Raw genomic sequence first — 48,001 nt, forward strand, 5'->3', positions numbered from 1 at the left:
CACGGATCGGGGTCCTTCGCGCAGACGAAGGTGCCGTCCGCCTCGGCGTAGGTTCCGCCCGCGGGAACGACGATGAGGTCGGCGTCGTCGAGCCGGTCGAGGTCGTACGGGACGTCGATGCCGTATCCGAATCGGGTGCGGATGGGTTCCCGTGAGCCGGCGACGAGGGAGAATTCGTAGGTGGGAAGTCCGTCGTCGGATCGGTCGAATCCGAACACCTCGCAGGCGACTCCGAGCTCGAACGCCTCGGTGAGCGGCATGAGCGGTACGACGACTTTTTTCAGCACCACCCGAGTATGGCAGAAATACGATCATCAAAGTCGTTTCTGCCACTTTTCCTCGTAGGCTGATGATACGAGGCTGAAGACATGACAATCCTGGTCGTGGTACTCCTCGTGTTCCTGGCGCTCGACGCGCTGGCGCTCGCCGGCCGCACGCCCGACACGCACAACGAAGTCATCCAGCACGGGGACTTCCGCTTTTGAGAGGGAATCTGGCGGTCCAGTACGCGGGCACGGCGCTCGCCTGGGGCGCAAGTTTCCTCTTCATCAAGGTCGGGCTCGAGGGCCTGTCCTTCACGCAGGTCGTGCTGTGGCGACTCGTGTTCGGGGCGGTGACCCTCGGTGCCGTCCTCGGACTCACCCGGACACGGTTGCCGCGCGAAGCGGCGACGTGGGCGCACCTGTCGGTACTGGCGGTCGCCCAGTGTGTGGTGCCGTGGTTGCTGTTCAGCTGGGCCGAGCAGAGCATCAGTTCGGGCCTGGCCAGCATCTACAACGCGACCACACCGCTCATGACGATGTCGGTGGCCCTGGCGTTCCTGCCGGGGGAGAAGCTCACGGACGCAAAGCTGTTCGGCCTCCTGCTCGGTTTCACGGGGGTGGTCGTGGTGCTGGCGCCGTGGCAGGCGGGGATCATCGGTAGCGTTCCCGCCCAGCTCGCGTGCCTCGGCGCCACCGCGTCGTACGGTGTGGCACTGGTCTACCTGAGACGGTTCATCCTTCCGCGGGGCGTCGGCACACCCACCATCGCGTTCATGCAGGTGTCGATCGCCGCTGCCGCGATGGTCGTCGTCACCCCGTGGGTCGCGAGCACGCCGATGCACCTGACCCCCGCGATCGTCGCGTCGATGGTCGGGCTCGGGGCGTTCGGCACCGGGCTGGCGTTCGTGTGGAACACGAACGTGGTGCGCGGCTGGGGGCCCACCGCGGCCTCCACCGTCACCTACCTGACCCCGGTGGTCGGCGTCGTGCTCGGCGCGGTCGCACTCGACGAGCACATCTCCTGGAACCAGCCCGTCGGGGCACTCGCGGTGATCGCGGGAATCGTCGTCACTCAACGGTCTTCGCGCAAGGCCGCCCAGACGGTCGCCGCGGATGCACCGTGATCACGGCGGCGCCGTGACCACCCACTCGCGTTTGGCGTCCCCGTCCCACCGGCGCACCACCGACGCGCGGCCGATGATGTCGCCACCGTCGAGCAAGCGCGCAGCCTCCGCGATCTGATCGGCCGGCAGTCGCCGCGCGAGAGTCACGTGCGGCGTCCACTCGCCCGGGCGGATGTGCGGCGTGATTTCCGTGGCATGCGCCGCGAGATCGAACACGCTGTGGTGCAGGGCCAGCAGGGCCTTCGACGGCACCACCAAACGGGACAGCGTGACGTGCCTGCCGCCGAACATCACGAGCCCGCCCAGCCGGATGTGGAACGACGGCGTCGCGATCCGGCGGCCCAGCAATTCGTCGATCTCGGGCGGGATGTGGCGCGCCACGAACAGGGTGATGTGGGGCCTATTCGATTCGGCGCGAACGCGAGTGCGGCTGGGCATCCCGGCATCCCACAGGCGTTGCCACTCCGCGCGCACGGCAACGTCGGTCGCTTCGTCGAACAGCAGTTCCACCGACTGGACCATGGTAGGCAATGATGGCCTCATGAGCGGTGCTACGGCAAACATTTCCGATACCCGGATCGGGGTGCTCCTCGGCGACGGCATCGGTCACGAGATCGTTCCGGCAACCCAGCGGGTGGTGTCGGCCGCGTTGACTGCGGCGGGAGGCGGCGACGTCGACTGGGTGGAACTGCCCCTCGGCCTGGGCGCCATCGAGTCGCACGGAACGCCGATTCCCGATTCCACGCTCTCCGCGCTGGACGAACTCGACGCCTGGATCCTGGGCCCGCACGACAGCGCCGCCTACCCGGAACCGTTCCGCGGCCGGCTGACCCCCGGCGGGGTGGTGCGCAAGAAATTCGACCTCTTTGCAAACATCCGCCCCGCGCGCTCGCTCGAGGGCGTCGCCTCGACGGTTCCGGACATGGACCTGGTGATCGTCCGGGAGAACACCGAAGGGTTGTACGCGGACCGGAACATGTTCGCCGGCAGCGGCGAGTTCATGCCGACGCCCGACGTGGCCCTGGCGGTCGGCGTCGTGACGAGGAGGGCGTGTGAGCGCATCGCGCACACCGCATTCGCGCTGGCGCGCACGCGCGGCCGCCACGTCACGATCGTGCACAAGGCCAACGTCCTGTCGATGACGACCGGACTGTTCCGCGACGTCTGCCGGGAGGTGGGGGAGAGCGACTACCCGGACGTGCGGATCGACGACGAGCACGTCGACGCCATGACCGCGCATCTCGTTCGCAGGGGACGCGACTTCGATGTCGTGGTGACGGAGAACATGTTCGGCGACATCCTGTCGGACCTGACGGGTGAGTTGTCCGGGTCACTCGGCACGGCCCCGTCGATCAACATTTCCGAGACCAAGGTGATGGCGCAGGCGGCGCACGGAGCCGCCCCCGACATAGCGGGACGCAACCGGGCCAATCCCACGGCGCTGATGCTGTCGGCCGCGATGATGCTGGAGTGGCTCGGCGACCGCCGTGCGGACCGGCATCTGGGCGGCGCTGCCCACCGGATCCGCGACGCGGTCCGTGCGACGATCGCATCCGGAGTCGCCACGGCTGACCTGGGTGGACTCGCGTCGACCAGTGAATTCACCGCGACGGTCCTCGCGCGGACACTCCGTCGCTGAAACCGCCGCCACGGGCCGGGACAGGCCGTTAATGTTCGGTAACGACGTCCGCAGATGCGGGTGCCGTAACCTACCGTTCGACTATTCGGAGTTCGAGAGTTCTCCGTCGCCGTAGCTCGCTCGCTGTACCACGATTTCCTTGGAGGACATGCCAGTGTCTGGTCGATCTGTCTTCGCGCGAGGCCGAGTGGCCCGCACCATCTGTGCACTGGCGGGTGGCAGCGCTCTGCTGCTCGCCGGATGCGCCAGCAACACCGAGGGCGGTGGTACGCCTTCCGGAGAAGAGACCGTCGCCGTGGAAGTCGACAAGGTGGATGCCATCGCGGCGACACTGCCCGAGAAGATCGCCTCGTCCGGCAAGATCATCGTCGGTGTCAATATTCCGTACTCGCCCAACGAGTTCAAGGATCCGAGCGGCAAGATAGTCGGCTTCGACGTCGACCTCGTGGATGCCGTGGGCAAGGTGCTCGGCGTGACACCGCAGTACACCGAGGCGGACTTCGACAAGATCATCCCGTCGATCCAGGCGGGCAGCTACGACATGGGTATGTCGTCGTTCACGGACACCAAGGAACGCGAGCAGTCGGTCGACTTCACCACCTACTTCAGCGCCGGAGTGCAGTGGGCGCAGCCCGCCGGTAAGTCCGTCGACCCCACCAACGCGTGCGGCCTGCGGGTCGGCGTGCAGACCACCACCATCGAGGATCTCGAGGAGGTGCCCGCCAAGAGCGCGGCGTGCGTCGCGGCAGGTAAGCCGCCCATCGAGATCGTGAAGTTCGACAGCCAGGACGACGCCGCCAACGCCGTCGCCCTCGGCAAGGTCGATGCGATGTCCGCCGATTCGCCCGTCACCGCGTACGCGATCAAGCAGAGCGACGGCAAGATCGAGGCCGCGGGCGAGGTCTTCGACGCCGCGCCGTACGGCTGGCCCGTCGCGAAGGGTTCGCCGCTCGCGCAGACCCTCCAGCAGGCGTTGCAGCACCTCATCGACGACGGCACCTACCGGACGATCGCGGAGAACTGGGGTGTCGAGGCGGGCGTCATCACCACGTCCCAGATCAACGGCGCCACGAGCTGAGCGGTTGACGAGTGTCTGACGTGGAGAAGGCTCCGGACCGGTCCGGCACCGAGACGGGGCAGGAACCGGAACCGATCAAGGCGATCCCGCTGCGGCGTCCCGGCCGCTGGATCGCCGCGATCGTCGTCGGTCTGCTGCTGGCGCTGTTCGTCAACGGTGCGCGTACCAACGAGGCGTACCGCTGGGATATCTACGCCCGCTATCTGTTCGATGCACGGATCTCGGCCGCGGCGTGGAACACCATCCAGCTGACGATCCTGTCGATGGCGATCGCGATCATCCTGGGTGTCGTCCTCGCCGTCATGCGGCTGTCGCCGAACCCGGTGCTGAAGGCGGCGTCGTGGGGTTACCTGTGGATTTTCCGCGGGACCCCGGTCTACGTGCAGTTGGTGTTCTGGGGACTGTTCCCGTCCATCTACAAGCAGCTGGATCTGGGAATCCCGTTCATCCACCAGTTCGTGCACATCGACCTGCAGGGAATCAACGCGGCGTTCCTGTTCGCGGTGATCGGGCTGGGACTCAACGAGGCCGCGTACATGGCCGAGATCGTCCGTGCCGGCGTGAACTCGGTCGCCGAGGGGCAGACCGAGGCGTCGGTGGCGCTCGGTATGACGTGGTCGCAGACGATGCGGCGCACGATCTTGCCGCAGGCCATGCGAGTGATCATCCCGCCCACGGGCAATGAGCTGATCAGCATGCTGAAGACGACGTCGCTGGTCACCGCGGTGCCGTACAGCCTGGAGTTGTACGGACGTGCCAGAGACATCTCGGGTGCGAACTTCCAGCCCATCCCGCTGCTGATGGTGGCCGCCACCTGGTACCTCGCCATCACCAGCCTGCTCATGATCGGCCAGTTCTACCTGGAGCGGTATTACTCGAAGGGTGCGTCCCGCAAGCTCACCCCGCGGCAACTGCAGGCGCTCGCCGACGCGCAGGGTAAACCGCTGGTGATCGAACCCGGGCCCGAGACCTTGCCCGACACACCCGGAGGGGAACGACGATGACGCCGATGGTCAAGGCGGAGCGGGTCTGCAAGAACTTCGGGGCGCTGAAGGTACTCAAGGGCGTGTCGCTGGAGATCGACTCCGGCCAGGTCCTGTGCCTGGTCGGGCCGTCGGGCTCGGGGAAGTCGACGTTCCTGCGGTGCATCAACCACCTCGAGCAGGTCAACGCAGGGCGGCTGTACGTCGACGGTGAGATCGTCGGGTACTCCGAGCGGGGCGGAAAGCTCTACGAACTCCACCCCAGGGCTGCCGCGAAGCAGCGCCGCGACATCGGGATGGTCTTCCAGCACTTCAACCTCTTCCCGCACCGGACGGCACTCGAAAACATCATCGAGGCGCCCATCCAGGTGAAGAGGCTGAGCAAGAAGAAGGCGCTCGAGCGGGGACGGGATCTTCTCGAGCAGGTGGGTCTGAGCGAGAAGGCGGACGCGTACCCGGCGCAGCTGTCGGGTGGTCAGCAGCAGCGCGTCGCGATCGCCCGTGCGCTGGCGATGGACCCCAAGCTGATGCTGTTCGACGAGCCGACGTCCGCCCTCGACCCGGAGCTGGTCGGGGAGGTGCTGACCGTGATGAAGGATCTCGCGGCAGGCGGAATGACGATGGTCGTCGTCACGCATGAGATGGGCTTCGCACGCGAGGTGGCCGACCAGCTCGTCTTCATGGACGCCGGCGTCGTCGTGGAATCGGGCAACCCCCGCGAGCTGCTCGCCAATCCGCAACACGACCGCACCAAGTTGTTCTTGTCGAAGCTGCTGTAATGGCCTCCGGCCCCGTGAGTACTTGTCAACCGCGGGCGGTTAACAAGTACTCACGGGTTTGCGGCAGCTGAAGATGGCGGTGCCGGGGAAGATCTGCCCCCGCAGCGGGCTCCACTGCCCCCATTCGCGGTCGAGCCACTCGGGCCACTCCGGCTCGATGATGTCGCGCACCTCCAGGCCTGCCGCCACGATCTCGCGCACCCGGTCGCCGATGGTCCGGTGGTGCTCGACGTAGGTGGGGACGCCGTCGCCGTCGATCTCCACGTAGGGCGTGCGGTCGAAGTAGGGGAGCGACGCGGTGAGCCCGCGCGGGCCCGGATCGTCCGGGAAGATCCAGCGGATCGGATGGTTGACGGCGAACACCCACAGCCCGCCCGGACGAAGAACCCGGGCGACCTCACACATCACCTGCTGTGAGTCCGCCACGAACGGAACTGCTCCAAAGGCCGAACATGCGATGTCGAAGCTCGCGTCGGCAAAGGGGAGGTGTTCGGCTCCCGCATGAACGAGCGGCACGGTCGCGCCGCCCGCCTGCATGGCCTCGACCCCGCGGGTCAGCATCGACATGGACAGATCGAGCCCGACCGCCCGGGCGCCCCGGCCGGCGAGCCACCGCGCGCAGGGCGCGGAACCGCAGCCCACCTCGAGGACGTCCTTGCCCGCCACGTCACCGAGAAGGTGGTAGTCGCCCTCGTGGACTCCCTCCGGACACCAGACGAACTCACCCTCGGACGAGTCCACGCCGAGGAACTCGCCGTGGGTGCGGTGGTAGTCGTCCGCATCGGCGTCCCACCAGGCACGGCTCGCGCGTTCGCTGGACTCGGAATCGACGCGGACGCGGCTCACCCCGGACGTTCCGAGGACACTGTTGGCGGTGCCGTGACGGTCGTCTTCGGGGGAGAGAGGAGAATCGGACGGGCGAGGATCGGGCATGGGCAACAGAGTAGAGCGTGGGAACGTGCCCGGGTTTGCCCAGCTTGCCCCGGGGCGCGTAGCCTATTGCACGCGAGTGTCTATGTGTGCGGCATCGGATTCGGTTCAGTTCGAGTTTGTTCGGTTCCAGTCGGGTGTCGTTCACTGCGCTTGCGGTGATCTGATTCGGCGAAATGCTTCGTCGATTCAGGTCGCTTGTCCGACAAAACACCATCAACCGACCACAACCCGTCCGGAGCAACTCAACATATGCCCTCCACCACCGTGACCTCGCCGCAGGTAGCCGTAAACGACATCGGCTCCGCCGAGGACTTCCTCGCCGCCATCGACGCAACGATCAAGTACTTCAACGATGGCGACATCGTCGAAGGCACCATCGTCAAGGTCGATCGTGACGAGGTCCTGCTCGACATCGGTTACAAGACCGAAGGCGTCATCCCTTCCCGTGAGCTCTCCATCAAGCACGACGTCGACCCCAACGAGGTCGTCTCCGTGGGCGATGAGGTCGAAGCTCTCGTCCTCACCAAGGAGGACAAGGAAGGCCGACTGATCCTGTCGAAGAAGCGCGCTCAGTACGAGCGCGCCTGGGGCACCATCGAGGAGCTCAAGGAGAAGGACGAGGCCGTCAAGGGCACCGTCATCGAGGTCGTCAAGGGCGGCCTGATCCTCGACATCGGCCTGCGTGGCTTCCTCCCCGCTTCGCTCGTCGAGATGCGCCGTGTCCGCGATCTGCAGCCGTACGTCGGCAAGGAGATCGAGGCCAAGATCATCGAGCTCGACAAGAACCGCAACAACGTCGTCCTCTCGCGCCGTGCATGGCTCGAGCAGACGCAGTCCGAGGTTCGCAGCGAGTTCCTGCACCAGCTCCAGAAGGGCCAGGTCCGCAAGGGCGTCGTGTCCTCCATCGTCAACTTCGGTGCCTTCGTGGACCTGGGTGGCGTCGACGGCCTGGTGCACGTTTCCGAGCTGTCCTGGAAGCACATCGACCACCCGTCCGAGGTTGTCGAGGTCGGCACCGAGGTCACCGTCGAGGTTCTCGACGTCGACCTGGACCGCGAGCGCGTCTCCCTGTCGCTCAAGGCCACCCAGGAAGACCCGTGGCGCCAGTTCGCCCGCACGCACGCTATCGGCCAGATCGTGCCCGGCAAGGTCACGAAGCTGGTTCCGTTCGGTGCCTTCGTGCGCGTCGAAGAGGGAATCGAAGGCCTCGTCCACATCTCCGAGCTGGCCGAGCGCCACGTGGAGGTCCCGGACCAGGTTGTCGGCGTCAACGACGATGCACTCGTCAAGGTCATCGACATCGACCTCGAGCGTCGTCGTATCTCGCTGTCGCTGAAGCAGGCCAACGAGGACTACAACGCCGAGTTCGATCCGTCCAAGTACGGCATGGCGGACAGCTACGACGAGCAGGGCAACTACATCTTCCCCGAGGGCTTCGATCCCGAGACCAACGAATGGCTCGAGGGCTTCGACAAGCAGCGTGAAGAGTGGGAGAACCGCTACGCCGAGGCTGAGCGTCGTCACAAGATGCACACCGCTCAGATGGAGAAGACCGCTGCAGACGAGGCCGCCGAGGCTGCCACCGCTGCTGCCGGCTACTCCTCCGAGTCGGGTGCCGGCGAGGCCGACGCCGCTGCGCCGTCCAGCTCCTCGTCGTCCGAGTCTGCGGGCGGATCGCTCGCCAGCGACGCACAGCTCGCCGCTCTGCGCGAGAAGCTGTCGGGCAACGCCTAGCAAGTCCGCCTGACTCGTCAGGCAAAGCCGAAGACCCCGCTCCTGCCTTGCAGGGGCGGGGTCTCGTCGTTGCCGGGGCATGTCGAACATGACTGTGGCCCAACCTCTTCGGAGGTCGGGCCACAGTGGTGTCGGGTGAGGCGGGTGCTCAGTTCGCGGTGGCGGGAATCCAGTAACCGGACGACGACTGCACCTCGGCACGCTTGCGCATCGTTGCGAAGCTGTGCCTGCCGTGGCTGATGAGTGCCGTGAGCCACGTCCGGCGATGGTCGGCGAGCGCGGAGGCCACCTCGGGGATCTCGATGCAATGCACCCCGCCCGGAATGCCGAGGCGGTGCCGACCGAACTGGTTGCGGTGATCGCGCATGGCGTTCCTCTTCTTCGAGAAGGTGCAGGTCGGGTGCGTTCGCTAGAACATAACCGACCGTGTCGGACATCTGTGGTATTTGGGGCAGGTGAGTCTGCAGAGAGGGAAGTGGGTGGAGATCGGCGAGGGACGTGCGTACTCGTTCCGCGGCGGGTGCAACACTGGGAGGCGTGTTGAGAATCGGCCTCACTGGAGGCATAGGAGCCGGTAAGTCCACCGTGTCGAAGGTCCTCGCCGAACTCGGGGCCGTGATCGTCGACGCCGATCTGATCGCGAGGGAGGTCGTCGAACCCGGAACGCCCGGCCTCGCGGCTCTCGTCGATCGGTTCGGCGAGGAGATCCTGACGGAGGACGGCGCGCTCGACCGGCCCGCTCTGGCTGCCCGCGCCTTCGCCGACGACGAATCGCGGCTCGCGCTGAATGCGATCGTCCACCCGCTCGTCGGGGCGCGCACCACCGAGACCATTGAATCGGCGCCAACGGACGCGATCCTCGTTCAGGACATTCCGTTGCTGGTCGAGGGCGGAATGGGCGCCGCGTTCCACCTGGTCGTCGTCGTGTTCGTCGATGCGGAGGAGCGGGTGCAGCGGCTCGTCGGATCGCGGGGGATGCCCGAGACCGATGCGCGGGCGCGGATCGCAGCCCAGGCCGACGACGATCAGCGGCGGGCGGCGGCCGACGTCTGGCTCGACAACAGCGGCGCCCCGGGCGCGCTCGAGCCGGACATCCGGGCACTGTGGTCGGAGCGTCTCGTGCCCTTCGAGTCCAACATCCGCACGCGGACCGTCGTGCGTGTCCTGCCCGAACTCGCCCCGCCGAATCCGCAGTGGCAGGCGCAGGCGCACCGGCTGATCGCTCGACTGACACTGGTGTGCGGCGACCGCGCCATCCGGATCGACCACATCGGGTCGACGGCCGTCGAGGGATTGCCCGCCAAGGACGTCATCGACGTCCAGGTGACCGTCGCGAACCTCGAGATCGCGGACGACCTCGCCGAATCACTCGCCGACGCCGGGCTCCCCCGCATCGAGCACATCACCGCCGATGACCCGAAGCCGTCGTACCAGGGCGGGGAGACCGACCCGGCGCTGTGGGGCAAGCGAATCCACGGCGGTGCCGACCCGGGACGGCCCGTCAACGTCCACGTTCGGGTCGACGGGTGGCCCGGGCAGCAGTTCGCGCTCGTGTTCCGCGACTGGCTCCGCGCCGACACCGACGCCCGCACCGAGTACCTCGCGGTCAAGGAAGGTGCGGCGGAAAAGGCGGCCGGCCACACGGACTACCGGGACGCGATCACCACCTATGTCGACGCGAAGTCTCCGTGGTTCGACCGCGCCTATCACCGGGCGTGGGAATGGGCCGAGCGGACCGGCTGGAGCGTGTAGGTCACCGCCAGTCGATCGGCATGTCGATCGAGGCCAGCCAGCGGCCGAGGTCGTGGCCGTGCGCGGCGATCCCGTCGATCGCCGTGGTGGCGGTGAGGATCGCCCGCTCGACGTTCGGTGTATCGAGCAGTCCGGTGCTGTGCGCCTCCATCAGTTCGTCGACGTCGAGGAGTTCGGTGTCGCGGCCGGTGCGGACGACCAGGTCCAGGTAGTGGTCCTCCGACTTCCACACGTCGTCACCCCGGGTGAAGGTGCCGATGTCGACGTAATGGTCCTGATCGCGCTGGTGGTAGGGGTGGTAGTGGAAGATCGACGCGCGCAGACCGAGGTCGGGGAGCAGCCACGACTCCAGGTAGTGGAACTGCCGGTGGTCGGAGGTGCGCGCCATATACAGCCCCCACGGTTCGACGCGGTAGTGATCGACGTGGCGGACGAAACCCTTGGGGTCGGTGTTGGTGTGATCCCGTAGGTCGAAGTACTCGACCTTCGGTGGGTGGATGTCGTGACTCGCGCCTGCCATGGTGGGGAACCTACCGGGTTTTTCAGCTGACGGAGATCGTCGGGGAGTTTGTCGGTACCTGCGCCTACCCTGGTTGCATGGCGTTTGCATCCGAGCACCCCGTGGTGGCACATTCCGAGTTCCGTCCCATCGGGGAGATCGAGCGGTCGGAAACGCGGTTCGAGGTCGTCAGCGACCACAAGCCGGCCGGTGACCAGCCCACCGCGATCGCCGATCTGGAACGCCGCATCAACGCCGGCGAGAAGGACGTGGTCCTGCTCGGCGCCACCGGTACGGGTAAGTCCGCGACCACGGCGTGGCTGATCGAGAAGGTGCAGCGGCCCACCCTGGTGATGGCGCCCAACAAGACGCTCGCCGCGCAGTTGGCCAACGAACTGCGCGACATGCTGCCCAACAACTCCGTCGAGTACTTCGTCTCGTACTACGACTACTACCAGCCCGAGGCGTACATCGCGCAGACCGACACCTACATCGAGAAGGACTCGTCGATCAACGACGACGTCGAGCGACTGCGCCACTCCGCGACGTCGAGCCTGCTGTCGCGCCGGGACGTGGTCGTGGTGGCGTCCGTGTCGTGCATCTACGGCCTCGGCACTCCGCAGTCGTACCTCGACCGGTCGGTGCAGCTCGAGGTCGGTGTGGAGGTTCCGCGCGACGCTCTGCTGCGGCTGCTGGTCGACGTGCAGTACACCCGCAACGATCTGGCGTTCACCCGTGGATCCTTCCGGGTGCGCGGCGACACCGTCGAGATCATTCCCTCGTACGAGGAGCTGGCGGTCCGGATCGAGTTCTTCGGCGACGAGATCGAGGCGCTGTATTACCTGCACCCCCTCACCGGGGATGTGGTGCGGAAGGTCGACTCGGTGCGCATCTTCCCGGCCACGCACTACGTCGCGGGTCCCGAGCGGATGGAACGTGCCGTCAAGGACATCGAAGCCGAACTCGAGGAGCGGCTCGCCGACCTCGAGAACAAGGGCAAGCTGCTCGAGGCGCAGCGGCTGCGGATGCGCACCCAGTACGACCTCGAGATGATCAAGCAGGTCGGGTTCTGCTCCGGCATCGAGAACTACTCGCGTCACATCGACGGTCGTGGTCCGGGCACGGCGCCCGCAACGCTGATCGACTACTTCCCGGAGGACTTCCTCCTCGTCATCGACGAGTCCCACGTGACTGTCCCGCAGATCGGCGCGATGTACGAGGGCGACATGTCGCGCAAGCGGAACCTCGTCGAATTCGGGTTCCGGTTGCCGTCCGCCACCGACAACCGCCCGCTGACCTGGGAGGAGTTTACCCAGCGCATCGGGCAGACGGTGTACTTGTCGGCCACACCAGGCAAGTACGAGCTGGGACAGGCAGGCGGGGAGTTCGTCGAGCAGGTCATCCGCCCCACCGGTCTCGTCGACCCCCAGGTGGTCGTCAAACCGACCAAGGGGCAGATCGACGATCTCGTGCACGAGATCCGCGAACGTGCCGACCGGGACGAGCGCGTCCTCGTCACCACGTTGACGAAGAAGATGTCGGAAGACCTCACCGACTACCTCCTCGAGCTCGGTATCCGTGTGCGATATCTGCACTCGGACATCGACACCCTGCGACGGGTCGAGCTGCTCCGGCAGCTCCGGCTGGGGGAGTACGACGTTCTGGTGGGTATCAACCTGCTGCGTGAGGGACTCGACCTTCCCGAGGTGTCGTTGGTCGCCATCCTCGACGCCGACAAGGAGGGGTTCCTCCGGAGCTCGACCAGCCTCATACAGACGATCGGCCGTGCGGCTCGAAACGTCTCCGGCCAGGTTCACATGTACGCCGACAAGATCACCGACTCGATGCAGCACGCGATCGAGGAGACCGAGCGGCGGCGTGAGAAGCAGATCGCCTACAACGAGAAGATGGGCGTCGATCCGCAGCCGCTGCGGAAGAAGATCGCAGACATCCTCGACCAGGTCTACGAGGAAGCCGAGGACACGGCGAGCGGAGTCGACGTCGGCGGTTCCGGACGCAACGCCACCCGCGGGCGCCGCGCGCAGGGCGAGGCCGGTCGCTCGGTCAGCGCCGGGGTGTACGAGGGCCGCGACACGAAGTCGATGCCCAGGGCGGAGTTGGCGGACCTGGTCAAGGAATTGACCGATCAGATGATGAACGCAGCCCGTGATCTGCAGTTCGAACTCGCCGGGCGACTGCGCGACGAGATCGCCGATCTGAAGAAGGAGCTGCGCGGCATGGACGCCGCAGGCCTGAAATAGCGGCGGCGCCGAGGCAGTACGGTCTGAAGCATGGATGCACACAACGCAGGTCGTACCGCCCGGTCCTTGGAGTTGCTTCATTCGCTCAGCTATTTCGTTCCCGAGGTCGAGGATCGTCTGGTCGAGGCGGGTCTCGAACCGGGTCGGATGGGCTACTTCGCGGGCCGCTCCGCGCCGATGGGCGCAGTCGGTGCGGGCGTCGTCACTGCGACCTTCTTCAACTTCAGTCCCGCCGTGATCGAGTCGGTCATTCCGCGCGCCTGGGGTCTGGCTACGCCCGCGGCAGTCGTCGAGGCGCGGTACCGGGCGGTCGGGGAGGCGTATGTGCGACTTCTCGGCGAATCGGTGACGAATTCACCGGAGATGGCCGAGGCCGCCGAACTCGCGTCGATCGCGGCCCGCGGGATCCCGGGTGTCGAGGGCAGGCCGCTCTGTGCGGGGTACACGGAGGTGGAGTGGCCGGACGCACCGCACCTCGCTTTCTGGCATGCCCTGACAGTGCTGCGGGAGTACCGCGGCGACGGTCACGTCGCCGCCCTGCAGACGGCGGCACTGAGCGGACTCGAATCGCTGATCACGCACACCGCGACGGGGCTCGGCTTCCAGAAGAAGTTCGCGATGACCCGCCGCGCCTGGACCCAGGACCAGTGGGACTCGGCATGCGAGAGTCTGCGTGACCGCGAGATCCTGGACGCCCGGGGCGAACTCACCGCCGACGGGAAGGAACTGCGGGTACTGGTCGAGGATCTCACCGACGATCTCGCGCTGGCTCCGTGGGCAGCGCTGGGGGAGGACGGGGCGGCCCGGCTCGTCGAACTCGCGACCCCGTGGCGTGACGCGATCGTGGCGGCGGGGGTGTTCCCGGCCGGCGTGTTCGGGCCCAAGGTCGGCGCGTCACGCTGACGCTGATCACAGCCCGGGCGCATCCGGAATGTGATCCGTCATGCACTGGGGATATCCCCTGTGGCATGTGTTGCAAATACACCTATGCGGGCACCGATACAGCTAGGGTCAGCGCAGTGGCTGCTGGGTCCAGACATGCGTATGTCCGGACCCCGGCCAATTGACCACCGCAGACATGGAGGAATGAATGAGCGCCTACCGGACCGTTGTCGTCGGAACCGATGGCTCCGAGTCGTCGTTTCTGGCCGTCGAGAAGGCTGCTGCCATCGCGGGGGACGCGGGCGCCAAGCTGATCATCGCCTGTGCGTACTACCCGGCCGATCCGAAGGACGTCGGGCAGGCCGCCGACGCGCTCGGTGACGAGGCCTACCAGATCACCGGTTCGGCCCCGACGTACGAGATCCTCCGCACCGCGAAAGAGCGCGCCCACGCCGTCGGCGCGAAGGATGTTGTGGAACGCGCTGTCGTCGGTGCCCCCGTCGAGTCGCTGCTGAACCTGGTCGACGAGGTCGAGGCCGGTCTTCTGGTGATCGGCAACCGCGGACTCAACACCCTCACCGGGCGGCTCCTCGGCTCCGTTCCGTCGGATGCCGCACGCAAGTCGACGTCCGACGTCCTGATCGTCCACACGGTGCGCTGACACCGAGGCGGATCAGCAGTAATTCGCCTCGGCGGCATCGAGATAGACCTGCGCCACCTGTTCGGTGGTGAGGCCGATATTCGACGTCGCCGAGGCGTACTGCGCCATCGGGGTCAGATGCGCGACGATCGTGGCTTCGTCGGTCCCCTCGGACAGCTGACCGCAGATCCCGTTGGCCAGTGCCATGACCGTGTCGTCGGGCAGCGCCGGTATGCCGGCCCCGATCAGCGACTCCTTGTAGCGCAGGCCACGGGCGTCGAGGTGTGTTGCGGCCGTAGTGGGCGCAACCGAGGCCGTCGACGGCGGGTCGGAGGCGGTGGCCTCCGAACACGCGGTCAGCACGATAGTGGTGAGGACGAGCCCACACCCGATCAGCCGACCGCGACCGCCCGGTGTCACGATAGGATCCCGACCTCGGCCGGACCGAGTTCGGACAGCACCGCGGGCAACGCCTTCGTGTGCACCACACCGAGTCGTTGCGTCGCGCGGGTCAGTGCGACGTAGAGGTCGTTCATTCCCCGCGGCGACTCGTCGAGAATGTCCTGTGGCTCGGCGATGAGCACCGAGTCGAACTCCAACCCCTTGACGTCCCGCACCGTCAGGACGCTGACGGAGTCCGACCTCAGATCGGCCAGCGCGGCGACGAGGTCGTGGCCCCCGATCACGACAGTCGTGCCCGGTCCGGTCTCCCGGGACACACAGGTGCGCACGGTGTCTGCGAGTTCGGTCTCGGACACCTGCAGTGCCCACGGTGCGAAACCGGATTCGCGCACCGACCGCGGCACGGTCTGTTCGGTGTCGATCTCGGCGAGAACTCGACGTGCCGACGTCATGATCTCCGCCGGAGTGCGGTAGTTGACGGTCAGTTCCGTGAGCTTCCACCGTGCGGCCACGTACGGCTCGAGGATCCGTTGCCACGACGACGTTCCCGCCGGGTCGCCGGTCTGCGCCGTGTCGCCGACGAGCGTCATCCAGCGATTCGGTATGCGCCGCATCAGCATTCGCCAGGCCATCTCCGAGAGTTCTTGCGCCTCGTCGACGATCACGTGGCCGTAGGTCCAGGTTCGGTCGCCCGCTGCGCGCTCCGCGGTGGTCTGGTGCTGCCCCACGTCGTGGCGTTCGGCCAGCTGACTGGCGTCGATCAGGTCGTAGGCCATCAGTATTTCCGGGTCCAGCTCGTCCTCGAGATCCTGTGGCGCCGAACCGGTCAGGATGTCCAGAGCACCCTGGGCATCCGCGATCTGCGCTCGCCACTGGCGGCGGGCGCGCTCCCGTTCGGCGGCGTCGTCGACGCCGAGCAGCTCCGCCAACTCGTCGAGGAGTGGCGCGTCGGCGGCACCGAAGCCGCGCATGACGGGGCGTCGCAGCGACTCACGTTGCGCTTCGGTCAAATTCGGCGCGGCGTCGGCCAGTCGCTTCGGCGATGCGTACAGCTCGGCGAGGACCTGCTGCGGCGAAAGTTCCGGCCACAGCGCGCTGATCGCCGTCATGATCTCCGGGTCTTGACGCATCTCGTCCCGCATGTCGGCGATGTCGTCGCGGCTCAGCAGGTTCCCGCCGTCGACGACGTTGGCGCCCAGTGTGTCCGCGAGTTGCTGGGCGAGTGCCTCGATGACCGACGAGACGAAGATGGGCCGCGCCAGGTTGTGCGGGCGCCGTGACGACCTCGCCCGGCCACGAGCGCGGGTGACGACCTTGCGGTCGAGGGAGATCCGGTAGGTGTCGAACGTCAGCTCCACGGGACGCGACGGCACTTCCTGTCGATCCCGGACGGCCTTCTTGAGAACGTCCAACATGTCGAGCGAGCCCTTGATCTCGCCGGCGTCGAGGCTGTCCTCGACGGTGGCGCGGACACCGGGGTAGAGGTCGCCGATGGTCGAGAGCAGCACACCGGTCTCGCCGAGCGACGGCAGCACCTGGCCGATGTAGTCGAGGAACGTGGCGTTCGGGCCGATGATGAGGACACCGGCCTTCGCGAGCTGCTGACGGTAGGTGTACAGCAGGTAGGCGGCGCGGTGCAGAGCGACCGCCGTCTTACCGGTACCGGGTCCACCCTGGACCACCAGCACACTCTTGTGGTCCGACCGGATGATCGCGTCCTGCTCACCCTGGATCGTCTCGACGATGTCGTTCATCTGACCCGTGCGGGCCGCGTTGAGCGCCGCGAGCAGCGCACTCTCACCCGCGACGCCGTCCGAGCCGGTGACCGTGCCCGCAGCTTCCGCCGCCGCCAGATCCAGATACTCGTCGTTGACGGCCGTCACCCGGCGGCTCCGCGTCCGGATGTGCCGTCGACGGGACACGCCGTCGGGGGCGGCGGGGGTGGCCAGGTAGAACGGGCGGGCAAGGGGCGCACGCCAATCGAGGAGCATCGTCTCGTAGTCGTTCTCCTCGTCGAGGATGCCGAGTCGGCCGATGTAGCGGTGCTCGCCGTCGAGATCGATGCGCCCGAAGCACAGTCCGTTCTCGGCGGCGTCGTACTTGGCGAGGTCTTCGGTGTAGAGCTGGTTGAACGACTCCCGCTCGCTGCGGGCCTGCGGGGTCCCGCCGGTTTCGAGCAGTACGCGGCTCAGCCGGTTCGCCGCGTACTGGCGAAGGCCGTCCAGTCGGGTGTAGAGCATCGTCACGTACTGCTGCTCGAGCTCGCGCTCGTCGCGTGACGTGTCCTCGTCGGGCAAGAGGTCTCCTTGACTGGTTCGGCTGCAACCGGATCGGCTGCAAAAGTGCCTGGACAGTCTAGTCGGCCCCGGAGACGGCCCGCTGACATTGCAGGTCAGGGGTGATCTCCGGGGCCGATCAGATCGAATATCCGGCGCCGGGCGGCGCCGCGCCGCGGGTCAGTGGGACAGTTCGTGCCGCTTCGCTCGGGCCTTCTCGAGCGCGGTCTCCGCCTGTTTGCGGGCCCGCTTGCTCAGCACTTCACCGCGTTCCGCGGCGGTGCCGGCCCATTCGCCGCCCTTCTCACGGGCGACCTCGGCCAATTCCGGGCCGCGCTCCTTCGCGACGTCGACGAGTTCGGCGCCGCGCTCCTTCGCCAGTTCGACGAGTTCGGCGCCGCGCTCCTTGGCGACCTCGGCCCACTCGGAGCCGTGTTCCTTCGCGACGTCCGCCCACTCGGGGCCGCGATCTGCGGCGACCTTCGCGAGTTCGGCGCCGCGGTCTTTCGCGACCTCGAGGAGACCGGAGCCGCGCTCGGCGGCCTCACCGGAGAGAATGCGTGCACGCTCCGACGCCGCAGCCAATGCCTCCCCGAACTCGGGGCCGTGATGGTCGTGACCCGATCCGAGCGGCAGAGCCGCGGCCACGGCCTCCTGTGCGTGCCGTGCGGCGCGGCGTCCACGCCAACCGAGGGACGGCTTGCCCTCGGTGTCGACGGCGGCGATCAGCAGTCCGCCGAGCAGGCCGACATTCTTGAGGAACTGAGTGCGCTGTGCCGCCTTCTTGGCGGGGTCGGTCTCGTTCCAGAAGTCGTGCCCCACAACGGTAGTGGGCACGAGACTGCCGGCCAGCGCGAGCGACGCGAGCCGTGGCGCCTTCCCGGTCGCGAGGAGCACGCCGCCGCCGATCTGCACGGCGGCGTTGATCTTGACCAACGTCTCCGGGTCGGACGGGATCTTCTGCGTGACGGACTCGGGAAGCGTCTCGGTGGACTTGTCGATCAGTGGTGCGGCGGCCTGTGCTCTCTGCGCCGGATTTCGAAGTGCATCGATCCCTCCGCTGATGAAGACTGCGGACAGCAGTGGGCGAGCGATACGACGGACAAGCATTCCTGGCCTCCCAATCTCGAGTTCTCCCGTCTCACACTAACGAGAGTTCTGGGCAGCCGTCGGCGTACGACTGTGTTGCCGAACCGACGGGCTGCCCATTCACCAGTACCCAGGTAGGCCGATCGCCAATCGCGGACCGTTCGGTGCGCAATCGCGATCGGGTGCGGTCACCAGCCGCGCTCGCGCCACTCCCCGAGGTGGGGGCGCTCGGCGCCGAGGGTGGTGTCGTCACCGTGGCCGGGGTAGACGACCGTGTCGTCGCCGTAACGGTCGAAGAGCTTGGTTTCGACGTCGGTGAGCAGTGATGCGAACTTGCCGGCGTCGGCGGTCTTGCCCACGCCGCCGGGGAAGAGGGAGTCGCCGGTGAAGAGGTGGATACGTCCGCCGCCGGACTCGGTGAGCGCGAGTGCGACGGAGCCGGGTGTGTGGCCGGCGAGATGGATCACGTCGAGGGTGACGTCGCCGACGGTGACCGTGTCACCGTCTTCGAGGAGACGGTCGGGCCGGACGGGCAGTGCGTCGGCGTCGAGTGGATGGGCGGCGGTGTCCACGCGGGTGGCGGCCGCGACGTCCTCGAGCGCCAGCCAATGGTCGCCGTGCTGGTGCGTGGTGACGATCAGCTCGAGGGACGGAGCGTGTTCGCCGATCAGTTGGTTGACGCGGTCCGCCTCGTTGGCGGCGTCGATGAGGACGGATTTTCCGGTTGTGGAACAGACGACCAGGTACACGTTGTTGTCCATGGGGCCGACGGACATCTTCGTGATCGTGGCTCCCGGAACCGTTCGGCGCTGCGGCGCCGAACCGGGGGAGACGTGGCCGGTGTACGAGTCTTCTATCACCATGGGCTGCTCGGTCATGATGGGGAGGCTACCGTCGAATACAGGCAGGTGAGTGGCAGGGCGGCCATCCGTCCCACAGAACGTGTCGGTGCCCCGGCTTACCATGGCACGGCCAGAGGGCTCAGCGTTCATGCGCGCCCTCGGCTGTCGGACAATGAAGGGACTTGGAGTGGCGGATCGCCTTATCGTGCGGGGTGCCCGTGAGCACAATCTGCGAGGGGTCGATCTCGATCTGCCCCGCGACAGCCTGATCGTGTTCACCGGGCTGTCGGGCTCGGGCAAGTCGAGTCTGGCGTTCGACACGATCTTCGCCGAGGGCCAGCGCCGCTACGTCGAGTCGCTGTCGGCGTACGCCCGCCAGTTCCTCGGTCAGATGGACAAGCCCGACGTCGACTTCATCGAAGGTCTGTCGCCGGCGGTGTCCATCGACCAGAAGTCGACCAACCGCAACCCGCGGTCGACGGTCGGCACGATCACGGAAGTCTACGACTACCTCCGTCTGCTGTACGCCCGGGCGGGCACCGCCCACTGCCCGGTGTGTGGCGAGCAGATCGCGCGGCAGACGCCCCAGCAGATCGTCGACCAGGTCCTCGACATGGAGGAAGGCACCCGCTTCCAGGTGCTCGCTCCCGTCGTGCGCACCCGCAAGGGTGAATTCGTCGACCTGTTCGACCAGCTCAACATGCAGGGCTACTCGCGTGTGCGGGTCGACGGCGTGGTGCATCCCCTCTCCGATCCGCCCAAGCTCAAAAAGCAGGAGAAGCACGACATCGAGGTCGTCGTCGACCGCCTCACCGTCAAGGCCGGTTCCAAGCAGCGGCTCACGGACTCCGTCGAGACCGCGCTGCGGTTGGCGGAGGGCATCGTCGTCCTCGATTTCGTCGACCGCGAAGAGAACGCCGCAGACCGGGAACGCCGATTCTCGGAGAAGCTGGCGTGCCCGAACGGCCACGCTCTCTCCATCGACGACCTCGAACCCCGGTCGTTCTCGTTCAACTCCCCGTACGGCGCCTGCCCCGAGTGCACCGGTCTCGGAATCCGCAAGGAGGTCGACCCCGACCTCGTGGTCCCCGACCCCGAGCTGTCCCTCGAGGACGGAGCCATCGCACCGTGGTCGATGGGGCAGAGTTCCGAATACTTCGGCCGCCTGCTGTCCGGGCTCGGCGACATTCTCGGCTTCGACATGAAGACGCCGTGGAACAAGCTGCCCGCGAAGGCGCGCCGGGCGATCCTCGAGGGCAGCGAGGAACAGGTCCACGTCCGGTACAAGAACCGGTACGGGCGTACCCGTTCCTACTATGCCGAGTTCGAGGGCGTCATGCCGTTCCTGCACCGCCGCCTCGAGCAGACCGAGTCGGACCAGATGAAGGAACGCTACGACGGCTACATGCGCGACACCCCCTGTCCCGCGTGTGGTGGTGCGCGTCTGCGTCCCGAGATCCTGTCGGTCACGATCGCGAACGAGAAGTTCGGCATGAAGTCGATCGCCGAGGTCTGCGAACTGTCGATCTCCGATTGCGCCGACTTCCTGAACAGCCTCACGCTGGGCAGCCGCGAGGAGGCCATCGCCGGTCAGGTGCTCAAGGAGGTCCAGGCACGTCTCGGCTTCCTCCTCGACGTCGGCCTCGAATACCTGTCGCTCGCTCGCGCCGCCGGGACCCTGTCCGGTGGTGAGGCGCAGCGTATCCGCCTCGCCACCCAGATCGGCTCGGGTCTGGTGGGGGTCCTGTACGTGCTCGACGAGCCGTCGATCGGTCTGCACCAGCGCGACAACCGGCGTCTCATCGAGACCCTGACGCGCCTGCGCGATCTCGGGAACACGCTCATCGTGGTCGAACACGACGAAGACACCATCCGCACGTCCGACTGGGTGGTCGACATCGGACCGCTCGCCGGCGAGCACGGAGGCAAGGTCGTCCACAGCGGGCCGTACGAGGAACTGCTCGACTGCGAGGAATCCCTCACCGGCGCCTACCTGTCGGGCCGCAGTCACATCGAGATTCCCGCCATCCGCCGGCCGGTCGATCGCAAACGGCAGGTCACCGTCATCGGTGCGCGCGAACACAACCTCGGGGGCATCGACGTCAGCTTCCCGCTGGGCGTGCTCACGTCGGTCACCGGCGTGTCCGGGTCCGGTAAGTCGACGCTCGTCAACGACATCCTCGCGACGGTGATGGCGAACAAGCTCAACGGCGCCCGCCAGGTGCCGGGCCGGCACACCCGCATCAACGGGCTCGACCAACTGGACAAGCTCGTGCAGGTCGACCAGTCACCGATCGGCCGCACCCCGCGTTCCAACGCGGCTACCTACACCGGGGTGTTCGACAAGATCCGCACCCTGTTCGCCGCCACCACGGAATCGAAGGTGCGCGGCTACCAGCCGGGCCGGTTCTCGTTCAACGTCAAAGGCGGCCGATGCGAGGCTTGCTCCGGCGACGGCACGTTGAAGATCGAGATGAACTTCCTACCCGACGTGTACGTGCCGTGCGAGGTGTGCCACGGGGCCCGGTACAACCGCGAGACTCTCGAGGTCCACTACAAGGGCAAGACCATCGCCGAGGTCCTGGACATGCCGATCGAGGAGGCCGCGGAGTTCTTCGAGCCCATCACCTCCATCCACCGCTACCTCAAGACCCTGGTCGAGGTCGGTCTCGGTTACGTACGGCTCGGTCAGCCGGCACCCACGCTGTCCGGCGGTGAGGCCCAGCGCGTGAAGCTTGCCGCCGAACTGCAGAAGCGTTCGACGGGCCGCACGGTGTACATCCTCGACGAGCCCACGACGGGTCTCCACTTCGAGGACATCCGGAAGCTGCTCGGGGTCGTCAACGGCTTGGTCGACAAGGGCAACACGGTGATCGTGATCGAGCACAACCTCGACGTGATCAAGACCTCCGACTGGGTGGTCGACATGGGCCCGGAGGGCGGGTCCGGCGGCGGAACCGTCGTCGCGCAAGGCACGCCGGAGGAGGTGGCGCAGGTTCCGGAGAGCTACACGGGTCGTTTCCTCGAAAACGTCCTCGAGGTGCCGACGCCTCCCGCCGCGGCGAAGTCGAAGGCGGCCAAGTCGTCGTCGACACGGAAGTCCGCTTCGGCGAAGAAGACTGTCGCGGCCGCCACGGCGACACCGCGTAAGCGGGCGCCGAAGAAGGCCGCAGCAGTCAGCTGAGTTCGGTCAGTTCCTCGCGGCCGCGTCGATCGCGGTCGCGAGGTCCGCGGGCCGCGACCACATCGGCCAGTGGCCGGTCGGCAGATCGACGTAGTCGACCTTCGCGATCTGCGCGAGTTCGGCGGCCATCGGATGACCCGCGCCTGCCATCTGCTGGATGACCTCCGACGGAAAGCTGGTGCAGATCACCGTGGTCGGCACGTCCAGACGGCTGCTGTCGACGAGTTCGAGCCTGTCCCTCGCGGGACCGGCTGGTTCGGGCACTGCGCGGCTGCGAAACATGTCGAGCAAGACGTCGTCGAGTCCGTCGAGACTGCTGCCTTCGGCTTCGAGTTCGGACCACGACGGAAGCGGGATCTCGGTGACCGAAGCATCGAGATCCTCCCGCAGCGCGGCGCCGTTCTGCAGTGGTCCCGAGTCGACGTAGACGATGCGGGCCAGTCGGTCGGGAATCCGATCGCTCGCCGCGTACGCCACCGGTCCCGCACCGCTGTGTGCCACGAGCACAACCCGCTCAGACGACGGTGTGGTCGCGACGACGTCCGCGATCGCGGAGATGTGATCGTCCAGTCGGATGCCGACGCGGTCGCTGTCCTCGGAGTCGAGTCCGGGCAGGGTCACCGCGGTGACGTGGTGTCCTCGCCGGACCAGGTCGGAAGCCACTGCCTCCCAAGCCCATGCGCCGAGCCAGAATCCGGGAGCCAGGATGATGTGAATGCCTGTGCTGTCGTGTGCTTCGCTTGTCTGGGTCATGAGACAAGAGTGAACCCGTATCGGTGACATGTGCGTGTCACCGTATGTGTCACAGTCGCATAACGGAATCGGTTGGCGAGATTCGGGACATTGCCGCGGTCGTTCGGCAGACTGCCCTCATGGACCGTCCCGCCCGCCTCCACGCCCTGACGGAAGAACTGCGCCGCGCGGGCGCCCGGGGCCGGACCGCGGAGCAGTTGGCGGCACAGTTCGGGGTGACCACCCGCACGATCAAGCGGGACATCGCCGTGCTGCAGTCCTCGGGCGCCCCGATCTGGGCCACTGCCGGCCCGGGCGGGGGATACGGGATCATCGGGAACGGCACGTTGCCGCCGGTGAATTTCACTCCCGCTCAAGCGGTCTCGGTGGCATTGGTCCTCACGGCGTTTCGCGATGCGCCGTTCGCGACCGACGGCCGCGCCGCGCTGGCCAAGCTGCTCGACGTGATGGATGCAGAGTCGAGGGTGCGGGTGGAGCGACTCGGCGCGAAGGTGTGGATCCGGCGGGACGCCGACACGGCGAGCGCGGAACCACGCATCCGCCGCGTCGTCGAAGACGGATTGCAGCGCGAACTGATGGTGTCGCTCCGATATGTGGACCGGGACGGTGAGCGCACCGAACGCGTCGTCGAACCGCACCTTCTCGCTCACACCAGGGGATCGTGGTTCCTCGTCGCGTGGTGCCTGAGCCGGGCGGGTGTGCGGTGGTTCCGGCTGGACCGGGTGTCCGACGCCACCCTCACCGGCCGGTCGTTCGTCCCGCGCGATGCGAGCCTCTTCGGTGAACCGCCGGCCGACGCGCGCACCGTGTTCGAACGGTGAGATTCGATCAGAGCGCGGGCGGCGGCCACGGATCGGTTCAGCAGTGAGACGAGAACCGACTCGTCGACATCGGCGAGCTTCTTGACGTAGAGGCAGCCCTTGCCGAGGGTGTGCTTGCCGAGAGCGGCGAGTTCGGCCTCGAACTCGGTGAAGTCGAGCGAGAGGTACAGGGTCAGTGCTGCGGCTCGGGGCGAGAAGCCGATCAGTGCGGTGTCGCCCTCGTGACCGCTGGCATACCGGTAGTGGCGGGAGCCGAACCCGACGATGCTGGTGCCCCACATCGCGGCGCGCTCTCCGCTCGCGGCGGTGAGCAGTTCCACCAGCCGTGCGCTGTCGGCGCGCTTGACCGGGTCGGCGATCGTGGCGAGGAACTCGTCGACGCCGGCCGGCGTCTGCGCGGTCTTGTTTCGGCTCGCCATGTCAGTACACGGGGCCGGTGTACTTCTCGCCCGGACCCTTGCCCGGCTCGTCCGGGTGCGAGGACGCTTCGCGGAACGCGCGCTGCAGTGCCTGGAGGCCTTCGCGGATCGGTCCCGCGTGCGGTCCGAGGTACTCGATGGACGCGGTCACCAGGCCGGCGAGGGCGGTGATGACCCGCCGGGCCTCGTCGAGGTCGCGGTGGGGGCTGGAGTCGGGGTCGGCGTCGGACAGGCCGAGCTTCTCGGCTGCCGAACTCATGAGCATGACCGCGGCGCGGCTGATGACCTCGACCGAAGGGACGTCGGCCAGTTCCCGGACGTCGGTATTCTGGTCACCGTCGTTCGGGGTGCCGTCGTTCGGGGTGTCATCGATGTTGTCCGTCATGCCTTAGAGGATTCCACCAGTGCCCCGTGGCGCAACGTCCCGGTATCGATTAGCTCGGGACGTGCGCAAATGTTACTCTTGACGCAACGACCGCCTTCGGATTTGTCGGGGGCAGCAAGTGGAGTCCGACTCCCACCTCTGCGCGGCAGGTAAAACTGCAGTTCAGTGGTCCGGTCGCTCGATCCGAGGCTGCTCGGTTCGAGTTCCTCGAGTGTGAGGAGATGAGGGATCGGCGTGAGCCGTGAGTTCGTCTGATCGGTCGACATCGGGCCCCGCATGGTGAGAGTCATTCACCGCAGCGGGGCTTTTTTGTTGGGAATCCGGGCGTACGGGCTGCTGGCGGTCTCGAGACAAGACCGTTCAACCTAGGAGGCCCCATCAGCACTGAGACCCGCATCAACGATCGCATCCGAGTTCCCGAGGTCCGCCTCGTCGGACCCGGAGGTGAACAGGTTGGCATCGTGCGTGTTGAAGATGCACTCCGCTTGGCCCTCGAGGCCGATCTCGACCTGGTCGAGGTGGCCCCCGACGCTCGCCCGCCGGTCTGCAAGATCATGGACTACGGCAAGTTCAAGTACGAGGCCGCGCAGAAGGCGCGTGAGTCGCGCAAGAACCAGCAGCTCACGGTCATCAAGGAGCAGAAGCTCCGCCCCAAGATCGACGATCACGACTACGAGACGAAGAAGCGCAACGTCGTGCGCTTCCTCGAAGCCGGATCCAAGGTCAAGGTCACGATCATGTTCCGCGGACGTGAGCAGTCGCGTCCGGAACTCGGATTCCGGCTGCTGCAGCGTCTCGGTGCAGACGTCGCGGACCTCGGGTTCGTGGAGACGTCCGCCAAGCAGGACGGTCGAAACATGACGATGGTGCTCGCTCCGCACAAGGGCGCGAAGACCCGTGTGAAGGCGCAGGAAAGCGCCGCTGCGCCGCCGGCGCAGCGGGCAGTTCCCGCGCCGGCCGAACCGGCACAGGCTCCGGCGGCACCTGCGGAGCAGGCGGGCGGCAGTGCGCCCGGCGAAGCGCCGACCAGCTAGTCCGACTACACCAGCACGACCCGGATCACGGTCCGGATACAGAGAACTGAGGACTCCATGCCCAAGTCGAAGACCCACAGCGGCACCGCGAAGCGATTCAAGGTGTCCGGCAGCGGAAAGATCCTGCGCCAGAAGGCCGGTCGCCGCCACCTGCTCGAGCACAAGGCCACGAAGGTGACCCGTCGCCTCGATGGCGTGGCTGTCGTCAGCAAGGCTGACACTCCTCGCATCAAGCGCCTGCTCGACATCTGAGTCGACACCCCTTTTACTGACCACCCGGGGCAGCTCACCGCCCCAAGATTGACAGGATTTTTCAGTGGCACGCGTAAAGAGGGCGGTAAACGCCCAGAAGAAGCGTCGTTCGATTCTCGAAGCCTCCAGCGGCTACCGCGGTCAGCGCTCGCGCCTGTACCGCAAGGCGAAGGAACAGCAGCTCCACTCGCTGACCTACGCCTACCGTGACCGCCGTGCGCGCAAGGGCGACTTCCGCAAGCTGTGGATCACGCGTATCAACGCTGCGGCGCGGGCGAACGACATCACGTACAACCGCCTGATCCAGGGTCTGCGTCTGGCCGAGATCGAGGTCGACCGCAAGAACCTCGCCGAGCTGGCCGTTTCCGACGCGGCGGCATTCGCCGGCCTCGTGGCCCTCGCCAAGGCGGCGCTTCCGGCCGACGTGAACGCTCCGGCCGGAGAAGCAGCCTGAGTCTCGCAGCACCCCGGCCTTCAGAGCCTCGGAAACGACCCGTGGACCCGCTCACCGAGCGCACTCCACGGGTCGTTTCTGCTGTCAAGCTGCTGCGCACCGCGGAACGCCGCAAGGTCGGGCGGTTCCTGGTGGAAGGCGAGAATTCCGTCGGTGAGGCACTCGACACCCGCCCCGTGCACGACCTCTTCTACACCGAGGACGCGGAGCAGCGGTACTCGAGGCTGATCGACCGGGCACACACTGCGGGCGTCCGTACGTCGCTGGTGACGGACCGGGCGGTCCGAGCGCTCAGCGACACGGTGACCCCACCGGGTCTCGTCGCGGTGTGCGACCTCCTCGATGTTCCGCTGGCGGAGGCGATAGGCCCCGGAACTCGTCTGCTCGCGGTTCCGGTCGCGGTCGCGGAGCCCGGTAACGCGGGCACCGTCATCCGAGTCGCGGACGCGGTGGGCGCGGACGCGGCGATTCTCGCGGGCGACAGCGTCGACCCGCACAACGGCAAATGCGTCCGGGCGTCCGCCGGAAGCCTCTTCCACCTCCCGGTGGTGCGTGAACGGGACATCGCGGCGGTCCTCGACAGCATCAGCGCGGCGGGAATCCAATTGCTCGCCACGGCGGCCGACGGCGAAGTAGATCTGGACGACGCCGACGAACTGCTGGCCCGCCCCACGGCGTGGCTGTTCGGCAACGAGGCCCACGGCCTCGACGCAGCCACCTCGGGGCGAGCCGATCACCGAGTGCGGATTCCGATCCACGGTCGAGCCGAGAGCCTCAACCTGGCGACGGCGGCGTCGATCTGCCTGTATTCGAGCGCACGGGTCCAGAACCGCAAGCGAACCGACAGCTGAACCGGCGAAAATCGGATCGCATAGGATTTGACGGCGAGCTGTTTCGGTTTCGTCGAGAGTGTTGACTGAAAGAACTTAAGGAGTGGCACCGGTCGTGGCTAAAAAAGAGGGCGCTGCCTCCACGGGGGTCGAAGGCGGCGCGGTCGATGCGAGTGCGCTCACCGAAGACGCCCTGACTGCGGCAGCGGAGAGCGCCGAGAAGGCGTTCGCGTCGGCGGCGGATCTCGACGACCTGGCGAAGGCCAAGGTCGAGCACATGGGTGACAAGTCGCCGATCGCCCTCGCTCGCCGCGGACTCGGAGCCCTCCCGGGCAAGGAGAAGGCCGACGCAGGCAAGCGCGTGAACGTCGCCCGCACCCGGATCAGTGCGGCGTTCGACGAGCGCCGCGCCGTCCTGCTCGCCGAACGCGACGCGGCCGTACTCGTGGCCGAGGCCATCGACGTGACGCTGCCGTCGCAGCGTCAGCCGGCGGGTGCCCGCCACCCGATCAGCATCATCTCCGAGCAGGTCGAGGACGTGTTCGTCGCGATGGGCTGGGAGGTCGCCGAGGGCCCGGAGGTGGAGACCGAGCACTTCAACTTCGATGCTCTCAACTTCCTGCCCGATCACCCCGCCCGGACGATGCAGGACACGTTCCACATCGCACCGGAGGGCTCGCGCCAGGTGCTCCGCACGCACACGTCGCCGGTACAGGTGCGCACCATGCTCGCGCGCGAGGTGCCGATCTACGTGGTGTGCCCCGGGCGGACGTTCCGCACCGACGAACTCGATGCGACCCACACCCCGGTCTTCTCTCAGGTGGAGGGACTCGCCGTCGACAAGGGCCTCACCATGGCCCACCTGCGTGGCACGCTCGACGCGTTCGCCCGCGCACTGTTCGGTCCCGAGACCCGTACCCGGATGCGACCGAACTACTTCCCGTTCACGGAACCGTCCGCCGAAGTGGACGTCTGGTTCCCGAACAAGAAGGGCGGCGCAGGCTGGGTCGAGTGGGGCGGCTGCGGAATGGTCAATCCGAATGTGCTGCGCGCCTCCGGAATCGACCCCGACGTGTACACCGGGTTCGCGTTCGGCATGGGGCTCGAGCGCACACTCCAGTTCCGGAACGGGATCCCGGACATGCGCGACATCGTCGAGGGCGACGTGCGATTCACGCTGCCCTTCGGTGTCCAGGGCTGACCCTGCGTCACCCGAATCCCGCCCACCACAGTCACGACATCTTCACGAACGAGAGAGCTGAGCAGACGTGCGAGTAGCGCAATCCTGGCTGACCGAGATCCTGCAGCGTGCCACCCCGGACTGGGACGTCACCGCCGAGGAACTCGACGCAGGTTTCGTCCGGGTCGGGCTCGAGGTCGAGGAAGTCGACCGGCTCGAGCCCGTCGACGGCCCCCTCGTGGTCGGCAAGGTTCTCGAGATCGCCGAGCTCACCGAGTTCAAGAAGCCGATCCGCTTCTGCAAGGTGGATGTGGGGGCGGCCGAGCCGCAGGGCATCGTGTGCGGTGCCCGGAACTTCGCCGAAGGCGACCTCGTGGTGGTCGCACTGCCGGGTGCAGTCCTTCCCGGTGGTTTCGCCATCGCGTCCCGCAAGACGTACGGGCAGGTCTCCGACGGGATGATCTGCTCGGTGGCCGAACTCGGCATCGGCAAGGACCACTCGGGCATCCTCGTCCTCGAGCCGGGCACCGCGCTCCCCGGCGCGGACGCCAACGAGTTGATGGGCCTGCACGACACGGTCATCGAACTCAACATCACCCCGGACCGCGGCTACTGCTTCTCCGTCCGCGGGCTCACCCGCGAACTGGCGTGTGGGTTCGACCTGGACTTCGCCGACCCGGCGTCGGTGGCGCCGTACCCGGCGGAGGGAGAGGCGTGGCCGATCCGCGTCGAGCCGGCGTCGAAGGCGACGCGTTTCGCCGCCCGCCGGGTGACGGGTATCGATCCGAAGGCGGTCAGCCCGTGGTGGCTGCAGCGTCGGTTGCTGCTGTCGGGGGTCCGCCCGATCTCGCCGGCCGTCGACGTCACCAATTACGTTCTGCTCGAACTGGGCCAGCCGTTGCACGCGTTCGATGCCGCGAAGATCAGCGGTGAACTCGTCGTGCGCCGCGCGGTGGCGGGGGAGACGCTGACGACTCTCGACGAGACCGAGCGCGCCCTCGACCCCGAGGACGTCGTGATCGCCGACGATTCGGGCGTCGTGTCGCTGGCCGGGATCATGGGTGGCGCGTCCACCGAGGTCGGGTCGGAAACCACCGACATCCTGCTCGAGGCGGCCACGTGGGATCCGCTCGCGGTGTTCAAGACCGCGCGCAGGCACAAGCTGTCGAGTGAGGCAGGCAAGCGTTTCGAGCGCGTCGTCGACCCCGAGATCCCCGTCGCGGCACTCGACCGGGCGGCCGCGCTGCTCGTCGACATCGCCGGCGGGCGGGTCGAGCCGGCGCTCACCGACATCGGTGAGGTCACCCCGCACGAGCCCATCCACATGGACATCGACCTCCCCGACCGGGTTGCGGGGGTCGACTACCCCAACGGCACCGCTGCGCGCCGGCTTACACAGATCGGCTGCAACGTCGAGGTCGGGGTCAGCGACAGCGGGCACGGTCAGCTCGTCGCCGGCCCGCCGTCGTGGCGGCCCGATCTGGTGCAGCCCGCCGACCTGGTGGAGGAGGTGCTGCGCCTCGAGGGGCTCGAGAAGATTCCGTCGGTGCTGCCCGCTGCCCCCGCGGGTCGTGGGTTGACTCCTGCGCAGCGCCGCAAGCGCGCCGTCGGCCGTGCCCTGGCATTCTCGGGATACGTCGAGATCCTTCCCCCCGTCTTCCTGCCCACCGCGATCTTCGACACGTGGGGGCTGGACCCCGAGGATCCGCGCAGGAATACCAGCACGGTGCTCAACCCGCTCGAATCGGATCGGCCGGAACTGGCCACCACGTTGCTGCCCGGACTTCTCGAGGTCCTCGCCCGCAACGTCTCCCGCGGTCAACGCGACCTGTCGCTGTTCGGCATAGCGCAGGTCGTGCTGCCCGGCGCCGACACCAAGCCGGTCGAGGCGCTGCCGGTGGACAGGCGGCCGACCGACGAACAGATCACGGCACTGCTGCAGTCGTTGCCGGACCAGCCGGTGCACGTGGCGGCGGTGCTGACGGGGCAGCGTGAGCCGAGCGGTCCGTGGGGTGCGGGCCGCGCAGCCGACGCCACCGACGCGTTCGCCGCCGCCCGGGCGGTCGCCGCCGCGGCCGGTGTCGAGGTGGAGTTCCGCGCGACGCAGTACTTGCCGTGGCACCCGGGCCGCGGCGCGGAGCTGCTCGTGGACGGTGTCGTCGTCGGACACGCGGGCGAGTTGCACCCCGCCGTGCTCGAGCGTGCCGGACTTCCCCCGCGGACGAGTGCCGCGGAGATCGATCTGGACGCCCTGCCGCTGGTGGAGAATCTGCCCGCGCCGAAGGTCTCGCCCTTTCCCGCGGTCCTTCAGGACGTGGCGGTCGTGGTCGACACCGCGGTGCCCGCCGGCGAGGTCCAGGCGGCCCTGCGGTCGGGTGGAGGAGAGCTCCTCGAGGACATCCGGCTGTTCGACGTGTTCGAAGGTGAGCAGGTCGGGGAGGGCCGGAAGTCGCTGGCCTTCGCGCTGCGATTCCGCGGCCCCGACCGCACCCTGACCGAGGACGAGGCGAGCGCCGCCCGCGACGCCGCCGTGGCTGCGGCGTCCGCCGCCGTAGGTGCCGAACTGCGCAGCTGACCCGTAGCCTGGGTGGAGGGGCCCGAGGCGGTGAGGAGCAGTGCGATGACCGAAGTGCGCGACGTCGTGGCGGCGGCGAGTCAGTTGACCGACGCCGAGTTCGTCGAGGTCGTGCGTGCGGTGGCCGCGGGTCGTCCGGGCCTCGGGGCGCTCCTCGCGGCGGTGGACGTCGGTGCGGCGATTCCGGCCGAGGATCCGGTGACCGCGGAGGTCGTGCCCCACATCGCGCCCGGTGTGCCCGAGCCGGACTACACGCCGGCTGGTGTCCCGACGTTCGACCGCGTGCGTGAGCGGATCGAGGGACGGTTCGGGACGGCGATGGGCTCCTCCGAACTCGCGCACGACAGCCCGTCGGGGCAGTCGCTGGACGAGGCGTGGGAGAAGCGGGAGAAGGCGGGAAAGGCCAAACTCGACGAGATTCGGCGGTCGCTCGGCAAGCAGTGACCACGGATTCCGTCCCGTCGAAAGACCGCGGTGTGTATTAGCTTGCATGATGATGCATAATCAATCGTATGACTGAGCACGCGGGAAAACCGATCAGGATTGCCGTCGCCGGCGCGAGCGGATACGCCGGCGGCGAGGTGCTGCGTCTGCTGCTGGGGCACCCGTCGTATGCGGACGGTTCGCTCGTCATCGGCGCGCTCACTGCCGGCGGCAACGCCGGATCGACTCTGGGCTCGCACCATCCGCACCTGCTTCCCCTCGCCGACCGAGTGCTCGAGGACACCACCGTCGAGACGCTCGGCGGACACGACGTGGTGTTTCTCGGCCTGCCGCACGGCAATTCGGCGCAATACGCGAAGGAACTGCCCGAGTCCACGGTCATCATCGACTGCGGCGCCGACTTCCGGTTGACGAACGCCGAGGACTGGGAGCGGTACTACAAGAGCCCGCACGCAGGTAGCTGGCCGTACGGACTTCCGGAACTCCCGGGTGCCCGCGAGAAACTCGTCGGCGCCACACGAATCGCCGTCCCCGGGTGCTTCCCGACGGTGTCGAGCCTGGCGATGGCTCCGGCGGTCGCGGCGGGTGTCGTCGAACCGCGGGTCACGATCGTCGCCGTCACCGGTGCCTCCGGCGCCGGACGCGCACCCAAGGCCGATCTGCTCGGCTCCGAGGTGATGGGTTCGGTTCGTGCCTATGGTGTCGGCGGCGTGCACCGCCACACCCCGGAGATCATCCAGAACCTCTCCGAACTCGCCGGTGAGCGCGTCACCGTGTCGTTCACCCCCGTGCTGGCGCCGATGCCGCGCGGCATCCTCGCCACGTGCACCGCGGTCACCACGGCGTCCGAGGACGAGGTGCGCGCGATCTACGAAAAGGCTTACGCGGACGAGCCGTTCGTGCACGTCCTGCCCCGGGGCGTGCTGCCGCAGACCGGTGCGGTCGTCGGATCGAACGCGGTCCAGATCGCGGTGACGGTCGACGCCGACGCCGGTCAGATCGTCGTGGTCGCGGTGATCGACAACCTTGCGAAGGGCACCGCCGGGGGAGCGGTGCAATCGATGAATCTTGCGCTTGGACTACCCGAGACCGCCGGTCTCTCGACAGTGGGAGTTGCCCCGTGAGCAGTGACAGCACGATCGATCCGCACCCGACCCGGGCGGTCGCCGGCGGCACTCTGGTCCGAACCCAGGGAGTGTCGGGGCCCGCGGGCTTCCGCGCGTCCGGGATCAAGGCGGGAATCAAGGCGAGCGGCAACGCCGACCTGGCTCTCGTCGTCAACGAGGGACCCGAGCTTGCAGCGGCCGGCGTCTTCACCGCGAACAAGGTGAAGGCTGCCCCCGTCCTGTGGTCGCAGCAGGTGCTCACCACGGGCAGGCTGCGCGCCGTCGTGCTCAATTCCGGTGGGGCGAACGCGTGCACGGGTGCAGGCGGGTTCCAGGACGCGCACAAGACGGCCGAGGAAGTGGCGTCCGCGCTGAGCAACTGGGGAACAGAGACCGGCGCCGTCGAGGTCGCGGTGTGTTCCACCGGTCTGATCGGCGACCGCCTGCCCATGGACAAGGTCCTGGCCGGGGTCACGGAGGCGGTGCACGAACTCGCCGGGGGAATTTCGGGTGGCACCGACGCCGCGTACGCGATCATGACCACCGACACGGTGCCGAAGCAGTCCGCCCTGCACCATGCGGACAAGTGGAACGTGGGCGGAATGGCGAAAGGCGCAGGCATGCTGGCCCCCGCGCTGGCGACGATGCTGTGCGTGGTGACGACTGACGCCGTCGCGACCGCCGCGCAACTCGACGCCGCGCTGCGGGCGGCCACCCGGGTGACGTTCGATCGGCTGGACGTCGACGGTGCCACGTCGACCAACGACACGGTGCTGCTGCTCGCGTCCGGTGCGAGCAACGTGACACCGACCCAAGAAGAACTGAATGCGGCCGTGACGGCCGTCTGCGACGATCTGGCCGATCAGATGATGGCCGACGCGGAGGGCGTCACCAAGCGGGTGCGGGTCACGGTCAGCGGCGCGGTCAGCGAGGACGACGCCCTGATCGGTGCCCGGACGGTCGCGCGGGACAGCCTCGTCAAGACGGCGCTGTTCGGCTCCGACCCCAACTGGGGCCGGGTGCTCGCCGCGATCGGCATCGCGCCGATCGAACTGGACCCCGACAAGATCTCGGTGTCGTTCAACGGCGCCCCCGTCTGCATCGACGGTGTCGGCGCACCGGGTGCGCGGGACGTGGACCTGAGCGACATCGACATCTCCCTCGACATCGACCTCGGTCTGGGCGAGCACGCGGTGAGCATCCGGACCACCGACCTGTCGCACGCGTATGTCGAAGAGAACTCGGCGTATTCGTCATGACAGCGACCAGTGAGGCACTCAGCGGCATCACCGATCACCAGAAGGCGCACGTCCTGGCCGAGGCTCTGCCATGGCTGCAGCAGTTCCGCGACAAGGTCGTCGTCGTGAAGTACGGCGGCAACGCCATGGTCGACGACGCGCTGAAGACGGCGTTCGCCGCCGACATGGCGTTCCTGCGGACGGTGGGAATTCAGCCGGTCGTCGTGCACGGCGGCGGCCCCCAGATCAATGCCATGCTCGGAAAGCTCGGCATGACAGGTGAATTCAAGGGCGGCTTCCGCGTCACCACCCCCGAGGTGATGGACGTCGTCCGGATGGTGTTGTTCGGGCAGGTCGGCCGCGAACTGGTCGGACTGATCAACGCACATGGACCGTACGCCGTCGGCATCTCCGGCGAGGACGCGCACCTGTTCACCGCCACCAAGCGCACCGTGATGGTCGAGGGCAGGCCGACCGACATCGGTCTCGTCGGCGACGTCACGACCGTGAACCCGGAGGCCGTCCTGGATCTGATCCGTGCGGGCCGAATTCCCGTGGTGTCCACCATCGCCCCCGACTCGGACGGTGTGGTGCACAACATCAACGCGGACACCGCCGCCGCCGCGCTCGCCGAGGCCATCGGCGCCGAGAAGCTTGTGGTACTCACGGATGTCGAAGGGCTGTACACCAACTGGCCGGACCGCGATTCGCTGGCCACCGAGATCGACGTGGACGCGCTCGCGCAACTGCTGCCCAGCCTCGACGCGGGGATGGTGCCCAAGATGGAGGCCTGCCTGCGCGCGGTCCGCGGCGGTGTGCCCACCGCGCACGTCATCGACGGCCGTGTCGCGCATTCCGTTCTGCTCGAACTGTTCACCGGCGAGGGCATCGGCACGATGGTCACGCCCGGCCCGACTTCACCTACCGAGGGAGTTGCCTCATGACCGGAACCCCGGAACTCCAGCAGCGCTGGTCCGGCGCTCTGATGAACACGTACGGCGTCCCCCGGGTGGCACTCGCGCGCGGTCAGGGGGCGGTGCTGACCGACGCCGACGGCAAGGAGTACGTCGACTTCCTCGCCGGCATCGCCGTCAACATCCTCGGGCACGCACACCCGGCGATCATCGAGGCGGTCACGACGCAGTTGTCGACCCTCGGGCACGTGTCGAATTTCTACGCCAGCGAGCCGGCGATCGAACTGGCCGAGAAGCTGCTTTCCCATCTGGGTGCCCCCGGCCGTGTCTTCCTGTGCAATTCCGGCACGGAGGCCAACGAGGCGGCGTTCAAGCTCGCGCGGGCGACGGGACGATCGAAGATCATCGCCGCGGAGAACTCCTTCCACGGCCGCACGATGGGTGCTCTCGCGCTCACCGGCCAGGCCGCCAAGCGGGCTCCGTTCGAGCCGATGCCCCCGGGTGTCGAGCACGTGCCCTACGGCGATCTCGACGCACTCGATCGCGCCGTCGACGCCGACACCGCGGCCGTGTTCCTGGAGCCGATGATGGGCGAGGGCGGAGTCGTCGTTCCGCCGGAGGGGTATCTCGTGGGCGCACGGCAGATCACCGCCGATCGCGGCGCCCTGCTCGTGCTCGACGAAGTGCAGACCGGGATCGGCCGCACGGGCTGGTTCTACGCACACCAGGCGGTCGGGATCGTGCCCGACGTCATGACTCTCGCGAAGGGTCTCGGTGGCGGGATGCCGATCGGCGCGTGCATCGCGACCGGCGCGGCCGCGGACCTGTTCGGGCCGGGCAAGCACGGCACGACGTTCGGCGGGAACCCCGTCTGCGCGTCGGCGGCGCTCGCCGTGCTGCGGACGATCGCCGAGGACGACCTCATCTCCCGCGCCGACACGCTCGGGAAGTCGCTCTCGGCCGGCATCGAAGGTCTCGGACATCCGTTGATCGACCACGTCCGCGGCGCCGGCCTGCTGCTCGGCATCGTCCTGACCCAGGACGTGGCCCCCGCCGTGGAGAACTCCGCGCGCGAGGCCGGATACCTGATCAATGCCGCGCAACCGGGCGTCGTCCGGCTGGCTCCGCCCCTGGTCCTCACGGACGACCAGGCCGAAGGTTTCGTCGCGGCGCTGCCCGCGATTCTCGACAACGCGCAATCGGCCGATCAGCCGGGAAAGCAGTGACGACCGTGGTGAAACACTTTCTCCGGGACGACGACCTCACCCCTGCACAGCAGGCCGAGGTCCTCGAGCTCGCCGCCAGGCTGAAGAAGGCCCCCTTCGCAGAGCGTCCGCTGGAGGGTCCCCGAGGGGTCGGCGTGATCTTCGAGAAGAATTCGACGCGCACCCGGTTCTCGTTCGAGATGGGCATCGCCCAGCTCGGCGGTCACGCGATCGTCGTCGACGGGCGCAGCACCCAGCTCGGCCGCGAGGAGACGTTGCAGGACACGGGCCGCGTCCTGTCGCGGTACGTCGACGCCGTGGTGTGGCGCACGTTCGGGCAGAAGCGGCTCGAGGCGATGGCGTCCGGCGCCGACGTCCCGATCGTCAACGCGCTGTCCGACGAGTTCCACCCGTGCCAGGTCCTGGCCGATCTGCAGACCCTCGCGGAGCGGAAGGGTTCGCTGAAGGGGCTGAAGCTCACCTACCTCGGCGACGGCGCCAACAACATGGCGCACTCGCTGATGCTGGGCGGCGTGACCGCAGGCGTCGATGTGACCATCGCCGGCCCCGAAGGGTTCGCACCCCTGCCGTGGGTGGTCGAGGCAGCCCGCGCGCGGGCCGCCGAGACCGGCGCGACCATCACCCTCACCGATGACCCGCAGACGGCGGTCGTCGGCGCGGACGCACTCGTCACCGATACCTGGACGTCGATGGGCCAGGAGAACGACGGGCTCGACCGGGTCGGTCCGTTCCGCCCCTTCCAGATCAACGAGGCGCTGCTCGCGAAGGCCGACGCCGACGCGGTGGTCCTGCACTGCCTGCCTGCCCACCGCGGGGAGGAGATCACCGACGAGGTACTCGACGGACCGCAGAGCGTCGTCTGGGACGAGGCGGAGAATCGGCTGCACGCGCAGAAGGCACTGCTCGTGTGGCTGCTGGCGCAGCGAACCGGGGACCGTCCGTGAGTGCGGCACCTCCGCAGCGTGCAGGTGCGGCTCAGCCGCAGCGTGCATCCAACGCGGCGACGGCACCGACACGGGCGGGACGGCAGGCGCGCATCGTCGCGATCCTGTCGAACAACCCGGTCCGCAGCCAGACCGAACTCGCGGCGCTGCTCGCGGCCGAGGGCATCGATGCCACCCAGGCCACGCTGTCGCGAGACCTCGAAGAACTGGGTGCCGTGAAGCTTCGCGCCGCAGACGGCGGCGCCGGGGTCTACGTGGTGCCCGAGGACGGAAATCCCGTCCGCGGCGTCTCCGGGGGAACCGACCGGCTGTCGCGGTTGCTGGGGGAGTTACTGGTATCGACCGATGCCAGTGGCAACATGGCGGTGCTGCGAACTCCCCCGGGGGCAGCGCACTATCTGGCGAGTGCACTCGATCGGGCATCATTACCTGACGTCGTGGGAACCATCGCGGGGGATGACACCATTCTCGTGGTGGCACGGGAGCCGCTGAGCGGGGCGGAACTCGCGGCCAAGATCGAATCCCTCGCCTGACAACTGAATCATCTCTACAGATCTTCAACCTAAGGAGCACAAGGACCATGGCCGATCGCGTCGTACTCGCCTACTCGGGCGGGCTGGACACCTCAGTCGCCATCAGCTGGATCGGCAAGGAGACCGGCAAGGAAGTTGTTGCTGTCGCCATCGATCTCGGCCAGGGCGGCGAGGACATGGAGGTCGTGCGTCAGCGTGCACTCGACTGCGGTGCGGTCGAGTCGGTCGTGGTGGATGCGCGCGACGAGTTCGCCGACGAATACTGCCTACCGACCATCCAGGCCAACGCCCTCTACATGGACCGCTACCCGCTCGTGTCGGCCATCAGCCGCCCGCTGATCGTCAAGCACCTCGTCGAGGCCGCGCGTGCCTACGGCGGCACCACGGTCGCGCACGGCTGCACCGGCAAGGGCAACGACCAGGTCCGGTTCGAGGTCGGCTTCGGATCGCTCGCTCCCGACCTCGACGTGATCGCACCGGTTCGCGACTACGCGTGGACCCGTGAGAAGGCGATCGCGTTCGCCGAGGAGAACGAGATCCCGATCAACGTCTCCAAGAAGTCGCCGTTCTCGATCGACCAGAACGTGTGGGGCCGCGCCGTCGAGACCGGGTTCCTCGAGGACCTGTGGAACGCGCCGACCAAGGACGTCTACGACTACACGCAGGATCCGACCGTCAACTGGCAGGCCCCGGACGAGCTGATCATCAGCTTCGAGGCGGGCCGCCCCGTCGCGATCGACGGCAAGCCGGTCAGCGTCCTCGAAGCGATCCAGGAGCTCAACCGCCGCGCCGGTGCTCAGGGCGTCGGCCGCCTCGACGTCGTCGAGGACCGTCTCGTGGGCATCAAGAGCCGTGAGATCTACGAGGCTCCCGGAGCCATGGTCCTCATCAACGCCCACCAGGAACTCGAGCACGTCACGCAGGAACGCGAGCTCGGTCGTTACAAGCGTCAGACCGAGCAGCGCTGGAGCGAGCTGGTGTACGACGGCCTCTGGTTCTCGCCGCTCAAGGTCGCGCTGGACACGTTCATCGAGAAGACGCAGGAACGCGTCTCCGGCGACATCCGGCTGGTGCTGCACGGTGGTGCGATCATCGTCAACGGCCGCCGCAGCAACCAGTCCCTGTACGACTTCAACCTGGCCACCTACGACGAGGGCGACACGTTCGACCAGTCCTACGCCAAGGGCTTCGTGCAGATCCACGGACTGTCCTCGAAGGTCGCGGCGAAGCGCGATCTGGGCCTCTAGGTATGAGTGCTCACGGCACCAACGAAGGAGCCCTGTGGGGCGGCCGGTTCGAGTCCGGACCCGCCGCCGCCATGGCCGCGCTGAGCAAGTCCACCCACTTCGACTGGGTGCTGGCCCCGTACGACGTGCGTGCGTCCCAGGCACATGCCCGGGTGCTGCACAAGGCCGGCCTGCTCGGTGACGAAGACCTGGCGGCGATGCTCGACGGTCTCGGCAGGCTCGCGGCCGACGTCGCGAGCGGCGAGTTCGTCCCGAGCGAATCCGACGAGGACGTGCATGGGGCACTCGAGCGCGGCCTGATCGATCGGGTCGGTCCCGAGGTCGGGGGACGCCTGCGCGCCGGGCGTTCGCGCAACGACCAGGTGGCGACGCTGTTCCGGATGTGGCTGCGGGACGCCGTGCGTCGCGTGGCCGCGGGTGTGCTCGACGTCGTCGACGCACTCGCGACGCAGGCCGCCGCGCACCCCGCCGCGGTGATGCCGGGCAAGACCCACCTGCAGGCCGCGCAGCCGGTGTTGCTCGCGCACCATCTGCTGGCGCACACGCACCCGCTGCTTCGTGACGTTCGGCGGCTGCAGGACTTCGACGTGCGGGCGGCCGTGTCGCCGTACGGTTCCGGAGCGCTGGCCGGCTCGTCACTCGGACTCGATCCCGAGGCGATCGCCGCGGAACTCGCCTTCGATTCGTCGGCCGAGAACTCGATCGACGCCACGTCGTCGCGGGACTTCGCGGCCGAGGCGGCGTTCGTGCTCGCGATGATCGGCGTCGACCTGTCGCGGATGGCCGAGGAGGTCATCCTCTGGAGCACTCCGGAATTCGGCTACATCACACTCGCCGACGCCTGGTCGACCGGTTCGTCGATCATGCCGCAGAAGAAGAACCCGGACGTGTCCGAGCTCACCCGCGGCAAGTCCGGTCGGCTGATCGGCAACCTGACCGGTCTGCTGGCCACCCTGAAGGCGCAGCCGCTCGCGTACAACCGGGATCTGCAGGAGGACAAGGAGCCGGTCTTCGATTCGGTGGCGCAGCTCGAAATGCTGCTCCCGGCGATCACCGGACTGGTCTCCACTCTCGAATTCCACACGGACCGAATGGCGGAACTGGCACCGGCGGGATTCACGCTTGCCACCGACATCGCCGAGTGGCTCGTTCGTCAGGGTGTCCCGTTCCGGGTCGCGCACGAGGCGGCGGGGGCGTGCGTCCGCGCTGCCGAGGCGCGGGGCGTCGGACTCGAGGATCTCACCGACGAAGAACTCGCCGGGGTCGACCCGGCGCTCACTCCGGACGTGCGGGAGGTGCTCACCGTCGAGGGCTCGATCGCCTCGCGTAACGCCCGCGGCGGTACGGCCGGTATCCGTGTGGCCGAACAGCTGGGCGGGGTCCGTGAGCTGTCCGAGTCGCTGCGTGAGTGGTGTCGATGACGCCGGCGTCGGACGCCCCGGATTAGGGGCAGTGTGACGCGTCGAGCGCAGTAGGGTGAGGGCGGGCGGCAGTGAGACGTGCGTCACAGTTCGAGAGTCTGGGAGAGTGTTCGTGGGACTGAATACCGAAACGGTGATGGGCCCGATCCGTCGCGTGGTGGCGACGGCGCAGAACGGGTTGGAGGTAGTTCGCCTCGGCGGGCTCGAGACGGACCTCACCACATCGCCGTTCGAGGTGGTCGAACGCGCACCGATGTATCGGCTCCGCAGGTATTTCCCCGACACGGCCCCTGCCGACGCCCGGCCCCCGATCGTTCTGGTCCCGCCGATGATGATGTCGGCCGACGTCTACGACGTGACCCGGGATCAGGGCGCAGTCGGCATCCTGCACTCGATGGGAATCGACCCCTGGGTGGTCGACTTCGGATCGCCGGATTCCGAAGAGGGCGGGTGGGATCGGACTCTCGCCGACCACATCGTCGCGATCAGCGAGATCATCGACCAGGTGCGGGCGCACACCGGTCGTGACGTCTATCTGTCCGGATACTCGCAGGGCGGCATGTTCGCCTACCAGGCTGCGGCGTACCGCCGCAGTCGCAACATCGCGGGACTCGTGACGTTCGGCAGTCCGGTCGACACACTCGCCGGGCTGCCGTTCGGTATCCCCGCGGGGTTCGCCGCCGACGCTGCCGGCTTCCTCGCCGACCACGTCTTCAATCGGCTCGCGGTGTCGGGGTGGATGGCGCGCACCGGTTTTCAGCTCCTCGATCCCGTCAAGACGCTGAAGTCGAGGCTCGACTTCCTGCGTCAGTTGCACGACCGGGAAGCGCTGTTGCCGCGGGAGCAGCAGCGACGGTTCCTCGCGACCGAGGGTTGGGTGGCGTGGTCCGGTCCGGCCGTCGCGGAGTTGCTCAAGCAGTTCATCGTGCACAACCGCATGATGACCGGCGGGTTCGTGATCAAGGACCAGGTGGTGTCGCTCGCGGAGTTGACCTGCCCGATCCTCGCGTTCGTCGGGGAGGTCGACGACATCGGCCAGCCGTTGGCCGTCCGCGGCATCCGCCGGGCCGCCCCGCGGGCGAATGTGTACGAATCGACGTTGCGGGCAGGACATTTCGGCCTCGTTGTCGGTTCGGCCGCGGCGACCCACACGTGGCCCACCACCGGGAAGTGGGTGCTGTGGAACGAGGGGCTCGGGGCGCGGCCCACCAATATCGAGCTCATGCGCTACGACGAACATTTCGGCAGCGAATCCGGAGTCTCCATCAGCGACCGCATCATTCACACCGTGGCGTCGGTCGCCGAGGTCGGTGTCGGTGTCGGCAAGGGGATCAGCGATTTCGCTTCGGGGGCGCTGCGGGGAACGGTGGAACTGTCCGGCGAGGCCACGCGGGCGCTGCCGCGGCTGGCCCGGCTCGGTCAGATCCAGCCTCACACCCAGATCTCGCTCAGCCGGTTGCTGGCCGAACAGGGCCGGAAGGCGCCGGGCGGCGAGTGCTTCCTCTTCGACAATCGCGTCCACACGTACGAGGCGGTCAATCAGCGGATCGACAACGTGGTTCGCGGCCTGATCCAGGCCGGTGTCCGTCCCGCCGCTCACGTCGGCGTCGTGATGCAGACGCGCCCGAGTGCGCTCGCCGCCATCGCGGCGCTGTCCCGTCTCGGTGCGGTGGCTGTCTTGCTGCCCCCGGGCTGGGAGGTCCACACCGCGATCCGCATCGACGGTGTCGAGCGCATCGTCACCGACCCGGAGAATCTCGACGCGGCGATCGCGACCGGCACGCAGGTCCTGGTCCTGGGCGGCGGCGACCAGCGCGAGCTCGACGTGGATCCGTCGGCGAACGTCGTGGATCTCGAGAAGATCGACCCCGCCGCTGTGACGCTTCCGGGCTGGTACCGGCCCGATCCCGGTCTGGCCCGCGAACTGGCATTCATCATCTGCAGTGAGTCCAACGGCCACTGGGAGACCAAGCAGATCACCAACTACCGGTGGGCGCTGTCGGCGTTCGGAACGGCCTCGGCCGCCGATCTCGACCGCGGCGACACCGTGTATTGCCTTGCCCCCCTGCATCATTCGTCGAGTCTGCTCGCCGCGATCGGTGGTGCCGTGGCAGGTGGATCCCGGATCGCGATCTCTCGCGGACTCGATCCTGAACGTTTCGCCGAGGAAGTCCACCGCTACGGGGTGACCGTGGTCAGCTACACGTGGACGATGATGCGCGAGATCCTCGACGCCGAGAACCTCGCACTCGACGGCAGTCACCCCGTCCGGCTCTTCATCGGATCCGGAATGCCGCAGGGGTTGTGGCGTCGCACGACGGAGCGGTTCGCACCGGCGAAGGTCCTCGAGTTCTACGCGTCCACCGAGGGCGACGTCGTTCTCGCGAACGTCGCCGGCGCGAAGGTCGGGGCGAAGGGGCGCCCGCTCCCGGGAAGCGCGGAGGTCCGGCTCGCGGCCTACGACCCGATCGCCGGCCGGCTGCTGGAGGACGAGCAGGGGTTCATCCGGGAATGCCAGGACGACGAGGTCGGTCTGCTCCTCGGCAGGGCGGGCGTGCACGCCGAGATATCCGGCGGCGCGATGCGGGGGATCTTCGCTGCGGGCGACGCCTGGATTCCGACGGAGAACCTCTTCCGCCGCGACGCGGACGGGGACTACTGGCTGGTCGACCACCGGAAGACCGTGATCGCGACTCCGCGAGGGGCCGTATACACCCAGCCGATCGTCGACGCGCTCGCGTCCGTCGATCGCGTCGATCTCGCGGTTGCCTACGGGGTGGAGGTCGGCGGCCGGACACTGGCCGTTGCCGCGTTCACCCTCCGCGACGGGCGGGTGCCGAGGCTGGCGGAGATCGCCGACGCCTTCGAGGTGCTTCCTCCCGCGCTGCGACCCGACATCATCCATGTGGTGGGCGACATTCCGCTGGGGTCCTCGTACCGTCCGAATGCCGAGGCGCTGAGCGCCGCCGGACTGCCCAAGCCGGGAACCCGTGTGTGGTACGTCGATCCGGGATCGCAGCAGTACAAGCGACTGACCAAGGCGGTGGCCGCGGAGTTTCAGAACGACTCGGCCGGTGTGCCTGCCGGTGCGCGGTAACCTGACACTGCTCACCCGAACGGTTGGAGAGGACTTCCGTGGTTATTGATCCGACGTTGCTCGGCATTCTCGCGTGCCCACAGGACAAGGGTCCTCTGTTGTTGGTCGGCGACGAACTGCTCTACAACCCTCGCCTGCGGCGGGCGTATCCCATCGAGAACGGGATTCCCGTCCTCCTCATCGACGAGGCCCGGGACGTCGGCGCGGACGAGCACGAGACGCTGCTCGCCCGGGCCGCCGGCGAGGCCTGATCACACCGGCAGGGCGCCGGTGAGGTAGCGCTGCAACGTCGGTCCGACGATCGCGACCAGGTCGTCGACGGGCAGCGACGCGAGCGGCTCGAATTCGAGGATGTACCGCGTCACCAGAACCCCGGCCATTTGCGATGCCACCAGCTGCATGCGCAGCATCCCGGTTCCGGGCGGTTCGTCGACCCGCGGTCCGAGGTCGCGGAGCACGACCTCCAGCAGGAACGTACGAATCAGGTTGGGTTCGTTTCCCGCCATCGCGGACCGGAACGCCGCGACCACGGCGGGCTTGTGCGGCGACTCCCAGACGGAGAAGACGGCCCGGGCGAGGTGACTGCCGACCTCGCCCGTCGGGATGTCGAGCACCGGAGCGATTACCTGCGTCGGATCCACGGGAATGTCCACCGAGGCGAGGAACAGTTCCCGCTTGGTTCCGAAGTAGTGGTGGATCAAGGCGGAGTCGACGCCCGCCCCGGTTGCCACGGAGCGGACACTGGTCTTGTCGAAGCCGTTCTGTGCAAACAGTTTCCGTGCAGTCGCCAGGATTCGTGACCGTGTGTCCGGGTTGCCCGGGCGTCGTCCCGTGCGCAGACCGGGAGTGGCGTCTGCGCGTGTCGCGGGACCGGTCATGGTGTGCGACGCCTCAGGGTCGCGGCCCCCAGCGACAGGGCGAGAAGCGCAAAGGCGGCGACCACAGCCAGATCTCTCCACATGATGCCCGTCGCTCCGGGATGGGTGGCGACCTGCTGCAGCGCGTCGACCGCGTAGCTCAGCGGGAGGACGTTGCTGATCCACTCGAGCCACGTGGGGAGCTGATCTCGCGGAACGAGCAGCCCGCACAGAAAGAGCTGGGGAACCACGACCACCGGCATGAACTGCACCGCCTGGAACTCGGTCCGCGCGAAGGCGCTGCACAGTAGGCCGAGGGCGACACCGAGTATCGCGTTCAGCACGGCGATCAGCAGCACCCACGTCACGCTGCCCTCGGTGGTGAGGCCGAGGAATCCGAACGAGACGACGCAGGCCAGCGCCGCCTGAGCGGCGGCGGCCGTGGAGAACGCCGCCGCGTAGCCGCCGAGCAGGTCGAGTTTGCCCATCGGGGTCGCGAGAAGGCGTTCGAGTGTTCCCGACGTCCGTTCGCGTTGCATCGCGATCGACGTGACGAGGAACATCACGACGAACGGAAGGATGCCGAGCATCGTGATCGCGACGCGCTCGAACAGCGACAGCTGACCGGGTGGCGCCGGAACGTTCTGATACAGGAAGTACAGCAACACCATCAGCAGGCTGGGTACCACCAGAATCATGGCGACGGTGCGGTGATCCGTTCGCAGTTGCGCGAGGATCCGGCCCGCAGTGGCCGCGAAGATGGTGACGTTCATCAGTTCTCGCTCCCGACATGTGATGCGCGAATGAGGTTCAGGAAGGCGTCTTCGAGGCTCGTCTCACCGGTCTGCTCCCGGAGTTCGCTGGGGGAGACCTGCGCGAGAACGTAGCCGTCGCGCATGAGGAGCAGTGAAGCGCAATGTTCGGCCTCGTCCATGACGTGGCTCGACACGAGCAGGGTGGTACCGGCGTCGGCGAGAGCTTCGAACCGTTCCCACAGTTCGACGCGCAGGAGTGGGTCCAGGCCGACGGTCGGCTCGTCGAGGACGAGGATTTCGGGGCGTGCCACCAAGGCGCAGGCGAGGCTGACCCGTCCGAGCTGTCCTCCCGACAGATCCGCCGCCTTCTGGGTCTCGAAGCGTGTCAGCCCCACCGCGTCGATGGCTTCGGTCACCGCGCTCGACGGCTGACCGTAGAGCGCGGCGAAGTAGGCGACGTTCTTCTTGACCGTGAGGTCGGCATACACGCTGGGGGACTGGGTGACGTACCCGACGCGGCTCCGCAACGAGACCGAGCCCGCGGGGGAGCCCAGCACCGTGACCGTCCCCGATTCCACGATCTGAGTGCCGACCACGCACCGCATCAGCGTGGTCTTTCCGCAGCCGGAGGGTCCGAGGAGGCCGGTGATGGATCCGCTCGGCACCTGGACGTCGATGCCGTGCAGTACTTCGTTCTTGCCTCTTCGCACATGCAGATCTCGGATGTCGATCGCCGGGCTGCCGGTCATGGCGGGCCTCAATTCATCACGGGGTGAATTCATTGCTTGATGAATTATGCGACCGTTGAGGTGGCGACGTCAACGGTTGTGGAGAATCGGGACGTGACCATCGATCGACTTGACCGGGCGGAACCCGTCGACGCCGCGCGAATCGTCCTCGGATCCACGCTGATCGTCGGTGACGTCCGCATCCGCGTCGTCGAAGTGGAGGCGTACGGCGGGGAGAAGGACGGCCCGTGGCCCGACCCGGCATCGCATTCGTACCGGGGGAGGACGCCGCGCAACGAGGTGATGTTCGGTCCGGCCGGGCACCTGTACGTCTACCGCAGTTACGGGATGCACTTCTGCATGAACGTGTCTTACGGGCCTGTCGGGACCGCGGGCGGGGTGCTTCTCCGGGCGGGCGAAGTGCTCGACGGTTGCGCGACGGTTCAGGCGCGCCGCCCCCGCGTCACGCGACCTGCGGAGTGGGCGCGCGGTCCCGGCAACCTGGGGTCCGCGACCGGCGTGACCCTCGCGGAGAACGGTGCGGCCCTGTTCGAGGCCGATTCGCCGGTTCGACTGGAGATCGCGGAGTCGGACGGCTGGGTGAGTGGCCCCCGGGTCGGCGTCAGCACGGCCGCCGACCGGCCGTGGCGCTTCTGGATTCCGGAGTCGCCGTCCGTGTCCGTATACCGGAGAAGCCCGCGTGCGATGCCCGCCGACGAGCAGATGGGATGATCGGACCCGTGACTGAGAACATCATCGATGAACTGACCTGGCGCGGGCTCATCGCCCAATCAACCGATCTGGACGCGTTGCGCCGTGATCTCGACGCCGGACCGGTCACGCTCTATGCCGGTTTCGATCCGACCGGACCGAGTTTGCACGCCGGCCACCTCGTGCCCCTGCTCGCGCTGAAGCGATTCCAGCGCGCGGGCAACCGCCCCATCGTGTTGGCCGGCGGAGCGACCGGTCTGATCGGCGATCCTCGCGACGTCGGTGAGCGGACGATGAACTCCGCCGACACCGTGGCGGAATGGGCAGATCGGATCCGGGGTCAGCTCGAACGCTTCGTCGACTTCGACGACTCGCCGAGCGGCGCGATCATCGAGAACAACATGACCTGGACCGGCAAGCTGTCGGCCATCGACTTCCTGCGCGACGTGGGCAAGCACTTCTCCGTCAACGTGATGCTCGCGCGAGACACCGTGAAGCGGCGCCTCGAATCCGACGGCATGTCCTACACCGAATTCAGCTACATGCTGCTCCAGGCCAACGACTACCTGCACCTGCGTCGCAGTCACGGCTGCTCGTTGCAGGTCGGCGGATCCGACCAGTGGGGCAACATCATCGCCGGCGTCGAGCTGAACCGACGCATCGACGCCGAGTCGGTCCACGGTCTGACCGTCCCGCTCGTCACGTCGGCGGACGGCAAGAAGTTCGGGAAGTCGACCGGAGGCGGGAGCCTGTGGCTCGACCCGGAGATGACGAGCCCCTACGCGTGGTACCAGTACTTCGTGAACACCGGCGACGCCGACGTGATCAAGTACCTGCGGTGGTTCACCTTCCTCACGGCCGAGGAGTTGGCGGAACTGGAGACGGCGACGGCCGAGCGGCCGCATGCGCGCGAGGCACAGCGCAGGCTTGCGGCCGAGATGACGACGCTCGTGCACGGCGAAGCCAACACTCGCGCCGTGGAGCTCGCGAGTCAGGCACTGTTCGGTCGCGCGGAACTGCAGGACCTCGACGAGCCGACGCTCGGTGCCGCCCTTCGGGAGGCGTCCGTCGCGGAACTCGCGCCGGGGGAGCCCGCCGGCATCGTCGACCTTCTGGTTCTCAGCGGATTGTGCGAGAGCAAGGGTGCGGCCCGCCGTACCGTGAAGGAAGGCGGGGCTTCGGTGAACAATCAGAAGATCGCGAGTGAGGACTGGACGCCCGCACCGACCGATCTGCTGCACGGAACGTGGCTCGTGGTTCGCCGTGGAAAGCGCAACTTCGCCGGCATCAAGGTGCGGTCGAATTAGCGTGCGGCGGGTCACACCGGCGTAATTCGGCGAATTCCGGTCCGGTGGCCCGCGCGCAGCGCGGGCCACCAGCGGATTTTACATAGCGGATGCCTGTGACCTGGGGATTTGACGCTCCGTTTCCCGTCGCGTAACTTATTCCAGGTCAGAGCGACACGGACACCAACCCCGACCGAGAGGCCGGGGACACGAGGTCGGACGCAGGCGCCTGAACTTCCCGAGAATACCGAACTTGGTTCGATGCTTTCGAGATGTGCTGATCGCCCCGGTTTGCGCCGGGACGCGGCAGGAGATAAGTTGGAACGGTTGCCCCGGAGCGGCTGGCGAGTGTGTCAGTGGTGATGGTGTGTGCGTGTTCTTTGAGAACTCAACAGTGTGTCGATGAATGTCAGTGCCAAATGTTTTTGGTA

The 48,001-nt window shown here is 67.5% G+C and carries 45 protein-coding genes and 1 pseudogene (1 of these 46 cut by a window edge); 31 read left to right on the plus strand and 15 right to left on the minus strand.

What is annotated here, in order from left to right:
• Window positions 1-287 carry the beginning of a helix-turn-helix domain-containing protein gene (locus ACFWAY_RS23910; RefSeq protein ID WP_378452479.1) on the minus strand. The gene continues 712 nt to the left of window position 1, outside the view, so only the first 287 of its 999 coding nucleotides appear in the window; it begins with the start codon at window positions 285-287; its stop codon lies off the left edge, out of view.
• A 194-nt stretch (window positions 288-481) separates the two neighbouring features.
• On the opposite strand from ACFWAY_RS23910, the gene ACFWAY_RS23915 reads away from it, so the two are divergent.
• On the plus strand, window positions 482-1,387 hold the full coding sequence (locus ACFWAY_RS23915) for a DMT family transporter (protein WP_378452478.1): 906 nt from the start codon (window positions 482-484) through the stop codon (window positions 1,385-1,387).
• On the opposite strand, the gene ACFWAY_RS23920 is transcribed toward ACFWAY_RS23915, so the two are convergent.
• Window positions 1,388-1,909 (minus strand): 2'-5' RNA ligase family protein, encoded by a 522-nt coding sequence (locus tag ACFWAY_RS23920; RefSeq protein WP_378452477.1) that lies wholly within the window; start codon window positions 1,907-1,909, stop codon window positions 1,388-1,390.
• Between the two features lie 19 nt (window positions 1,910-1,928).
• Between ACFWAY_RS23920 and ACFWAY_RS23925 the strand changes: the two genes are divergently transcribed.
• The 4 genes from ACFWAY_RS23925 to ACFWAY_RS23940 all read left to right on the plus strand — a co-directional run bounded on the left by ACFWAY_RS23925 (window position 1,929) and on the right by ACFWAY_RS23940 (window position 5,866).
• Window positions 1,929-3,026, plus strand: coding sequence for an isocitrate/isopropylmalate dehydrogenase family protein (locus ACFWAY_RS23925; protein WP_378512397.1), 1,098 nt, complete (start codon window positions 1,929-1,931; stop codon window positions 3,024-3,026).
• Between the two features lie 148 nt (window positions 3,027-3,174).
• A complete protein-coding gene (locus ACFWAY_RS23930) occupies window positions 3,175-4,104 on the plus strand; it encodes an ABC transporter substrate-binding protein (protein ID WP_378512398.1) in 930 nt (309 codons plus the stop codon).
• Window positions 4,105-4,124: 20 nt separating this feature from the next.
• Entirely contained in the window at window positions 4,125-5,108 is a 984-nt protein-coding gene (locus ACFWAY_RS23935; protein ID WP_378452594.1) for an amino acid ABC transporter permease, read from the plus strand.
• Complete coding sequence (locus tag ACFWAY_RS23940) at window positions 5,105-5,866, plus strand: amino acid ABC transporter ATP-binding protein (RefSeq protein ID WP_378452474.1); 762 nt, start codon at window positions 5,105-5,107, stop codon at window positions 5,864-5,866. The genes ACFWAY_RS23935 and ACFWAY_RS23940 overlap by 4 nt, the downstream gene beginning before the upstream one ends.
• 39 nt (window positions 5,867-5,905) lie before the next feature.
• Here ACFWAY_RS23940 and ACFWAY_RS23945 read toward each other — a convergent pair whose 3' ends face one another.
• Window positions 5,906-6,799 (minus strand): class I SAM-dependent methyltransferase, encoded by an 894-nt coding sequence (locus ACFWAY_RS23945; protein WP_378452473.1) that lies wholly within the window; start codon window positions 6,797-6,799, stop codon window positions 5,906-5,908.
• A gap of 249 nt (window positions 6,800-7,048) precedes the next feature.
• On the opposite strand from ACFWAY_RS23945, the gene rpsA reads away from it, so the two are divergent.
• Window positions 7,049-8,533: a 30S ribosomal protein S1 gene (gene rpsA / locus ACFWAY_RS23950; RefSeq protein ID WP_378452472.1), complete on the plus strand. Its 1,485-nt coding sequence runs from the start codon at window positions 7,049-7,051 to the stop codon at window positions 8,531-8,533.
• Between the two features lie 148 nt (window positions 8,534-8,681).
• Here the strand turns inward: rpsA and ACFWAY_RS23955 are convergent, their stop codons facing one another.
• Window positions 8,682-8,900: a hypothetical protein gene (locus tag ACFWAY_RS23955; protein ID WP_378452471.1), complete on the minus strand. Its 219-nt coding sequence runs from the start codon at window positions 8,898-8,900 to the stop codon at window positions 8,682-8,684.
• Between the two features lie 170 nt (window positions 8,901-9,070).
• On the opposite strand from ACFWAY_RS23955, the gene coaE reads away from it, so the two are divergent.
• Complete coding sequence (coaE, locus tag ACFWAY_RS23960; protein WP_378512399.1) at window positions 9,071-10,285, plus strand: dephospho-CoA kinase; 1,215 nt, start codon at window positions 9,071-9,073, stop codon at window positions 10,283-10,285.
• Window position 10,286: 1 nt separating this feature from the next.
• On the opposite strand, the gene ACFWAY_RS23965 is transcribed toward coaE, so the two are convergent.
• Window positions 10,287-10,805, minus strand: a complete 519-nt coding sequence (locus tag ACFWAY_RS23965) for a DUF402 domain-containing protein (RefSeq protein ID WP_378512400.1) — start codon at window positions 10,803-10,805, stop codon at window positions 10,287-10,289.
• Between the two features lie 77 nt (window positions 10,806-10,882).
• On the opposite strand from ACFWAY_RS23965, the gene uvrB reads away from it, so the two are divergent.
• The 3 genes from uvrB to ACFWAY_RS23980 all read left to right on the plus strand — a co-directional run bounded on the left by uvrB (window position 10,883) and on the right by ACFWAY_RS23980 (window position 14,588).
• Window positions 10,883-13,045, plus strand: a complete 2,163-nt coding sequence (uvrB, locus tag ACFWAY_RS23970; protein WP_378452468.1) for an excinuclease ABC subunit UvrB — start codon at window positions 10,883-10,885, stop codon at window positions 13,043-13,045.
• A gap of 30 nt (window positions 13,046-13,075) precedes the next feature.
• Complete coding sequence (locus ACFWAY_RS23975; RefSeq protein ID WP_378452467.1) at window positions 13,076-13,948, plus strand: hypothetical protein; 873 nt, start codon at window positions 13,076-13,078, stop codon at window positions 13,946-13,948.
• Between the two features lie 187 nt (window positions 13,949-14,135).
• Window positions 14,136-14,588 carry a universal stress protein gene (locus tag ACFWAY_RS23980; protein WP_378452466.1) on the plus strand — a complete coding sequence of 151 codons (453 nt, stop codon included), beginning with the start codon at window positions 14,136-14,138 and terminating at the stop codon, window positions 14,586-14,588.
• Window positions 14,589-14,600: 12 nt separating this feature from the next.
• On the opposite strand, the gene ACFWAY_RS23985 is transcribed toward ACFWAY_RS23980, so the two are convergent.
• The 4 genes from ACFWAY_RS23985 to ACFWAY_RS24000 all read right to left on the minus strand — a co-directional run bounded on the left by ACFWAY_RS23985 (window position 14,601) and on the right by ACFWAY_RS24000 (window position 19,212).
• Window positions 14,601-14,987 (minus strand): DUF732 domain-containing protein, encoded by a 387-nt coding sequence (locus tag ACFWAY_RS23985; protein ID WP_378452465.1) that lies wholly within the window; start codon window positions 14,985-14,987, stop codon window positions 14,601-14,603.
• Complete coding sequence (locus tag ACFWAY_RS23990) at window positions 14,984-17,266, minus strand: HelD family protein (protein WP_378452464.1); 2,283 nt, start codon at window positions 17,264-17,266, stop codon at window positions 14,984-14,986. Before ACFWAY_RS23990 ends, ACFWAY_RS23985 begins: the two co-directional genes overlap by 4 nt.
• Window positions 17,267-17,425: 159 nt before the next feature.
• Window positions 17,426-18,355: a DoxX family membrane protein gene (locus ACFWAY_RS23995; RefSeq protein WP_378452463.1), complete on the minus strand. Its 930-nt coding sequence runs from the start codon at window positions 18,353-18,355 to the stop codon at window positions 17,426-17,428.
• A gap of 167 nt (window positions 18,356-18,522) precedes the next feature.
• Window positions 18,523-19,212 (minus strand): MBL fold metallo-hydrolase, encoded by a 690-nt coding sequence (locus ACFWAY_RS24000; RefSeq protein ID WP_378452462.1) that lies wholly within the window; start codon window positions 19,210-19,212, stop codon window positions 18,523-18,525.
• Window positions 19,213-19,363: 151 nt separating this feature from the next.
• Between ACFWAY_RS24000 and uvrA the strand changes: the two genes are divergently transcribed.
• Window positions 19,364-22,360 carry an excinuclease ABC subunit UvrA gene (gene uvrA, locus ACFWAY_RS24005; RefSeq protein WP_378452461.1) on the plus strand — a complete coding sequence of 999 codons (2,997 nt, stop codon included), beginning with the start codon at window positions 19,364-19,366 and terminating at the stop codon, window positions 22,358-22,360.
• A gap of 6 nt (window positions 22,361-22,366) precedes the next feature.
• On the opposite strand, the gene ACFWAY_RS24010 is transcribed toward uvrA, so the two are convergent.
• Window positions 22,367-23,113 (minus strand): alpha/beta fold hydrolase, encoded by a 747-nt coding sequence (locus ACFWAY_RS24010; protein ID WP_378452460.1) that lies wholly within the window; start codon window positions 23,111-23,113, stop codon window positions 22,367-22,369.
• A 119-nt stretch (window positions 23,114-23,232) separates the two neighbouring features.
• Between ACFWAY_RS24010 and ACFWAY_RS24015 the strand changes: the two genes are divergently transcribed.
• A complete protein-coding gene (locus tag ACFWAY_RS24015) occupies window positions 23,233-23,934 on the plus strand; it encodes a helix-turn-helix transcriptional regulator (protein WP_378512401.1) in 702 nt (233 codons plus the stop codon).
• Between the two features lie 41 nt (window positions 23,935-23,975).
• Here the strand turns inward: ACFWAY_RS24015 and ACFWAY_RS24020 are convergent.
• Together ACFWAY_RS24020 and ACFWAY_RS24025 are read right to left on the minus strand one after the other, a co-directional pair.
• A pseudogene (locus tag ACFWAY_RS24020) lies at window positions 23,976-24,353 on the minus strand (DUF1801 domain-containing protein); the annotation flags it as partial.
• A 1-nt stretch (window position 24,354) separates the two neighbouring features.
• Window positions 24,355-24,738, minus strand: coding sequence for a DUF1844 domain-containing protein (locus ACFWAY_RS24025; protein WP_378452458.1), 384 nt, complete (start codon window positions 24,736-24,738; stop codon window positions 24,355-24,357).
• Between the two features lie 377 nt (window positions 24,739-25,115).
• On the opposite strand from ACFWAY_RS24025, the gene infC reads away from it, so the two are divergent.
• From infC to ACFWAY_RS24110, 17 genes are all read left to right on the plus strand, one after another.
• The gene (gene infC, locus ACFWAY_RS24030) at window positions 25,116-25,772 is read left to right on the plus strand and encodes a translation initiation factor IF-3 (RefSeq protein ID WP_378452593.1); all 657 of its coding nucleotides are present in this window, start codon (window positions 25,116-25,118) and stop codon (window positions 25,770-25,772) included.
• Window positions 25,773-25,829: 57 nt separating this feature from the next.
• Entirely contained in the window at window positions 25,830-26,024 is a 195-nt protein-coding gene (gene rpmI, locus ACFWAY_RS24035; protein WP_005247390.1) for a 50S ribosomal protein L35, read from the plus strand.
• Between the two features lie 64 nt (window positions 26,025-26,088).
• Window positions 26,089-26,478 carry a 50S ribosomal protein L20 gene (gene rplT / locus ACFWAY_RS24040; protein WP_005247385.1) on the plus strand — a complete coding sequence of 130 codons (390 nt, stop codon included), beginning with the start codon at window positions 26,089-26,091 and terminating at the stop codon, window positions 26,476-26,478.
• Window positions 26,479-26,519: 41 nt separating this feature from the next.
• On the plus strand, window positions 26,520-27,329 hold the full coding sequence (locus tag ACFWAY_RS24045) for a TrmH family RNA methyltransferase (protein ID WP_378512402.1): 810 nt from the start codon (window positions 26,520-26,522) through the stop codon (window positions 27,327-27,329).
• Between the two features lie 94 nt (window positions 27,330-27,423).
• Entirely contained in the window at window positions 27,424-28,509 is a 1,086-nt protein-coding gene (gene pheS / locus ACFWAY_RS24050; RefSeq protein ID WP_378452456.1) for a phenylalanine--tRNA ligase subunit alpha, read from the plus strand.
• Between the two features lie 67 nt (window positions 28,510-28,576).
• Entirely contained in the window at window positions 28,577-31,063 is a 2,487-nt protein-coding gene (gene pheT, locus ACFWAY_RS24055) for a phenylalanine--tRNA ligase subunit beta (RefSeq protein WP_378512403.1), read from the plus strand.
• 45 nt (window positions 31,064-31,108) lie between these two features.
• Complete coding sequence (locus ACFWAY_RS24060) at window positions 31,109-31,507, plus strand: hypothetical protein (protein ID WP_378452454.1); 399 nt, start codon at window positions 31,109-31,111, stop codon at window positions 31,505-31,507.
• Window positions 31,508-31,575: 68 nt separating this feature from the next.
• A complete protein-coding gene (argC, locus tag ACFWAY_RS24065; protein ID WP_378452453.1) occupies window positions 31,576-32,631 on the plus strand; it encodes an N-acetyl-gamma-glutamyl-phosphate reductase in 1,056 nt (351 codons plus the stop codon).
• Complete coding sequence (gene argJ, locus ACFWAY_RS24070) at window positions 32,628-33,872, plus strand: bifunctional glutamate N-acetyltransferase/amino-acid acetyltransferase ArgJ (protein WP_378452452.1); 1,245 nt, start codon at window positions 32,628-32,630, stop codon at window positions 33,870-33,872. The genes argC and argJ overlap by 4 nt, the downstream gene beginning before the upstream one ends.
• Window positions 33,869-34,795, plus strand: a complete 927-nt coding sequence (gene argB / locus ACFWAY_RS24075) for an acetylglutamate kinase (RefSeq protein WP_005247368.1) — start codon at window positions 33,869-33,871, stop codon at window positions 34,793-34,795. Before argJ ends, argB begins: the two co-directional genes overlap by 4 nt.
• Complete coding sequence (locus ACFWAY_RS24080; RefSeq protein ID WP_378452451.1) at window positions 34,792-35,991, plus strand: acetylornithine transaminase; 1,200 nt, start codon at window positions 34,792-34,794, stop codon at window positions 35,989-35,991. Before argB ends, ACFWAY_RS24080 begins: the two co-directional genes overlap by 4 nt.
• Window positions 35,988-36,935 carry an ornithine carbamoyltransferase gene (gene argF, locus ACFWAY_RS24085; protein WP_378452450.1) on the plus strand — a complete coding sequence of 316 codons (948 nt, stop codon included), beginning with the start codon at window positions 35,988-35,990 and terminating at the stop codon, window positions 36,933-36,935. Before ACFWAY_RS24080 ends, argF begins: the two co-directional genes overlap by 4 nt.
• Complete coding sequence (locus tag ACFWAY_RS24090) at window positions 36,932-37,468, plus strand: arginine repressor (protein ID WP_378452449.1); 537 nt, start codon at window positions 36,932-36,934, stop codon at window positions 37,466-37,468. The genes argF and ACFWAY_RS24090 overlap by 4 nt, the downstream gene beginning before the upstream one ends.
• Window positions 37,469-37,515: 47 nt before the next feature.
• Window positions 37,516-38,715 (plus strand): argininosuccinate synthase, encoded by a 1,200-nt coding sequence (locus ACFWAY_RS24095; RefSeq protein WP_378512404.1) that lies wholly within the window; start codon window positions 37,516-37,518, stop codon window positions 38,713-38,715.
• Between the two features lie 2 nt (window positions 38,716-38,717).
• The gene (gene argH / locus ACFWAY_RS24100; protein WP_378452447.1) at window positions 38,718-40,136 is read left to right on the plus strand and encodes an argininosuccinate lyase; all 1,419 of its coding nucleotides are present in this window, start codon (window positions 38,718-38,720) and stop codon (window positions 40,134-40,136) included.
• Window positions 40,137-40,242: 106 nt separating this feature from the next.
• Window positions 40,243-43,233, plus strand: a complete 2,991-nt coding sequence (locus ACFWAY_RS24105; RefSeq protein ID WP_378512405.1) for an acyl-CoA synthetase — start codon at window positions 40,243-40,245, stop codon at window positions 43,231-43,233.
• Window positions 43,234-43,271: 38 nt separating this feature from the next.
• Window positions 43,272-43,484, plus strand: a complete 213-nt coding sequence (locus ACFWAY_RS24110) for a Trm112 family protein (RefSeq protein ID WP_005247353.1) — start codon at window positions 43,272-43,274, stop codon at window positions 43,482-43,484.
• Here the strand turns inward: ACFWAY_RS24110 and ACFWAY_RS24115 are convergent, their stop codons facing one another.
• The 3 genes from ACFWAY_RS24115 to ACFWAY_RS24125 are packed head-to-tail and all read right to left on the minus strand — an operon-like array spanning window position 43,485 to window position 45,594.
• Window positions 43,485-44,111 (minus strand): TetR family transcriptional regulator, encoded by a 627-nt coding sequence (locus ACFWAY_RS24115; RefSeq protein ID WP_378452444.1) that lies wholly within the window; start codon window positions 44,109-44,111, stop codon window positions 43,485-43,487.
• Entirely contained in the window at window positions 44,108-44,863 is a 756-nt protein-coding gene (locus tag ACFWAY_RS24120) for an ABC transporter permease (RefSeq protein ID WP_378512406.1), read from the minus strand. Before ACFWAY_RS24120 ends, ACFWAY_RS24115 begins: the two co-directional genes overlap by 4 nt.
• Window positions 44,863-45,594, minus strand: a complete 732-nt coding sequence (locus tag ACFWAY_RS24125; protein ID WP_378452442.1) for an ABC transporter ATP-binding protein — start codon at window positions 45,592-45,594, stop codon at window positions 44,863-44,865. The genes ACFWAY_RS24120 and ACFWAY_RS24125 overlap by 1 nt, the downstream gene beginning before the upstream one ends.
• Window positions 45,595-45,633: 39 nt before the next feature.
• Here ACFWAY_RS24125 and ACFWAY_RS24130 point away from each other — a divergent pair, with 39 nt between their 5' ends.
• On the plus strand, window positions 45,634-46,305 hold the full coding sequence (locus ACFWAY_RS24130) for a DNA-3-methyladenine glycosylase (RefSeq protein ID WP_378452441.1): 672 nt from the start codon (window positions 45,634-45,636) through the stop codon (window positions 46,303-46,305).
• An 8-nt stretch (window positions 46,306-46,313) separates the two neighbouring features.
• Window positions 46,314-47,591 carry a tyrosine--tRNA ligase gene (tyrS, locus tag ACFWAY_RS24135; protein ID WP_378452440.1) on the plus strand — a complete coding sequence of 426 codons (1,278 nt, stop codon included), beginning with the start codon at window positions 46,314-46,316 and terminating at the stop codon, window positions 47,589-47,591.
• Window positions 47,592-48,001: the final 410 nt, after the last annotated feature.

It is taken from the genome of Rhodococcus sp. NPDC059968, assembly GCF_042738615.1.
Classification (GTDB): Bacteria; Actinomycetota; Actinomycetes; order Mycobacteriales; family Mycobacteriaceae; genus Rhodococcus_F.

Excerpts from the sequence above, each read along its gene's own strand:
- ACFWAY_RS23920 (WP_378452477.1), bottom strand. The coding sequence starts at position 1,909 with ATGGTCCAGTCGGTGGAACTGCTGTTCGACGAAGCGACCGACGTTGCC.
- ACFWAY_RS23925 (WP_378512397.1), top strand. The coding sequence starts at position 1,929 with ATGAGCGGTGCTACGGCAAACATTTCCGATACCCGGATCGGGGTGCTC.
- ACFWAY_RS23930 (WP_378512398.1), top strand. The coding sequence starts at position 3,175 with ATGCCAGTGTCTGGTCGATCTGTCTTCGCGCGAGGCCGAGTGGCCCGC.
- ACFWAY_RS23940 (WP_378452474.1), top strand. The coding sequence starts at position 5,105 with ATGACGCCGATGGTCAAGGCGGAGCGGGTCTGCAAGAACTTCGGGGCG.
- ACFWAY_RS23945 (WP_378452473.1), bottom strand. The coding sequence starts at position 6,799 with ATGCCCGATCCTCGCCCGTCCGATTCTCCTCTCTCCCCCGAAGACGAC.
- rpsA (WP_378452472.1), top strand. The coding sequence starts at position 7,049 with ATGCCCTCCACCACCGTGACCTCGCCGCAGGTAGCCGTAAACGACATC.
- ACFWAY_RS23955 (WP_378452471.1), bottom strand. The coding sequence starts at position 8,900 with ATGCGCGATCACCGCAACCAGTTCGGTCGGCACCGCCTCGGCATTCCG.
- ACFWAY_RS23965 (WP_378512400.1), bottom strand. The coding sequence starts at position 10,805 with ATGGCAGGCGCGAGTCACGACATCCACCCACCGAAGGTCGAGTACTTC.
- uvrB (WP_378452468.1), top strand. The coding sequence starts at position 10,883 with ATGGCGTTTGCATCCGAGCACCCCGTGGTGGCACATTCCGAGTTCCGT.
- ACFWAY_RS23975 (WP_378452467.1), top strand. The coding sequence starts at position 13,076 with ATGGATGCACACAACGCAGGTCGTACCGCCCGGTCCTTGGAGTTGCTT.
- ACFWAY_RS23980 (WP_378452466.1), top strand. The coding sequence starts at position 14,136 with ATGAGCGCCTACCGGACCGTTGTCGTCGGAACCGATGGCTCCGAGTCG.
- ACFWAY_RS23995 (WP_378452463.1), bottom strand. The coding sequence starts at position 18,355 with ATGCTTGTCCGTCGTATCGCTCGCCCACTGCTGTCCGCAGTCTTCATC.
- ACFWAY_RS24000 (WP_378452462.1), bottom strand. The coding sequence starts at position 19,212 with ATGACCGAGCAGCCCATGGTGATAGAAGACTCGTACACCGGCCACGTC.
- ACFWAY_RS24010 (WP_378452460.1), bottom strand. The coding sequence starts at position 23,113 with ATGACCCAGACAAGCGAAGCACACGACAGCACAGGCATTCACATCATC.
- ACFWAY_RS24015 (WP_378512401.1), top strand. The coding sequence starts at position 23,233 with ATGGACCGTCCCGCCCGCCTCCACGCCCTGACGGAAGAACTGCGCCGC.
- ACFWAY_RS24025 (WP_378452458.1), bottom strand. The coding sequence starts at position 24,738 with ATGACGGACAACATCGATGACACCCCGAACGACGGCACCCCGAACGAC.
- rpmI (WP_005247390.1), top strand. The coding sequence starts at position 25,830 with ATGCCCAAGTCGAAGACCCACAGCGGCACCGCGAAGCGATTCAAGGTG.
- ACFWAY_RS24060 (WP_378452454.1), top strand. The coding sequence starts at position 31,109 with ATGACCGAAGTGCGCGACGTCGTGGCGGCGGCGAGTCAGTTGACCGAC.
- argC (WP_378452453.1), top strand. The coding sequence starts at position 31,576 with ATGACTGAGCACGCGGGAAAACCGATCAGGATTGCCGTCGCCGGCGCG.
- argB (WP_005247368.1), top strand. The coding sequence starts at position 33,869 with ATGACAGCGACCAGTGAGGCACTCAGCGGCATCACCGATCACCAGAAG.
- ACFWAY_RS24080 (WP_378452451.1), top strand. The coding sequence starts at position 34,792 with ATGACCGGAACCCCGGAACTCCAGCAGCGCTGGTCCGGCGCTCTGATG.
- ACFWAY_RS24095 (WP_378512404.1), top strand. The coding sequence starts at position 37,516 with ATGGCCGATCGCGTCGTACTCGCCTACTCGGGCGGGCTGGACACCTCA.
- argH (WP_378452447.1), top strand. The coding sequence starts at position 38,718 with ATGAGTGCTCACGGCACCAACGAAGGAGCCCTGTGGGGCGGCCGGTTC.
- ACFWAY_RS24115 (WP_378452444.1), bottom strand. The coding sequence starts at position 44,111 with ATGACCGGTCCCGCGACACGCGCAGACGCCACTCCCGGTCTGCGCACG.
- ACFWAY_RS24120 (WP_378512406.1), bottom strand. The coding sequence starts at position 44,863 with ATGAACGTCACCATCTTCGCGGCCACTGCGGGCCGGATCCTCGCGCAA.
- ACFWAY_RS24125 (WP_378452442.1), bottom strand. The coding sequence starts at position 45,594 with ATGACCGGCAGCCCGGCGATCGACATCCGAGATCTGCATGTGCGAAGA.
- ACFWAY_RS24130 (WP_378452441.1), top strand. The coding sequence starts at position 45,634 with ATGAATTATGCGACCGTTGAGGTGGCGACGTCAACGGTTGTGGAGAAT.